At 62.5% G+C, this 57671-nt stretch carries 47 protein-coding genes (2 of these 47 cut by a window edge); 27 read left to right on the forward strand and 20 right to left on the reverse strand.

Annotated elements, in window-relative coordinates; translation table 11 throughout:
- On the reverse strand, positions 1–1121 hold the 5' end (the start) of the coding sequence (locus tag GTP45_RS17950; protein ID WP_229258518.1) for a TonB-dependent receptor. It extends 1603 nt beyond the left edge of the window; 1121 of the gene's 2724 nt are visible here — the first part of the coding sequence; it begins with the start codon at positions 1119–1121; its stop codon lies off the left edge, out of view.
- A 462-nt stretch (positions 1122–1583) separates the two neighbouring features.
- Between GTP45_RS17950 and GTP45_RS17955 the strand changes: the two genes are divergently transcribed.
- Positions 1584–3425 carry a glycoside hydrolase family 13 protein gene (locus GTP45_RS17955; RefSeq protein ID WP_161015244.1) on the forward strand — a complete coding sequence of 614 codons (1842 nt, stop codon included), beginning with the start codon at positions 1584–1586 and terminating at the stop codon, positions 3423–3425.
- A complete protein-coding gene (locus GTP45_RS17960; protein ID WP_161015245.1) occupies positions 3422–6664 on the forward strand; it encodes an alpha/beta hydrolase-fold protein in 3243 nt (1080 codons plus the stop codon). The genes GTP45_RS17955 and GTP45_RS17960 overlap by 4 nt, the downstream gene beginning before the upstream one ends.
- On the opposite strand, the gene GTP45_RS17965 is transcribed toward GTP45_RS17960, so the two are convergent.
- The 5 genes from GTP45_RS17965 to GTP45_RS17985 form a co-directional block, all read right to left on the reverse strand.
- Positions 6654–8105 (reverse strand): putative bifunctional diguanylate cyclase/phosphodiesterase, encoded by a 1452-nt coding sequence (locus GTP45_RS17965; RefSeq protein WP_161015246.1) that lies wholly within the window; start codon positions 8103–8105, stop codon positions 6654–6656. The genes GTP45_RS17960 and GTP45_RS17965 overlap by 11 nt on opposite strands.
- Positions 8106–8220: 115 nt before the next feature.
- Positions 8221–9849 carry a methyl-accepting chemotaxis protein gene (locus GTP45_RS17970; RefSeq protein ID WP_161015247.1) on the reverse strand — a complete coding sequence of 543 codons (1629 nt, stop codon included), beginning with the start codon at positions 9847–9849 and terminating at the stop codon, positions 8221–8223.
- An 89-nt stretch (positions 9850–9938) separates the two neighbouring features.
- Positions 9939–10454, reverse strand: a complete 516-nt coding sequence (locus tag GTP45_RS17975) for a GNAT family N-acetyltransferase (protein WP_161015248.1) — start codon at positions 10452–10454, stop codon at positions 9939–9941.
- Positions 10451–10972 carry a GNAT family N-acetyltransferase gene (locus GTP45_RS17980; RefSeq protein ID WP_161015249.1) on the reverse strand — a complete coding sequence of 174 codons (522 nt, stop codon included), beginning with the start codon at positions 10970–10972 and terminating at the stop codon, positions 10451–10453. The genes GTP45_RS17975 and GTP45_RS17980 overlap by 4 nt, the downstream gene beginning before the upstream one ends.
- Before the next feature lie 60 nt (positions 10973–11032).
- On the reverse strand, positions 11033–12307 hold the full coding sequence (locus GTP45_RS17985; protein ID WP_161015250.1) for an amidohydrolase family protein: 1275 nt from the start codon (positions 12305–12307) through the stop codon (positions 11033–11035).
- Positions 12308–12490: 183 nt separating this feature from the next.
- Here GTP45_RS17985 and GTP45_RS17990 point away from each other — a divergent pair, with 183 nt between their 5' ends.
- The 4 genes from GTP45_RS17990 (at position 12491) to GTP45_RS18005 (ending at position 19029) form a co-directional block, all read left to right on the forward strand.
- Complete coding sequence (locus GTP45_RS17990) at positions 12491–13132, forward strand: phasin family protein (protein WP_161015251.1); 642 nt, start codon at positions 12491–12493, stop codon at positions 13130–13132.
- A 143-nt stretch (positions 13133–13275) separates the two neighbouring features.
- Entirely contained in the window at positions 13276–15030 is a 1755-nt protein-coding gene (locus GTP45_RS17995; RefSeq protein WP_161015252.1) for an ABC transporter transmembrane domain-containing protein, read from the forward strand.
- Complete coding sequence (locus GTP45_RS18000; RefSeq protein WP_161015253.1) at positions 15020–16798, forward strand: ABC transporter ATP-binding protein; 1779 nt, start codon at positions 15020–15022, stop codon at positions 16796–16798. The genes GTP45_RS17995 and GTP45_RS18000 overlap by 11 nt, the downstream gene beginning before the upstream one ends.
- Before the next feature lie 374 nt (positions 16799–17172).
- Positions 17173–19029, forward strand: coding sequence for a tetratricopeptide repeat-containing diguanylate cyclase (locus tag GTP45_RS18005; protein ID WP_229258542.1), 1857 nt, complete (start codon positions 17173–17175; stop codon positions 19027–19029).
- Here the strand turns inward: GTP45_RS18005 and GTP45_RS18010 are convergent, their stop codons facing one another.
- Positions 19030–19359: an apolipophorin gene (locus GTP45_RS18010; protein WP_229258519.1), complete on the reverse strand. Its 330-nt coding sequence runs from the start codon at positions 19357–19359 to the stop codon at positions 19030–19032.
- Positions 19360–19427: 68 nt separating this feature from the next.
- A complete protein-coding gene (locus GTP45_RS18015) occupies positions 19428–19880 on the reverse strand; it encodes a hypothetical protein (RefSeq protein WP_161015256.1) in 453 nt (150 codons plus the stop codon).
- 152 nt (positions 19881–20032) lie between these two features.
- On the opposite strand from GTP45_RS18015, the gene GTP45_RS18020 reads away from it, so the two are divergent.
- On the forward strand, positions 20033–21076 hold the full coding sequence (locus GTP45_RS18020; protein ID WP_161015257.1) for a M29 family metallopeptidase: 1044 nt from the start codon (positions 20033–20035) through the stop codon (positions 21074–21076).
- Between the two features lie 135 nt (positions 21077–21211).
- Here GTP45_RS18020 and GTP45_RS18025 read toward each other — a convergent pair whose 3' ends face one another.
- Positions 21212–22114, reverse strand: coding sequence for a LysR family transcriptional regulator (locus tag GTP45_RS18025; protein ID WP_161015258.1), 903 nt, complete (start codon positions 22112–22114; stop codon positions 21212–21214).
- A 117-nt stretch (positions 22115–22231) separates the two neighbouring features.
- On the opposite strand from GTP45_RS18025, the gene GTP45_RS18030 reads away from it, so the two are divergent.
- Both GTP45_RS18030 and GTP45_RS18035 read left to right on the forward strand, forming a co-directional pair.
- Positions 22232–23071 (forward strand): phytanoyl-CoA dioxygenase family protein, encoded by an 840-nt coding sequence (locus tag GTP45_RS18030; RefSeq protein ID WP_161015259.1) that lies wholly within the window; start codon positions 22232–22234, stop codon positions 23069–23071.
- Complete coding sequence (locus GTP45_RS18035) at positions 23071–23886, forward strand: sugar phosphate isomerase/epimerase family protein (RefSeq protein ID WP_161015260.1); 816 nt, start codon at positions 23071–23073, stop codon at positions 23884–23886. The genes GTP45_RS18030 and GTP45_RS18035 overlap by 1 nt, the downstream gene beginning before the upstream one ends.
- Here the strand turns inward: GTP45_RS18035 and GTP45_RS18040 are convergent.
- Together GTP45_RS18040 and GTP45_RS18045 are read right to left on the reverse strand one after the other, a co-directional pair.
- A complete protein-coding gene (locus GTP45_RS18040; protein WP_166454663.1) occupies positions 23877–25799 on the reverse strand; it encodes a CHASE domain-containing protein in 1923 nt (640 codons plus the stop codon). The two genes, GTP45_RS18035 and GTP45_RS18040, sit on opposite strands and share 10 nt — an antisense overlap.
- 2 nt (positions 25800–25801) lie before the next feature.
- On the reverse strand, positions 25802–26887 hold the full coding sequence (locus GTP45_RS18045; protein ID WP_161015261.1) for an HD-GYP domain-containing protein: 1086 nt from the start codon (positions 26885–26887) through the stop codon (positions 25802–25804).
- Between the two features lie 115 nt (positions 26888–27002).
- Here GTP45_RS18045 and GTP45_RS18050 point away from each other — a divergent pair, with 115 nt between their 5' ends.
- The 9 genes from GTP45_RS18050 (at position 27003) to GTP45_RS18090 (ending at position 38122) form a co-directional block, all read left to right on the forward strand.
- Positions 27003–27461, forward strand: coding sequence for a MarR family winged helix-turn-helix transcriptional regulator (locus GTP45_RS18050; protein ID WP_161015262.1), 459 nt, complete (start codon positions 27003–27005; stop codon positions 27459–27461).
- Positions 27462–27466: 5 nt separating this feature from the next.
- Complete coding sequence (locus GTP45_RS18055; RefSeq protein WP_161015263.1) at positions 27467–28207, forward strand: 2OG-Fe dioxygenase family protein; 741 nt, start codon at positions 27467–27469, stop codon at positions 28205–28207.
- A 53-nt stretch (positions 28208–28260) separates the two neighbouring features.
- Positions 28261–29610: a hybrid sensor histidine kinase/response regulator gene (locus GTP45_RS18060; protein WP_161015264.1), complete on the forward strand. Its 1350-nt coding sequence runs from the start codon at positions 28261–28263 to the stop codon at positions 29608–29610.
- Between the two features lie 299 nt (positions 29611–29909).
- Positions 29910–31100: a GGDEF domain-containing protein gene (locus GTP45_RS18065; protein WP_161015265.1), complete on the forward strand. Its 1191-nt coding sequence runs from the start codon at positions 29910–29912 to the stop codon at positions 31098–31100.
- 155 nt (positions 31101–31255) lie between these two features.
- Positions 31256–31954: a CerR family C-terminal domain-containing protein gene (locus tag GTP45_RS18070; RefSeq protein WP_161015266.1), complete on the forward strand. Its 699-nt coding sequence runs from the start codon at positions 31256–31258 to the stop codon at positions 31952–31954.
- Positions 31951–33408, forward strand: coding sequence for an efflux transporter outer membrane subunit (locus GTP45_RS18075; RefSeq protein WP_161015267.1), 1458 nt, complete (start codon positions 31951–31953; stop codon positions 33406–33408). The genes GTP45_RS18070 and GTP45_RS18075 overlap by 4 nt, the downstream gene beginning before the upstream one ends.
- Before the next feature lie 15 nt (positions 33409–33423).
- Positions 33424–34557, forward strand: a complete 1134-nt coding sequence (locus GTP45_RS18080; protein ID WP_161015268.1) for an efflux RND transporter periplasmic adaptor subunit — start codon at positions 33424–33426, stop codon at positions 34555–34557.
- Positions 34558–34566: 9 nt separating this feature from the next.
- The gene (locus tag GTP45_RS18085) at positions 34567–37692 is read left to right on the forward strand and encodes an efflux RND transporter permease subunit (RefSeq protein ID WP_161015269.1); all 3126 of its coding nucleotides are present in this window, start codon (positions 34567–34569) and stop codon (positions 37690–37692) included.
- Positions 37664–38122 (forward strand): AraC family transcriptional regulator, encoded by a 459-nt coding sequence (locus GTP45_RS18090; RefSeq protein ID WP_161015270.1) that lies wholly within the window; start codon positions 37664–37666, stop codon positions 38120–38122. Before GTP45_RS18085 ends, GTP45_RS18090 begins: the two co-directional genes overlap by 29 nt.
- A gap of 64 nt (positions 38123–38186) precedes the next feature.
- Here the strand turns inward: GTP45_RS18090 and GTP45_RS18095 are convergent, their stop codons facing one another.
- From GTP45_RS18095 to GTP45_RS18115, 5 genes are all read right to left on the reverse strand, one after another.
- Positions 38187–39572, reverse strand: coding sequence for an efflux transporter outer membrane subunit (locus GTP45_RS18095; RefSeq protein WP_161015271.1), 1386 nt, complete (start codon positions 39570–39572; stop codon positions 38187–38189).
- Positions 39569–40759 carry an HlyD family secretion protein gene (locus GTP45_RS18100; protein WP_161015272.1) on the reverse strand — a complete coding sequence of 397 codons (1191 nt, stop codon included), beginning with the start codon at positions 40757–40759 and terminating at the stop codon, positions 39569–39571. The genes GTP45_RS18095 and GTP45_RS18100 overlap by 4 nt, the downstream gene beginning before the upstream one ends.
- A gap of 5 nt (positions 40760–40764) precedes the next feature.
- Positions 40765–42348 carry an MFS transporter gene (locus GTP45_RS18105; protein WP_229258520.1) on the reverse strand — a complete coding sequence of 528 codons (1584 nt, stop codon included), beginning with the start codon at positions 42346–42348 and terminating at the stop codon, positions 40765–40767.
- A 131-nt stretch (positions 42349–42479) separates the two neighbouring features.
- Positions 42480–44900 carry a catalase gene (locus GTP45_RS18110; RefSeq protein WP_161015274.1) on the reverse strand — a complete coding sequence of 807 codons (2421 nt, stop codon included), beginning with the start codon at positions 44898–44900 and terminating at the stop codon, positions 42480–42482.
- A gap of 1 nt (position 44901) precedes the next feature.
- On the reverse strand, positions 44902–45255 hold the full coding sequence (locus tag GTP45_RS18115; RefSeq protein WP_161015275.1) for a hypothetical protein: 354 nt from the start codon (positions 45253–45255) through the stop codon (positions 44902–44904).
- Positions 45256–45430: 175 nt separating this feature from the next.
- Here GTP45_RS18115 and GTP45_RS18120 point away from each other — a divergent pair, with 175 nt between their 5' ends.
- The 3 genes from GTP45_RS18120 (at position 45431) to GTP45_RS18130 (ending at position 49594) form a co-directional block, all read left to right on the forward strand.
- Positions 45431–47437: a hypothetical protein gene (locus GTP45_RS18120; protein WP_161015276.1), complete on the forward strand. Its 2007-nt coding sequence runs from the start codon at positions 45431–45433 to the stop codon at positions 47435–47437.
- Between the two features lie 141 nt (positions 47438–47578).
- A complete protein-coding gene (locus tag GTP45_RS18125) occupies positions 47579–48367 on the forward strand; it encodes a substrate-binding periplasmic protein (protein ID WP_229258521.1) in 789 nt (262 codons plus the stop codon).
- 105 nt (positions 48368–48472) lie between these two features.
- Positions 48473–49594 (forward strand): branched-chain amino acid ABC transporter substrate-binding protein, encoded by a 1122-nt coding sequence (locus GTP45_RS18130; RefSeq protein WP_161015277.1) that lies wholly within the window; start codon positions 48473–48475, stop codon positions 49592–49594.
- Here GTP45_RS18130 and GTP45_RS18135 read toward each other — a convergent pair.
- The gene (locus tag GTP45_RS18135) at positions 49591–50571 is read right to left on the reverse strand and encodes an isopenicillin N synthase family dioxygenase (RefSeq protein WP_161015278.1); all 981 of its coding nucleotides are present in this window, start codon (positions 50569–50571) and stop codon (positions 49591–49593) included. The two genes, GTP45_RS18130 and GTP45_RS18135, sit on opposite strands and share 4 nt — an antisense overlap.
- Before the next feature lie 372 nt (positions 50572–50943).
- Between GTP45_RS18135 and GTP45_RS18140 the strand changes: the two genes are divergently transcribed.
- From GTP45_RS18140 to GTP45_RS18155, 4 genes are read left to right on the forward strand one after another with little or no spacing between them, the layout of a single operon-like run.
- Entirely contained in the window at positions 50944–51903 is a 960-nt protein-coding gene (locus GTP45_RS18140) for an ABC transporter substrate-binding protein (RefSeq protein ID WP_161015279.1), read from the forward strand.
- Positions 51904–51914: 11 nt separating this feature from the next.
- On the forward strand, positions 51915–52682 hold the full coding sequence (locus GTP45_RS18145; protein WP_161015280.1) for an ABC transporter ATP-binding protein: 768 nt from the start codon (positions 51915–51917) through the stop codon (positions 52680–52682).
- Complete coding sequence (locus GTP45_RS18150) at positions 52679–53473, forward strand: ABC transporter permease (protein ID WP_161015281.1); 795 nt, start codon at positions 52679–52681, stop codon at positions 53471–53473. The genes GTP45_RS18145 and GTP45_RS18150 overlap by 4 nt, the downstream gene beginning before the upstream one ends.
- Positions 53470–54879, forward strand: coding sequence for an amidohydrolase family protein (locus GTP45_RS18155; protein ID WP_161015282.1), 1410 nt, complete (start codon positions 53470–53472; stop codon positions 54877–54879). The genes GTP45_RS18150 and GTP45_RS18155 overlap by 4 nt, the downstream gene beginning before the upstream one ends.
- Here the strand turns inward: GTP45_RS18155 and GTP45_RS18160 are convergent.
- The 3 genes from GTP45_RS18160 to msrA all read right to left on the reverse strand — a co-directional run bounded on the left by GTP45_RS18160 (position 54876) and on the right by msrA (position 56966).
- Entirely contained in the window at positions 54876–55892 is a 1017-nt protein-coding gene (locus tag GTP45_RS18160; protein ID WP_161015283.1) for a cupin-like domain-containing protein, read from the reverse strand. The two genes, GTP45_RS18155 and GTP45_RS18160, sit on opposite strands and share 4 nt — an antisense overlap.
- Before the next feature lie 62 nt (positions 55893–55954).
- On the reverse strand, positions 55955–56353 hold the full coding sequence (locus tag GTP45_RS18165) for a DUF1842 domain-containing protein (protein WP_161015284.1): 399 nt from the start codon (positions 56351–56353) through the stop codon (positions 55955–55957).
- A 109-nt stretch (positions 56354–56462) separates the two neighbouring features.
- A complete protein-coding gene (msrA, locus tag GTP45_RS18170) occupies positions 56463–56966 on the reverse strand; it encodes a peptide-methionine (S)-S-oxide reductase MsrA (RefSeq protein ID WP_161015285.1) in 504 nt (167 codons plus the stop codon).
- A gap of 198 nt (positions 56967–57164) precedes the next feature.
- On the opposite strand from msrA, the gene GTP45_RS18175 reads away from it, so the two are divergent.
- Positions 57165–57575 carry a response regulator gene (locus tag GTP45_RS18175; protein ID WP_161015286.1) on the forward strand — a complete coding sequence of 137 codons (411 nt, stop codon included), beginning with the start codon at positions 57165–57167 and terminating at the stop codon, positions 57573–57575.
- Between the two features lie 42 nt (positions 57576–57617).
- On the forward strand, positions 57618–57671 hold the beginning of the coding sequence (locus GTP45_RS18180; RefSeq protein WP_166454664.1) for a hypothetical protein. Its footprint extends 135 nt past the window's final position; the window shows 54 of its 189 coding nt (coding positions 1–54); it begins with the start codon at positions 57618–57620; the stop codon falls past the right edge of the window.

Here is a 57671-nt window from a genome sequence, read left to right on the forward strand (position 1 = left end):
TTCCAGCCGATCGCAAACAGCTTGTCGCGGGTGGTGTTCAAGTCGTTGCGCAGTACTGGCTGGATGCCGCTGACGGTGGCCGATTGCACCACTTGGCTGCCGTTGTTCTCGCCGAGGACCACGTTCTTGTAGCCCAGGCCGCCCATCCAGTTACCGGTGCCGAACTGCATGCCGCGGATGGTGGTGTCGGAGTCGAACTTGGAGTAGTAGGTGTCAACCATCGACTGGAAGTCGCGGTTTGGACGCCACTGCACCACGGCCATCAGGCCGTCACGCACCTGCTTGCTCGATGCGGCGTCGATCTCGTTACCCTGGTTGGCCAGTGCGGTGGCGCTGCCGGTCTTAGGATCGGTGCCGTAGCCCCAGCTGCTCCATTTCTGGTACTGGCCTGGCGAATCCAGGCGGGCATAGCCAACCGCCACACCCAGGGTGCGGTTGTTGAACTGGTCGATGTAGATACCGCTCAGGCGGTAGCCCTTGTCTTTGAAGCCGGCGTTCTGCTTGCCGGTGGTGTTTTTCTCGCCGCGCACGTTGAAGGCCATGGTGCGGCCTGGGAATTCCAGTGGGCGCACGGTTTGCAGGTCAACGGTGCCCGACAGGCCCTGGCCTACCAGCGAGCCGTCCGGGGTCTTGTACACGGTGGCGCCGTTGATCAGTTCCGACGGGTACTGGTCGTATTCAACGCTGCGGTTGTCGCCGGTCGAGGCTTGCTCGCGGCCGTTCAGGGTGGTGGTCGAAAAGTCAGGAGCCAGGCCGCGGATGCTCAGCACCTGCGCGCGGCCGGCCACGCGCTGGGCGGCTACGCCCGGCAGGCGCGACAGCGATTCAGCGATCGACACGTCCGGCAGCTTGCCGATGTCTTCAGCCGAAATTGCTTCAACGATGGATTCGGAATTCTTTTTGACGGAAATCGCGTCTTCGATACCACGACGGATACCGGACACTTTCACCGACTGCACGACGTTGCCGTCGGCCGCCACGCTGCCCGAGGCGTCCTGCGCGAATGCGGTGCCGGACATTGCGGACAGCAGCAATGCGCAACCGGCTGCAACCGGGCTCAATTTAAAAGCAACGCTGCCCGAAGCCGAGCCGGCGCCGCGCTGGTTGACGGATTTCTTCATCAAAGTCCCCTCACTTAACTAAACACATTACCCGTTAGCTAACGGGTTCCAAGGAATACAAACGTTCTAAAAGACGTTCTGAGCGGAATTTTGTACTAAAACTAGATTTGGTGTCAATGAAACTTCAGCCTGCCTACGGAGCCATAGTAGCGCCAGCCCTTGGTTTTAAGGAGAAAACGTCATTCACGTTGTATTTCGGCTACAGGGACGAACGGTCAAATGTGTAGTGGAACTACAGATTTAAACGCAATACCACTACGAAATGTAGCTTTTCCAACGAAAGTCAGCCTGGTTTCATGGAGAAAGCCGGTTGCCCGCACTCGCCGTCGTTTTGCCTTGCTGTAGTTTGTATTAAAACTAGAAATGCACCCTTGAGACGGCGGCGGTTTCATATTATTCTCCGGGCACAAGCCCTAAAAAAGCATCTGTAGTACGACTACTTTTCGCCCCCAAGGAGACCAGATGAACCGCCTTCTCGCCGCAGCACTGCTGTCGGCCCTGCCTTTGCTCGCCCACGCCGACACCTACCGCATCGACCACATGGACCCGCCGTCGTGGTGGGTGGGCATGCAAAACAGCAAACTACAGTTGATGCTGCACGGCTCGCAGATTGCCGATCTGGAACCGGCGCTGAACTATCCGGGCGTGCGCATTGCCGCCGTCTCGCGCGTGGCCAACCGCAACTACCTGTTTATCGATCTGGAGATTGCGCCGCAGGCCGCGCCGGGCGAGCTCGATCTGGTGTTCAAGCGTGGCGCCCAGACCGTCCACTACCGTTATCCTTTGCAAGCGCGCACGCCGGGCTCGGCGCAGCGCGCCGGCTTCAGCAGCAAGGACGCGATTTACCAGGTGATGCCGGATCGCTGGGCCAACGGCAATCCGGGCAATGACAATGCGGCCGGCATGACAGAGAAGGCCAACCGCGCCAACGGCGGCGGCCGCCACGGCGGCGACATTCAGGGCATGGCCGATCATCTCGACTACATCGCCAACATGGGCTTCACCATGCTGTGGCCGACGCCGCTGCTGGAATCGAATATGCCGGCCTACTCCTACCACGGCTACGCCACCACCGACCATTACCGCATCGACCCGCGCTACGGCAGCAACGAGGACTTCCGCAATCTGGTGAGCAAGGCGCGCAGCAAAGGCATCGGCGTGATTCAGGACGTGGTGCTCAATCACATCGGCAGCAAGCACTGGTGGATGCAGGATATGCCGATGCCGGACTGGCTGACCTACCAGGGCAAGTTCGTGCCGACCACGCACCACCGCGTGGCGGTGCAGGATCCGTACGCGTCGCAAGAGGACAAGCGCAACTTCACTGCGGGCTGGTTCACCGAGAGCATGCCGGATTTGAATCAGGCCAATCCTTACGTCTCGACCTATTTGATTCAGAACGATATCTGGTGGATCGAGTACGCCGGCTTGTCCGGCCTGCGCGTCGATACTTACGGCTATTCGGATACAGACTTCCTGACCCGCTGGTCGGGCGCGGTGATGGCGGAGTATCCGAATCTGAACCTGGTGGGCGAGGAATGGAGCACGCTGGCGCCGGTGGTCGCGCACTGGCAGGAGGGCAAGCGCAATTTCAACGGCTACGTTTCGCACATGCCGAGCATGATGGACTTCCCGCTTAACGACGCCCTGCGCCGCTCGCTGGCATCGAATGACGAAAACAGCCTGACCGCGTTGTACGAAGCGCTGTCGCTCGACTACCTGTATCCCGACGCGGGCAAGCTGGTGCTGTTTGAAGGGAATCACGATTTGTCGCGCATCTTCAGCGAGCTGAATGGCGATGAGGACTTGTACCGCATGGCGATGGCCTTCGTTGCCACCGCGCCGCGCATCCCGCAGTTCTACACCGGCACCGAGATTCTGATGACCAGCACGATCAAGGAGCGCGACGATGCTTCGTATCGCGTCGATTTCCCCGGTGGCTGGAGCGGCGACAAGGTCAATGCCTTTACCGGCGTTGGCTTAAGCCCTGCTGCGGCAGCGGCGCAGAACTATGTGCGCAAGCTGTTCAACTGGCGCAAAAATGCTAGCGTGATCCATCATGGTAAGACCATGCACTTCGGGCCGGAGCAAAATACCTACGTCTACTTCCGCTACGACGGCAGCAAGAAGGTGATGGTCGCACTGAACAAAAATAAAACCGAGACCACGCTGCCAACGGCGCGCTTCCAAGAGATACTCGGCAAAGCGCGCGCCGGCGTGGACGTCATCAGCGGCCAGCGCGTGTCGCTGGATGGGCAGGTTAAACTGCCGGCACGTTCGGCACTGATACTGGAGATCGAATGAAGAAGAGACTGACCTCGCTGGCCCTCGCCCTGCCCGCACTTGCAGTAATAGGCGCGCCGCAGGTGCACGCCGGCGCTGGCTCGGCCACGGCCAACTATCCAACCTGGGACGGCAAGCAGGAGACGGTGCGCTACGCCACGCCGGACGCCGGCGCTGCCCTGCGCAGCTACACGCAATCGACCACCATGCGCGTGCGCGAGGGCGGCAAGCAGGAGATCAGCTACACCGAATCCGCCGCCCTGCCGACCGTCCGCAGCGGTAATCTCGCTTTCGATGCGTTGTTCGCCTTGGCCGGCAGCGAGATGAAACTGGACTCGGTCAGCGAAATCCGCGACGGCAGCTACAACGCCGGCAACGCCATCCCTTGCGAGTGCTTTGAAACCGGCGAGTTGTGGCACTACGTCTGGACGCGCGACCTCTCCTACGCCGCCTCGCTGAGCCTCGGCATGCTCGATCCGCAGCGCACGCGCAACTCGTTGGAATTCAAACTGGCCGGCTACCGCGACGGCGTCAACGCCGGCCTGCACGCAGTCGGCGACGGCTACCAAATCGTACAAGACACCGGCAGCGGCGGCAGCTGGCCGGTCAGTACCGACCGCGTAACCTGGGCCTTCGGCGCGGATGAAGCTTTAAAAGCGCTGCCGCCAGATCAACGCGCAGCCTTCGCCGCCAAAGCGCTGCACGCTCTGCGCAACACGCTGGAGAACGACCGCATCGCCATCTGGGACGCCGCCGACGGTTTGTACAACGGCGAAGAATCCTTCCTCGACTGGCGCGACCAAACCTATGCCGCATGGATGCCGAACGAGCTGTCCTACATGGCGACTTCCAAAGCGCTGTCCACCAATGCGGCCCACTACAAGGCGCTGACGCTGGCGGCGCAACTGGCGAAGGAACAAGGCGATGCAGCACTCGCTGCGCGCTACGCCGGCTGGGCTGCTGACTTGAAGATCGCCATCAACAAGCGCTTCTGGCAAGCCGACAGCGGCATGTACAGCAGCGTCACCGCCGGCCACTTTGACGGCGCGGCCATGTACAAATACGACTGGCTCGGACAATCGCTGGCCATCGTCACCGGCATCGCCGATCAGAAGCAGGCGCAAAGCATCCTCGCGCACTATCCGCATGGCCCGTTCGGTGCGCCGGTGATCTGGCCGCAGCAGTCCAATACCGCCGTGTATCACAACCGCGCCATGTGGCCGTTCGTGACGGCTTACGGTTTGAAGGCGGCGGCGATTGGCGGCAGCGTCGCCGTGGCCGATGCGGCTTACGATACGCTGATGCGCGGCGCGGCGACCAATCTCTCCAACATGGAGAATTTGGAATGGCTGTCCGGCCAGCCAACGCTGGACGACGGCGAGCTCAGTGGCCCAGTGGTTAACTCGCGCCGCCAGTTGTGGTCTGTCGGCGGCTATCTCGGCATGGTGGTGGGCAGCGTGTTTGGCGTGCAGACTACCAACGACGGCATTACGCTGAAACCGTTCATCACCGCCAAGCTGCGGCGCGAAGCGTTTGCCGGTAGCGAGGCGATCACCTTGAACAATCTGTCCATACGCGGCAAGCGCATGCAAGTGCGCGTGCTGCTGCCCGCTGTCGCGCAGGGCAACGGCTACTACGCGGTTGACAGCATCACCTTGAACGGCAAGCCGGCGCAAGCCGCGCTGGCGTGGGATGCGCTCGGCGATGACAACGCGATTGAAATCCGCCTCGGCAAACTGCTGCCCGGCCAGCAGGCCAAGCGCAGCGTGAGCGCAAAGCCGCTGGTGCAAGATGCAAGCGTGTACGCACCGGCCGAACCGCGCATCGCAAAACTGGAACGCGGCGCTTACGGCTATCCGACGCTGCGCATTGAAGCTGGCGCCGGCGCGCAGGCGGGCGTGGTGTACAACATTTATCGCAACGGCCAGCTGGTCGGCCCGCGCATCAGCGCCGACAAGTGGGCGGATCGCCGCGCCGACGCATCGGCTAATCTCTGCTACGCAGTGGAAGCGGTGTACGCCAAGTCCGGCAATCGCAGCCACCACAGCATGCCGGTCTGCCTCAACGAAGGCGAAAACATCGCCACCGCCCGCGTTGATTTCGGCGCCTCGCCTTCCGACATCTTCACGCAGCAAATCAAGATTGAACGCGCGGGCAGCTATGCGCTGCAAATCAAATACCGCAACACCGCGCACCAGATCAACCTTGGCGTCAGCGGCGGCGTCAAATGGGCCGCACTGAAAGACAGTACCGGCAATATCGTCGCCAACGGCGTGCTGCAACTGCCGCACTCCCCGGCCGACGAAGGCGCCAAGTACTCGACGCCGCTGCGCGCCAAGCTCACGCCGGGCAGCTACACCTTGCAGCTCTCCGACTTCTACAACATGAGCTACATGAAGAACAACGCCACCTACAGCGATGCAGGCGGCGTGAAAGGCGCATCCAACAAGTTCGACATCCACGGCGTGCGCGTAATGCCAGTGCCGGACAGCGATGCACCAACCAAGGCCGTCGCCACTGGCACGCTGCGCATCGTCGACAACTTCGCCTCGCCGCAGTTGAACAACAGCCGCAAGCTGCGCATCTACCTGCCGCCCGGCTACGACGCCAATCCGCAGCAGCGCTACCCGGTTCTGTACATGCACGACGGCCAAAACCTGTTCGATCCGAAAACCGCAGCCTACGGCGCCGCATGGGAAATCGCCACCGCCATGGACAAGCTGATTGCGAGCGGCGCGATTGAACCGGCCATCGTCGTCGGCATCGACAACACGCCAGACCGCGTCGGCGAATACACGCCGTGCTGCGACAAGCAATACGGCGGCGGTAAACTGGATGCCTACGCGGCCTTCATCGTCGATACCGTCAAGCCGTGGGCCGACGCCAATCTGCGTACGCTGAAAGACCGCGAGAACACAGCCATCATGGGTTCTTCGCTGGGCGGCATCGCCTCGGTCTACATCGGGCAGAAATATCCGCAAGTGTTTTCCAAGGCAGGCGGCGTATCGAGTTCGTTCTGGTGGAATGACCAGTTCTTCATCAAGAACGTGCCGGCGCGCCAGCCGGTGAAATTCTACATCGACGCCGGCACCGAAGGCGACGGCATAGCCGACACGCGCAAGATGCGCGACGCCATGCTGGCGCAAGGCTATCAGCTCAATGAAGACCTGTACTACTACGAGGCCGAAGGCGGCAGCCACAATGAGAAATCGTGGTCGGCGCGGGTCGCTCTGCCGCTGACCTGGTTCTTCAAGAAGTAAGCATCTCCACGCGCTGCTGGCTTCCCGCCAGCAGCGCCTCCACTTCTTCCGGCGGCACCGGGGCGCTGAGGCAAAAGCCGAACGCCTCGTCGCAGCCCATCTCGGACAACTGCGCCAGCTGTTCCTCGCTTTCCACGCCGGCCGCCACCACTTTCATGTTCAGCGTATGCGCCATCTCGATAATGGCCCGCACCATCGCGCCGCCGCGCGACAAATCATCGACAAACGATTTATCGATCTTCACCACATCCACCGAGAAGCGCCGCAGATAATTGAGCGAGGCGTAGCCGGTGCCGAAATCGCTGATCGCAATCCGCACGCCGAGCTGCTTGAACTGCTGCAGAATCTCTTCCGCGTTTTGCGCCTTGTCGATCAACATCGCCTCGGTGATTTCCAGTTCGATGCAGCGGCCCGGCACACCGGCCTTTTCCAGCGCGGCCGCCAGTACCTGCGCAATCTCCTTGTGGAAGAACTGGCGCGGCGATAGATGCACGGCCACTGTCAGCGCATGGCCGCGCTCCATCCAGCGCCGCGCCTGCGCCGCCGCCGTCGTCATCACCCATGCGCCGACCGGCAGGATCAAGGCGCTTTGCTCCAGCACCGGCAGGAAATCCAAGGGCATCACCAGCCCCAGCTCCGGGTGCTTCCAGCGCAGCAGCGCTTTCACGCCGGTGACCTTCTGCTCCTTCAAATCCAGCTTGGGCTGATAGGTGAGGATGAACTCATTGTGCTCCTGCGCGTGGCGCAGCGCCGTCTCCAGTATCAGGCTCGAATAAGCGCGCGCCTGCATGCTGGGCAGGAAACGCAGGCTGGCGCCCTTGCCGCGCTGCTTGGCCGCATACATCGCCAGGTCGGCCTTCTCGATCAGCGTTTCGATATCCTCGTCATCGTCTGGATACACGGCCACGCCGATGCTGGCGGCCACTGGCATCAAGCCGCCGTTGATGGTGAACGGCTCGGCAATCGCCTTCATGATTTTTTCCGCCACCTGCTGGGCGTCGGCGCCGGTGCGCAGCTCCGTCAGCAGCACGATGAATTCGTCGCCGCCCTGCCGCGCCACCGTGTCCACCTCGCGCACGCACTGGCGCAGGCGCTGGCCAAACTGCACCAGCACTTGATCGCCGGCGTCGTGGCCGAGCGTGTCGTTGATGGTCTTGAAGTGATCGATATCGACAAACAGCACCGCCAGCAAGCTGTCGTGCCGGCGCGCGTAGGCCACGCCGTGCTCCAGCTGCATCTGGAACTGCAAGCGGTTGGGCAAGCCGGTCAGGCTGTCGTGATGGGCGATGAAGTCCAGGCGCATCTCGGTATCGCGCTGCGCCGCCAGCGCCGCTTGCAATTGTGCGCAACGCGCGCGCAGGCCGCGCGCCTGCCATTGACCGGCCGCCAGCGCCAGCAAACATGGCGCCATGCCGGCCGCTATCGGCCATAAGCTGTTCATGCTGCCCCTCTTCCTCGGATGGACTGCGGAAGAGGGAATGATATTGGAACTGACAGTAAGAAACAGGCCGTTCATGCGCCCGCTTGAGGCACATCAAACGGCCTGTAGCAAAAGCCTATGCTGTCAGTTGCAAAGCCCGGCTGCGCGACGGCGGCAATGCCGACACGCTAGGCTGTCCTTGCAGCTTGAAGATGCTGACCGCTTCCGACAAGTTGGCAGCCTGCTGCTGCAGCGCATCGGCCGCGGCAGCGGCTTCCTCCACCAGCGCAGCGTTCTGCTGCGTCACGCTATCCATCTGGCTGATGGCAATGCTGATCTGCTCGATGCCGTCGCGCTGCTCGCCGCTGGCCACCGAGATTTCGCCGATGATGGCGGTCACGCGCTGCACGCTGCTGACCACCTCGTTCATGGTCTCGCCCGCCTGCCCGACCAGGCGGCTGCCCTCCTCCACCCGACCGACCGAGGTGCCGATCAGCTCCTTGATCTCGCGCGCGGCGGCGGCCGAGCGCTGGGCAAGGTTGCGCACCTCAGAGGCGACCACAGCAAAACCACGGCCCTGCTCACCGGCGCGCGCCGCTTCCACAGCCGCATTCAGCGCGAGGATGTTGGTTTGGAAAGCGATGCCGTCGATTACGCCGATAATGTCGACGATCTTGCGCGAGCTATCGTTGATCTCGCCCATGGTGCGCACCATCTGCGCCACCGCATCGCCGCCCTTGGCTGCCACGTTACTGGCGCTGTCGGCCAGCCGGCACGCTTCGGCGGCGTTCTCGTTGTTCTGCTTGACGGTAGTGGTCAGCTCCACCATGGCGGCAGCCGTCTGCTCCAGCGAGCTAGCCTGCTCCTCGGTGCGGCCCGACAAATCCAGATTGCCGGCGGCGATTTCCACCGTGGCGCCGTGAATCGTCTCAGTGCCGGTGCGCACCTTGCCGACGATGTTGCTGAGGTTCTGCTGCATCAGCTTGAGCGCGCCCAGCAGTGCGCCGATCTCGTCGCTGCTGTTGACCCGCACCTCGCTGCTGAGATCGCCACCAGCCACGGTCTGCGCCACGCTCACCGCTTCATCCAGCGGCACCGTGATGCTCTTGATCAGCCACAGCACCGTCGCCACGCCAACCACCAGCGTGATCAGCACCGTAATGCCCATCGCCAGCATGGCCGAGCGGTGGGCGGCAGTGTTTTCTGCCGCCATGGTCTCGCTCAGGCGCTTGGCTTCGGCGCCGATAAAGGCGACGATGTCATCGATCTTCTTGGTCGGCTCACGATCCATGCCCTTGACCAGCGCATCGACCACGTGCGCGCTCTCGGCGTTGGCCGAATCGTATTTTTTGAGCGCCTCCATGTAGCGCGTGACCAGCTCGTTCTGGGTCTTGATGGCCTCGTCCACCAGCGGCGTGCTTAGCTTAAGCGTATCGAGCAGCGCATCCAGCTTTTTCAACTCGGCGCGGGTGGTCTCGCCGCCCTTGACGAAGGCCTTGCTGTACTTGTCCAGCTGGGCCGGATCGTTACCGCGGATCAGGATGTTCTTCCACTCCTGCACCTGCGTTTTGAACTCGACCTGCGCGCTGCGCGCCGTGTCGATGGCCTGGCTCATAGCGACCGAGCGCGCCATGGCGTCGGCGCTGCGCTGATTGCTGTTGGCGAGCGCGCGCCAGCCCGAGGTAGCCACCACGGCCAGCGCGACGAAGAAGAATGCCCCGAGCAACCCTAAGCGTACGCCTATCTTGAGATTGGCGAGTTTCATTGTTACCTCCTTAGCAAGGACTGTTACCCATCATGCACGCGTGCCGCGCAAATGCCAATACGGAGGCGTGAAAATCTATCGAATTCTCACTATTGCAACAGCTGGCGCGAGTAAATATTGGTAGGACGACCATCCGGCGGCAGCACCTTGAACTCGACAAAGGTCAAGCCCAGCTTGGCGAGCAGATTGATCGACACCGTATTGGCCGGATTGGTAATGCCCATCAAGCGCTTGATGCCGAGCACGTCGCGCGCGTACGCCACCACGGCAGCGGCCGCTTCGTAGGTGTAGCCCTGGCCGAAGTAGGCGGGACGAATGGCGTAGCCGATATCGACATCGGGGAGGCTGTCGCGCTTGATCAAGCCGCACAGGCCCAGCGGCTGGCCGTCGCTCTTGCGCTCCATCACGTACAACGAATGGCCGAGGCGCTGCTGCATCACGCACGGGCCTTCGAGAATCGCGGTGCGCGCTTCCGCCACCGTGCGGATGCCCTTGTCGCCGATGTGTTCCAGCCACGTCGGGTCATTGACCAGCTCGTAGTAAAACAGATCGTCGTCAGCGTTGATGGTGCGGAGGGTGAGGCGTGCGGTTTCCAGTATCTTCATGCGTCCGGCCAGTGAGTGGGGTCTGCCAGCAATTGGTACATCACGTAGACGTCCACGTAGCCGAGGTATTGATGACGGTAAGCGCGCGGCAAGGTGCCAACGATGGAAAAGCCGAGCTTCTTCCACAGCAGCACGGCCGGCATATTCGAGCTGACCACGTAATTGAACTGCATCGCCAGGTAGCCCTCGGCGCGGGCACGCTCGATGCAATCGGCGCCCAGCAGCTTGCCGACACCGACACCCTGCGCGGCCGGGCTGACCATGAACGAGGCGTTGGCGACGTGCGCGCCGCGGTCGCGCTGGTTAGGCATCAGGCGGTACATGCCGACCAGCCGCTCGCCGTTGAGGATGGCGACGTAGCTGGTCACGCCGGGGCCGAACCAGTAAGCGTGGCAATCTTCGCGCCTGGTATCGGCGGCAAAGTAGTAGGTGTCGCCGCTGGCGATCAGCTCCTGGAAGATTTCCCACATGGGGCCGAAGTCGGCTTCTGTTGCGGGTCGAATGGCGATTTCTTTCAAGATAACTCCACGCGCTTTTAACAGTGTTCAATTGTCATGTATTTTACCGGCCAAGTCCAGCTAGCGGCCCAAGCGGAAATTCACTTGCCCGGGCCGGCCGGGCAGCGCCAGCCGGGCGTGAGCGCACGGCGATTCAGCGATGATCTGGCCTCGGCGCATCACCATGCGGCGCGCGGCGCGCAGGCGGATCGCTTCGACCGGATCGGCCGCGTCCAGCAGCACCAGGTCGGCGTGGCAGCCGGGCGCAACGCCGTAGCCTTGCAAGCCGAGGATGGCGGCCGGCGTGCTGGTCACGGCGCGGAAGCACTCGCGCATGGCGTCCTGCCCCGTCATCTGTGCCACGTGCAAGCCCATGTGCGCGACTTCGAGCATGTCGCCCGAGCCGAGGCTGTACCAAGGATCCATCGCGCAGTCATGGCCGAAGGCGACCGGAATGCCGGCCGCCAGCAGTTCCGGCACGCGCGTCATGCCACGGCGTTTCGGATAGGTGTCGTGGCGGCCTTGCAGGGTGATATTGATGAGCGGATTGGCGACCGCCGCCACGCCGGCTTCGCGCATCAGCGGCAGCAGCTTGCTGACGTAGTAATTGTCCATCGAATGCATCGACGTCAGATGCGAGCCAGTGACGCGGCCGTGCAGGCCGAGACGGTTGCTCTGGTAAGCCAGCGTTTCGATGTGGCGCGACATCGGATCGTCGGATTCATCGCAGTGCATGTCCACCATCAGCCCCTGGTCGGCGGCGTACTCGCACAGGATGCGCACCGACTCGGCGCCCTCGGCCATGGTGCGCTCGAAGTGCGGGATGCCTCCGACCACGTCCACGCCCATGGCAATCGCACGCTTGAGATTGATGAGCGCGTTAGGTGCGCGCAGCACGCCGTCCTGCGGGAAGGCCACCAGCTGCACATCGAGGTAAGGCGCGACCAGGCGCTTAACCTCCAGCAGCGCCTCTACCGCCAGCAAGCGGTCGTCGCAGATATCAACGTGGGAGCGAATCGCCAGCAAGCCGCGCGCTACGGCCCAATCGCAGTACTGAAGCGCACGGTCGATCAAGGCCTGCTGAGTCAGGTGCGGCTTGAGTTCGCCCCATAGCGCAATGCCCTCCAGCAGCGTGCCGGACGCATTCACACGCGGCAGGCCGTAGCTGAGCGTGGCATCCATGTGGAAGTGCGCATCGACGAACGGTGCGGTAAGCAAATCGCCGCCGGCGTCGATCTCCTGCGCCGCTTGCAGCGGCAATTGCGAACCGACTGCCACGATGCGCCCATGCTCGATGGCAACGTCGACGCCGAGCTGGCCGTCGGGCAGGTTGGCGTTGCGGATCACCACGTCCATCGGCACTCCCATTGATTTAAAGTAAAACCATTGTAGGCATTTTCACCAAAATACACCAATTGTTGCGTCGCATTAATTTTGCTGTAGCAATTGCAGAGAGATGGTAGAAAAAATAACTTTCCAAGCCAAATAATCGTCGCTAGAATGGACTTATTGCGTTGCATCATAATTTCAGGAGAAACCATGTCATCGATCACCGAACAGTTTTCCGCAGCCACGAAATCGCAACTCGAAGCGCAGTTCCAAATCCTCAACACCTTGGCCAGCACGGCCGTCGACAGCGCTGAAAAAGTCATTGCCCTGAACATCAATACCACCAAGGCCTCCGTGGAAAAATCCTCGGCTGCCGCTAAAAAGCTGCTGGCGGCCAAAGATCCGAAAGAATTCTTCACCCTGAGCACCTCGGAGCCGGCCAGCTTTGACAGCCTGCTGGCCTACGGCCGCGAGCTGTACAGCATCGCCTCCACCGCCCAGAACGAACTGATCCAGAGCGCCCAGAGCACGCTCAAGCAAGTGACCGAGCTGGTCGCGACCAAAGCCACCGTCGCGCAGAAAACGCCGCCGGCCCTGGCTGCCGCCGTCACTGCCGCTGTGCAAGCCGTGGCTGCCAACGAACCGGTCGCCGCGCCGACGCCGAAAGTGCCGAAAGCACCAAAACCGTTGGCCGCGCCGATTCCTGAAGAAGACACCTTCATCGAAGTCAAGGCCGACCTCAAGCCGTCCTTCCCGGAAGTGCCTCCCAAGCCAATCGCGCTGGCGCCGGAAGACAAGCCCGCCAAGGCCGCCCCAAAAGCCAAGTCCGCCGCCCCAAAAACCTCGAAATAACCTCCGGCCAATCCGGGGTCAGGTCCGCCATTTCTACACGAGCCCAGCCGTAGCAAAAACTACGGCTGGGCTCGTGTAGAAATGGCGGACCTGACCCCGGATTTTTGTGTATCCTAGCGGGCTACACGCTTTCCCGAGGCAACATGTCTAATCTCTCTCGGCTGATCGGCGGCTTTGTACGCCAGCACAGCCGCGCCTATATCCTGTCCGGCGCCATGCTGACCGGCGTGGCTATCCTGACAATCTGGGTGCCGCGCAAGGTCGGCGCCATGATCGACGGTTTGGCCAATCACACCCTTTCCGGCAACGCGCTGCTGATGGAAATCGGCGCCCTGCTGTTGATTGGTGTCGGCATTTACTTTTTACGCGTCGCTTGGCGGCAGATTTTGTACGGCGCCGCTTACAAGCTGGGCGTCTCGCTGCGCACTCGCCTTTACACGCGCATGACGCTGCAAGGCCCGGCTTTCTACCAGCGCCAGCGCACCGGTGATTTGATGGCGCTCGCCACCAACGATATCGACGCCATCGAGATGGCCGCCGGCGAGGCCATGCTGGCCGGCTTCGACGGCGCGCTCACGCTGGTGATGGTGCTGGGCGTAATGCTGCTCGGTGTCGATTGGCGTCTCGCTTGCATCGCGCTGCTGCCGTTCCCGCTGATGGCGTGGGCGTTCTGGTATATCTCGGGACATATCCACACTGCCTCCACCGATTCGCTCAAGCGCTTTAGCGCGCTCAACGATCATGTGCAGGAGACGCTGTCGGGCGTGCGCACCTTGCGCGCGCTCGGTCTCGAGCAGCGCAGCGCCAGGCAGTTTTCCGAGCTGGCGTCGAAAGCCTCCGACGCCAGCCTGCGCGCGCAAGTGTGGGAAGCCGCCTACGAACCTGCCGTCGGCTTGACGCTGACCGCCGCCAGTGGCTTGACGCTGGGCCTGGGCGGCTACTTGGTTTGGCAAAATCAGCTGACCATCGGCGCGCTGACCGCGTTCACCATGTATCTGGGCCAGCTGATTTGGCCGATGTTCGCTGCCGGCTGGGTGCTATCGCTGATTGAACGCGGACGCGCAGCCTGGCAGCGCCTGCAGCCGATGCTCGATGCGCCACTGGCGGTCGACGATCACGGCACGCTGACCACCGTGCCTCCTGGCCCGCTCACGCTGCGCGATATCAGCTATGCCTACGCGGAGCAAACCACACCCGCCATCAGCGATATCACGCTGGAACTCAAGCCCGGCCAGACGCTAGGCTTGGTCGGCCCGACCGGCAGCGGCAAGTCCACGCTGCTGCGCGTGCTGCTGCGTCAACTGACGCCGCAACACGGCAGCGTGCAGTGGAGCGGCCACGCGCTCGAGCTATACAAGCTGCACGCGCTGCGCGCCGCCATCAGCTGGGTGCCGCAAGAGTCCTTCCTGTTCTCGGCGTCGATTGCGGACAACATCGCCCTCGCCCGCCCGGACGCCACCCGCGCGCAGATCGAACACGCGGCCAATCTCGCCGCCATTCACGATGACATCCTGCTGTTCCCGCAAGGGTATGACACGCAAGTCGGCGAGAAAGGCATCACGCTGTCCGGCGGCCAGCGCCAGCGCGTCGCCATCGCCCGCGCGCTGTTGGCCGATAACGATTTGCTGCTGCTCGATGATGCGCTGTCCGCCGTCGATACCGGCACCGAAACGCGCATCCTCCAGCACCTCGAAGAACTGCGTGCAGCACGCAAGGGCCGCAGCGCAGTCATCGCCAGCCATCGCCTCAGCTCCGTGGTCAGCGCCGATCTCATTATCGTGCTGCGCGAAGGCCGTATCACCGAAACCGGCAACCACGAACAACTGCTCGCACTGGACGGCTGGTATGCCAGCCAGTGGCGCTATCAACAATTGGAAGCCAGTCTCGATGAAGCCTGAATATAAATCGACAACAGGCCAGATGCGGCAAGCCGTCTCGCTGCTGCGCCGCGCCGCCAGGCCCGACCAGCATCATCTCGGATGGGCCATCTTGTGGCTGGCCATCGCCGCCCTGCTGGAAGTGCTCGGGCCCATCATGGGCAAGGCGCTGATCGATGAACACCTGCTGCCGCACCATCTCGATTGGCCGCGCATGGCCGGGCTGCTGGCCGGCGTGGTGGTCACCGGCTGGATCGCCAGCGGCTTGCGCTACCTTCAATTGGTGCGCTTGTCCGGCCTCGCCATGCGCTCGGTGATGCGTTTGCGCGAGATGGTCTACACCCACGTGCTTCTGCTGCCGATGTCGTTCTTCGACCGCGCCATCACCGGCCAGCTGGTCTCGCGCGTCACCAACGATACCGAGGCGGTGAAAAGCCTGTACATCCAGGTGCTGTTCGTGATGCTCGATTCGACCATCGTTTTGATCGGCACCATGTGCGCGATGGCGTGGCTGGACTGGCGCCTGATGCTGATTGTGCTGGCGCTGCTGCCTGCCGTGCTGCTGATCGTTTGGCTGTACCAGCGCTGGAGCGCACCGGCCGTCACCCGCGCCCGCGCGCTGCGCAGCGAAATCAACGGCCAGATGGCGGAATCCATCGGCGGCATGAGCGTCCTCCAGGCCAGCAACGCGGAGCAGCGTTTCGGCCAGCGCTTCGCCACCACCAATCAAGACCACTACACGGCGCGCCTGTCCGAGCTGCGCGCCAATGCCTGGCTGCTGCGTCCCGCGCTCGATCTGTTCAACATCATCCTGCTGGCCGCCGTGATTTTCATGTTCGGCCACCGCGAGATGACGGCCACGGAAGTCGGCGTGCTGTATGCGTTCATCAGCTACCTCGCGCGCGTGATCGAGCCGCTGATCCAGATCACCATGCAGTTCAGCCAATTGCAGCAATCGGTTGTCGCAACAGCGCGCGTAGCGACCTTGCTCGATGAAGGCGCGGCCAAGGAGCACACCGGTCACGCCACCCACGCCGACGCAGCCAACGACAGCAACGCGCCCGCCGTCGCCATCCGCCATCTCAACTTCGCTTACAACGAGGGACAGACCGTGCTGCACGATTTGTCGCTCGATATTCCGCAGGGCGATTTCGTCGGCATCGTCGGCCACACCGGCAGCGGCAAGTCCACCTTGCTGTCGCTGCTGCTGCGCTTTTATCCGGCGCAGCATGGCAGCATCATGGTGCACGGCATGCCGCTCGATGCGATCGACAATGAACGTTTCCGCGCCGAAGTGGGCCTGGTGCCGCAAGACCCGTTCCTGCTGGCTGCCTCCGCGCGTGAAAATATCGACATGGGCCGCGGCCTGACGCAAGAGCAAATCGAAACCGCCGCCCGCGCCGCCCACGCCCACGATTTCATCGCGGCGCTGGAGCAAGACTACGACACGCCGCTGGGCGAAGGCGGCTCGCGCCTGTCGGTCGGCCAGAAGCAGCTGATCGCCATCGCCCGCGCGCTGGCCGGCACGCCGCGCATCCTGCTGCTGGACGAAGCCACCTCGCACATCGATTCGCAAACCGAGCAAATCGTCCAGCAGGCGCTCGATGAGTTGCGCGGCAAGGTGACGGTGATCGCCATCGCCCACCGCCTGTCGACCATCCGCGACGCCGACCGCATCATCGTGCTCAATCACGGCCGCATCACCGAGACCGGCGCCCACGAGCAGCTGATGCAAATCGATGGCGGCTTGTATCAACGCCTATATCTTTTGCAACAATTGGCCGCATGAGGGATGGCCGCTGCCTGAAAAATGTGCGATTTTAGAGAATAATTCGCCTATGTTGAGGCTTTCTCGTCTGCAACAAGCATATAATTGTCTAGACATTGCGCGGCAATCCCGGGGGCTTTAAGTTGGCAGGTTTGAGAAACGGCGAGTGGTGGCAAACGAAACGGCGGGCCTTGGTAGCTGCCGTTGCGTTGGCGCTGGCGCCTGCCCTGGCGCTGGCTCAGGCCACGCTCGACGAACGCATTCTCGATGTTCGCGAACAAAGCCGCTTCGTTCCCGATAAGGCGCTGGCGCAGCTGCAAAAACTGCAACCCGAGCTGGCCGCCGCCCCTTCCACCACCCGCGCCGAATTCCTCAGCCAGATGAGCGCCGTGCGCATGCGCCTCGGCCAGAACGACGTGGCGCTGGAAGCGGCAGAACAGATCATCGCCTTCGGCAAATCGCTGCACGATAACGCCATCATCGCCAAGGGCATGCTGGCTAAAACCTACGTGCTGTTTGCGCAGGCTGAAGTCGACGCCGCGCACAATCTCGCTTTCGCTGCCGAGAAGCTGGCGCACACTACCAGCGACAATCAGCTCAAGGTGCAGTCCACCATCACGGCGGGACAGAGCTACGCCGAACAAGGTAACTTCCCCGCTGCGCTGGTCAAGCTGCAGCACGCGGTGGACATTGCGCGGCCGCCGGCCGGTGACGCCATCAGCCTGGTGGCAGCGTTGAACGCGCTGGCCAAGCTGCACGTGCAGATGAAGGAGTACGAGAATGCCTCCGAAACGCTGGATGAACTGCTGGCCGAAACCGAAAAACTCAATTCGCCGGGACGCATGTCGATGGCGAAGAACACTGAGTACGCGCTGGCGATCGATTCCGGCCAGCCGAAGCGCGCCTTGCGCGCGCTGCTGCAAAGTCTTGATATCGAACGCAAGATGGGTGCGGAGCGCATGGTCGGCGTCACACTGGTCAATCTGTCGGACAGCTATCTGAAAGAGCATGACTACGCGCGCGCTGCGCAGTACGCGCAAGAGTCGCTGCGTTCGACCGCAGAGACCAAGGACAAGTCGACCGAAGCGACAGCGCGCGTCAATCTGGGCCAAGCCTACATCGGCATGGGCCGTCTGGCCGAAGGCAAGAAGCAGTACGAAGCCGGCATGGCGCGCTACGAGCAAGAGAACAACAAGCCCGATCTGCAAGCGGCCCTGCGCGAATATGGCGAAGCGCTGGAGCGGGCGGGCGACTTGGCCGGTGCGGTGTCGGCGTATCACCGCGAGCGCGCCATCTCCAATGAGCTGTTTGAAAAGCGCCGCCAGCAAGCCATGCTGGAGCTTCAGGAAAAATACGAGACCGAGAAGAAGCAGCGCCAGATCGAACTGCTAAGCCGCGAGAATCAAGTCAAGGGCGCGGAGATCGATAATCGCCGCCTGCAGCAGCGCGTGTGGTGGCTGCTGGCCCTGGTGTTTGCGCTGGCCGCTGCGGTGGTCGGGCTGCTGTACCGCAAAGTGCGGAACACCAATGCGCAGCTGGAGGTAAAGAACCTGGAGCTGAAAGCGCAATCCACGCTCGATCCATTGACCTCGCTGTACAACCGCCGCCACTTCCAGGAATTCATGCGCGGCTTGAATACGCAGGATAAACGCAGCGATGATGTCGTCGGCGCGCTGTTCCTGCTGGACGTCGATCACTTCAAGAATATCAACGATAACTATGGCCACGCGGCCGGCGATGCGGTGCTGAAGATGATCGCCGAGAATCTGCGCATCGCGCTGCGCGAGACCGACATGATCGTGCGCTGGGGCGGCGAAGAATTCCTCGCCTTCCTGCCGGCGATACCGCGTCACGGCGTCGATGAAATCGCGCGGCGGATTTTGCTGGGCATCTCGTCGCAATCGCTCAAGTACCAAGAGCACGAGATCTCGGTGAATGTGTCGGTGGGCTTCTCGCCGTTCCCGCTGGTGCCGGGCGGCGTGCCGCTGCCGTGGGAGCGCGCGGTCAACCTGGTGGACATGGCGCTGTACCTGGCCAAGGCGCACGGCCGCAACCGCGCTTACGGCGTGCGCGGTTTCGAGAACTTCCACCTCACCTCGATGGAAGCGATCGAACAGGACTTGGAACGCGCGTGGCGCGCCGGCTTCGTCGACCTGAGCGTGGTGCTGGGCGGCGATCCCGGCACCCATCCGACCACGCCGAACGAACACACCAACGTGGTCTCGATCAAGCAGGCCACGCAGAAGCACTGATCACTTTTTCGATTCGCGTTCCTCGGCGGCGGACTGCATCTTCTCGCCGGCCTGCTCCAGTTTGCGGCCGGCTTCCTTGGTCGCTTCATTGAGCTTTTCGCTAGCCTTGTCGCTGGCCTGATCGAGACGCTGGCTGGTTTCCTTGGCCGCATCGTTCAGTTGCTCGCTAGCCTTTTGCACCGAGTTATCGAGCTTTTGGCCAGCCTGCTCGGTGGCCTGGTCGATCTTGCGTCCGGCGCGCTCGGCAGGGCCTGCCTCGCTCGGATCATCCTTCTTCTGGCAACCACCCAGCAGCGCCAGCGCCGCTACCATCATCACAAAATAACGCATGTTCATCTCCTGAAAGAATGACTTCTTTCCAAGAGCATACTTCGCCGCGCGCAAACGCAGCGCACGGCTTATTCAGCGACGATTTTCTTCGGTGGGGGCGGCGGGGCGAAGTCGATGGTTTCGGAGGCGGGGCCGGTGTCGAGCGCATCGGATTTTTCCAGCCAGTTGCGCAGCTTTTCCATGCGGCGGATCAGGATGCCCTTGTTGCTGATGTAGCCGACCTGCTCGAAGTTCTCCGGCTTGCTGATCATCTTGGACACGGTCGGCAGATTTTCCGCCAGCCGCTCAAACGCCTTGCGCGCCTTCTGCTCCCACTTGACCAGGTTGGCTTCGTTGAAACGATTGCTTTCGTAGTAAATCGTTAAGGTTCGGTCATGGTTGCCATAACCAACAATGGCGGCGCCCATGCGCACAGCTTCCAGCACGTCACCCTTGATTGCCGCGGTCGGCACAAACAACGCTGCACGCCCGGTTGCATCCGGTCGCTCCAGCGGCAAATCCTGTCCCATTAATACGGTCATCTTGCTTCCTGTTGTTATTGCCATGAAGTTGCTGGTAGGCTATTTTTTAATTCTATATCGCTCCCCAGTGCATTACAAGGAGAAAGCGCAGCGGCGTGGCGCCCCCGGCAACTACCTTATAATGCGGGCTGATCCCTCTAAACCGCAGCACCATGACGTCTTCCCTGCCCCCATCCGCCACCGATACCGCCGAACGCAATCTGCGCGACACCCTGACCCACGCCATCGAACACCGCGCGCCGCACGCTGCGCTGATCGTCTACGACACCCGCACCGAACTTAATCGTGTGCTGACCGAGGCTTATCGCCGCGTAGTGCCGGAAGCGCAGTTCATCGATTTCGACAGCACCACGCCGGACGTCATTCTCGCGATGTTCGAGCGCATGCAGGCGGGCGACTTGGTGGTGCTGGTGCAGTCCTCCAGCTTCCGCATGGACGCCTACCGCATCCGCATCGAATTGTTCAAGCGCGGGCTGAAGGTGATCGAGCACGTGCACTTGTCGCGCATGCCGGGCGAGCAGGGACTGCACTACATCGATTCGCTGGCTTACGATCCGTCCTACTATCGTGGCGTCGGCCATGCGCTGAAGGCGCGCATCGACAGCGCGCAGCATGGCGTGGTCGATAGCGGCAATGGTGAGCGCCTGGTGTTTGCCTCGCCGTTTGAAGCGGCCAAGCTGAATATCGGCGATTACAGCGGCATGACCAACATCGGCGGGCAGTTCCCGCTGGGCGAAGTCTTTACCGAGGCGCGCGATCTGGAAGCGGTCAGCGGCCGCGTGCGCGTGTTCGTGTTTGGCGACACCAAGTTCCTGGTCAACAAGCCGCAAACACCGATCACCATGATCGTCGAAAAAGGCCGCGTGGTCGGCGTGGAAAACAGCACGCCGGAATTCGACAACATGCTGGCCATCATCCGCGAGCACGAAGGCGAAGTGTGGCTGCGCGAACTAGGCTTCGGCATGAACCGCGCCTTCTCGCGCGACTGCATGGTGGACGACATCGGCACCTATGAACGCATGTGCGGCATTCACCTGTCGCTGGGCGCCAAGCATGGCGTCTATACCAAGCCGCAACTCAAACGCAAAGACGCCCGCTACCATATCGACGTCTTCGCCGTCACCGAAGGCGTCTACCTCGACGACCAGCGCGTCTATCAAGACGGCGGCTGGCAAATAGCGGGGTGCTCAGCATGAGTGCCAAGCTAAAAAGTACCCCTACCGAAAGGGTCTGACCCCATTCGGGGTCAGACCCTGGCCGCAGCGGTGTGCGGGTTGGGTTGGTGCCATCTGCACCAGGACAAGATCAACTGCAACGTCAACCCCATCATTCTAGGCATATTCAAGCTCGCGATCCCAAGGCGGGACGGGGTGGTATTCGGCGACGAGGAAGTCGATCAGGGCGCGAACTTTGGGGGAAGGCTGACGGCTGGCGGGATATAACGCGCTTAGATGATTTAGGGGCAGTTCCCAGTCGCTTAACACAGGTACTAGCGAGCCCTCTTTTAGACTGCGCCATGCAAGGAAGGTGGTGTTGTACACGATGCCTAGGCCGCGCTGCGCGGCTTGCTGAAGGACCAGTCCATTGTTGGCGGTAAAGGCTGCGGGGACGCGCACTGATTGCTGCTCGTCGCCGCGCGTGAAGTGCCACTGGGTGCCGTCGGTGAGATGACTGAAGTGCAGGCAGCGGTGCTGCTGCAAGTCTTGCGGCGTTTGCGGCACGCCGTGCCGTGCCAAATATTCCGGCGATGCGCATAGCACGCCACGGCACGGAGCCAAGGGCCGCATCGCCAGCGCGTGCACGTCCGGTATGCCGCCCACCCGTATCGTCAAATCAAAGCCATGCTCGATCGGATCGAGCAGCGCGTCGTCCACGTACAGCATCGGTTCCAGCAAGGGATGCTGCAACGCGAACTGCGCCAGCGATCCCGCCAGCCACTCGCTGCCGAAACTCGACGGCGCTTGTATCCGCAGCGGCCCAGCCAGATCGTCGCCAGCCTGCGCAACCACCCGCGCCGCTTCCTGGGCTTGCGCCACGGCCGCCGTGCATGGCACGAGATAGGCTTGACCAACATCGGTCAGACTCACCTCACGCGTGGAACGGTGCAACAGCCGCGCACCGAGCTTTTCTTCCAGCTGCAAAATGTGCTTGCTGACCATCGCCCGCGTCAGCCCAAGGCGTCGGCCGGCCTCGCTAAAACTGCGCTGCCTTGCCACCTCGACAAATATTTCCATTGCCCGTAACTGATCCATGTCTTGATTGTCTTCATTCTGGCGACAATGTGTCAACCTTTTTCCGACCCAAGTCCTTGTAAAATGGCAGCCATTGAATATCCACCGATGGAGCCGAAAATGCTGACAGAAGCACAAAAACAACAATATCAACGCGATGGTTTCATCGTTATCCCCGGCTTCAAGAGCCCGGAAGAAATCGCCGCCCTGCGCGCCCGCGCTGCGCAGATTGTCAACGATTTCGACCCGAGCAGCCAATCCGGCATCTTCAGCACCATCGAGCAGGAAAAGACCACCGACGATTACTTCCTCGGCTCCGACAACACCGTGCGCTGCTTCTTTGAAGAAGAAGCCTTCGGCCCGGACGGCCAGCTGAAACAAGCCAAGGAACTGTCGATCAACAAGATCGGCCACGCCATGCACGATCTCGATCCAGCCTTCCGCGCCTTCACCGCCGACGCCCGCCTCGAACAACTGGCGCGCGAAATCGGCCTGTCCGATCCCAAAGTCTGGCAATCGATGTATATCTTCAAGCAGCCCGGCATCGGCGGCGAGGTGCGCTGGCACCAGGACGCCACCTACTTCGACACCGATCCAGTCAGCGTCACCACCTTCTGGTTCGCGCTGGAAGACGCCACGCTGGACAACGGCTGCATGTGGGCCGAACCGGGCGGCCATCGCGGCCCGATGCGCGAGCGCTTCCTGCGCAACGGCGACGACGTGCGCATGGAAAAGCTCAGCGATATGCCTTGGCCCGACAACAGCACCGCCGTGCCGCTCGAATGCAAGGCCGGCAGCCTGGTATGCTTCCACGGCCTGCTGCCGCACTACAGCGCGCCGAATCGCTCGCCAGTCTCGCGCCACGCCTACACCCTGCACGTGACCGACGGCGCCACCAACTACTCGCCGCAAAACTGGATTCAGCGCGACGACAAACTGCCGGCGCGAGGCTTCCTGTAATGCAGCTCCAAATCTTCGCCGCCCACTGGGGCCATCACGAACTGGAACCGCAAGTCTTCATCGACCGCGCCAAGGCTGCCGGCTTTGACGGCATCGAGATGTCGCTGCCGCTGGACGCCGCCGCCCGCGACGACTGGACGCGCCGCATCGCCGACGCCGGCCTCGCGCTGATCGTCGGCCAATGGGAGACCGTGTTCCACAAGGACTTCGAGCCGCACAAGGCCGCGCTGGCCGAACTGCTGCACAACGCCTGCGCCGCCAAGCCGCTGCACATCAATTCCCAAACCGGCAAGGACTTCTTCACGCCGGAACAGAACCGCGAACTGCTGGACCTCGCCGACGATATCTCGCGCCAGCACGGCGTGCCGATTTATCACGAGACGCACCGCAGCCGCTTCAGCGCGCACCCGATGCTGCTGCTGCCGTACTTGCAGCAGATGCCCAACCTGCACCTGACCGCCGACCTGTCGCATTGGTGCTGCGTATGCGAGACGCTGCTGGAAGACCAGCCGGAAACGCTGGCCAAGACCCTGCCGCGCGTACGCCACATCCACGCCCGCGTCGGTCATGCGCAAGGCCCGCAAGTGGCCGACTTCCGCGCGCCGGAATCGCAAGCCGCATTGGAAGCGCATTTGTCGTGGTGGGATGAAGTGATCCGCCTGCGCCGCGAGGCCGGTGCCGAACGCATGACGCTGACGCCGGAATTCGGCCCAGTGCCCTACACGCAAACCCTGCCCTACACGCAGCAGGAAGTGTCGAATGCGTGGGAGTTGAACGTAGCGATGCTCGCCCTGCTGCGCCAGCGCTACGCCTGAAGCACGTCTTCCTTGAGCCAAAGCGGCAGCACCAGCGTCACGCTGGTGCCTTCCGCCGGCACCGACTCCACGCGGATGGTGCCCTTCAAGACGCTGGTGACAATGTTATAAACAATATTCATCCCCAGCCCGGAACCGCCCTGCCCCATCTTGGTGGTGAAGAAGGGATCGAAGATTTTATGCAGCACCACGTCGGTCATGCCAACACCATTGTCGCGTAATTGCAGCACCGCCAAATCCGGCCCTTCGCGCCGGGCGCTAATCCACAGCGTGCCGTCATCGCGGCCGTCAAAGCCGTGCAGCAGCGCGTTGCCGATCAAATTACTGAGCACCTGGCTCAAGCTGCCGGGATAAGAGTCGAACACCAGGTCTGCCGGCACGTCCACCGTGACCGAACAGGAGGCGCGCCGCAGCTGCGCCGCGTACGTCGCCAGCGTATCGTGCAGCACTTCGTCCAAACGGAAGCGGCGCCGCTGGCCGCTGGCTTGATCCACCGCCACCTGCTTGAACGATGTGATCAAATCCGCCGCCCGCGTCAATGAACTGGTCATGATGTCGCAAGCCTTGCGCGCATCGCCTAGGTGCGATTCCAGCGCCGAGCGTTTCAAGCCGCCGTCTTCTTTCAAGCGCCGCTCAAAATCGCGCACCATGTCGCCCAGGGCGCTGGCGGTCAGCAGGCTATTGCCGATCGGCGTATTCAACTCGTGCGCGACGCCGGCCACCAGCGCGCCCAGCGACGCCATCTTCTCCGAGGTTTGCAGATTGGTTTGCGCCTGCTTCAAGGTCGCCACCACGCGCGACAAATCGTTGCGCGCTTCTTCCACGTTATTCTTTTGAAGCTCCAGTTCCTTGAGGCTGAACTCGAGCCCATGGCGCGCATCCGACTCGCGCCGGTTAGCCACCAGCAGCAGCGCGATCAAGCCGCTGATGGTGAAGCCGGCGACTCCGATCAACACCACCGGCAATTGCGAGCGTCCATAACGCGAGCCGGCGCGCCCCTCGAACTTCATGATCCAGTTGCGCTGCCCGACCGGCAGCACGGTCTGCGTCACCAGTCCCGGCACCAGCTCGGCGCGTTCCTGATGCGATTCCACTCGGCCGTCGCTGTCGTACATCAGCGGATCAACGCCGGGATCGAGCGGCTTACCGTTCTGGAAACCGCCATCCTCGATGCGCAAGTGCAGGTGTTCCAGCAGCGCCGGATCGACCACTTCGCGCATCAAGGTATTCATGCGGAACACGATGGCGACGAAGCCCACGATCGCCTCGCGCCGCTGCGCCGTGGTCTCCAGCGGCACATCGTTGCGATACACCGGCGCGCGCGCCACGAAGCCCGGCTCACCGCTGGCGTCCTGCACCAGCGTAATGCGGCCGGTGGCAACGATTTCGCCGCTGTCGCGACCCAGTTCCAGCGCCTTCAAATGCTGCGGCAGCGCGCTCAGATCCAGACCGAAAGCGTTCTCGTTGCCTTTCAGCGGCTCGGTGTACTCGATGATGTAGTGCGGTGAGCGCGCGCTGGCCGGGTGCAGGTAAAAATCAGGATAACCCTTGGGGTCGACGCTGGTGTCGCGCTTGACACGCTCGACGAAGGCCGGCAGCTGCGCCTCCGGCACCACGCGCACAAATTGCAGCGCCTGGAAACCGGGATAGCGCTTGTCGATCTTCAGTTCATTGACGTAGCGGTGAAAATGCAGGCGGTCGATGCGGTCGTTGACCGCGTACACGCCCTTCATGCCGTGCAGGCTATCGAAGTAAATTTGCAGCCGGCTTTGGGTATCGCGCGCCACTTTCTCGGCGTCGCGCTGGAAGCCGGCTTGGACTTGCAGCTTCTGCTGCTCCTCCATCACGAAATAGCAAGTCCAGGCCGTCAGGCTTATCCCGACAAAAAATGCCAGATAGCCGCGCCCGCGCATGATCAGCCGGCTGGGTCGCTGTAACGTTCGGCGATGGCCCTGAACTCCTCCTCCACCGTCAGCATCGCATCGACCACGTCGGGGTCGAAGTGCTCGCCGCTGCCCTGCCGTATCATCTCCATTGCGGTTTCGTGGGTGAAGGCTGGTTTGTACACGCGCTTGGAAATCAGGGCGTCGTACACGTCGGCCACCGCCATCAAGCGCGCCGACATCGGAATCGCGTCGCCGGCCAAGCCTTCCGGGTAGCCGGAACCGTCGTACTTCTCCTGGTGCGAATACGTGATCTCGCGCGCGTAGCGCAGGAAGGTGTTGGTGTAGCCGAGCGCATTCTCGACGTTGACGATGGCGTCGCGGCCATACACCGTGTGCTTTTTCATGACCTCGAATTCTTCGTCGGTCAGGCGCTCCGGCTTGAGCAGGATGGCGTCCGGGATCGACACCTTGCCAATGTCGTGCAGCGGCGCGGCCTTGAACAGCGCCTTGATATTGGCGTCGCTCAGCTCCTCCGAGAAGCGCTTGTGCGATTGCAGCTGGCGCGCCAGCGCGGCGATGTAGTGCTGCACGCGGCGCAGGTGGTTGGCGGTTTCGTACTCGCGCGTTTCGGCCAGCGAGGCCATGGCCCAGATCATCGCATCCAGCATCTGGCTCAATTCCAGCGTGACCTCTTCCACCACGTGTTCCAGCAGATTGCGCTGCTGCTTGAGCAGTTCGCGCGAGTGGCGCAATTGCAGGTGGGTGTCGACGCGCGCGCGCAACACAGCGGCGCTGACCGGCTTGGGCACCACGTCGGCCGCGCACATGTCGAGCGCGCGCTGCTCGTCCACCTCGCGCTGCAGGACGATGACCGGGATATCGGCGGTGTCGGGGCTGGACTTCAGCTGCTGGCAGACGCTGTAGCCATCAATGACGGGCAGCTCGGCATCCACCACCACAATGTGCGGGCGCGGCACGTGCTGCATGATCTCCAGCGCCGCGCGGCCACTATTGGCCAGCCGGACTTCGTACTGATCTTCCAGCATGCCATTCATCTGGATCAGCTTATCCGTGGCCTCATCGACGATCAGTACGATGGCCTTTTTGACATTCATCTGCCGCCACTCCCCCTGTGTTCTTACCATCATCATAACCGAGCAGAATTGTCTGCCAAAACTATTTTTCCCCGCCTAGCTTGCAATTATATAGCACACTACCTATACTAAGGACATGGAAACGCCTACTCAAACTCACTCCGCCGTCCCGCAACTGGACGCCCAGCTCTGCTTCGCCCTGTATTCGACCTCGCTGGCGATGAGCAAGCTCTACCGCAAACTGTTGCGCGGCCTCGGCCTCACCTACTCCCAGTACCTCGTCATGATGGTGCTGTGGGAGAAAAATGAACTGACCGTGTCGGAGGTGGGCGAACGCCTATTCCTCGACTCGGCCACGCTGACGCCGCTGCTCAAGCGCATGGAGGCGGCCGAGCTGCTGACCCGCACCCGCGCCGCCAGCGACGAGCGCCAGGTGATCATCAAGCTGACGCCGCACGGCGACGCCCTGCGCCACGAAGCCGCCAAGCTGCCGCCATCGATCCTGCAAGCGACCCAGTGCACGCTTGACCAGGTGGTCGGCATGAAGCACCAGCTGGACGACTTGCGCGCCAGCCTGATGAACGCCTCCGCTTAAGCCTTATGACGACACCTATCTACACGCCGCTGTCCGATGCGGCTGCCGCCTTGCGCAACGACGGCTACGCGCTGCTGCAACCGCAGGATGTGGCGGCACTGGCCGGCGTGCCGCTGGCCGCGCTCAACGACCTCGTGCCGAGCTGGGACACGCTGGAGCTGGACAACTACCTGAAAGACGGCGGCCGCTATCGCCGCCGCCGACACTCCTGCTTCGTGCAGGACGGCCGCCACTTGACGCAGACCGCGCACCGCGCCCACTGGCAGCCGCTGGAATACAACGCCCTGCACGGCGGCATGCATCGCCTGTTCGAGCCGGTGCTGCCAGCTACCGTCACGCAAGCGGCATGGCCGGCGCTGATCACCGCCATCGGCCAGGTGTGCAGCCAGGCGCGCAACAGCAACGAGCCATGGTATGTTGAAGCGCACCAGTTCCGCATCGACACCACCGACGGCATCGGCCGCCCGACGCCGGAGGGCGCGCATCGCGACGGCGTCGATTTCGTCGCCGTGCTGCTGATCGCGCGCGAAGGCATCAAGGGCGGGGAAACGCGCGTGTTTGAAGCCGACGGCCCCAATGGCAAGCGCTTCACCATGACCGCGCCATGGACGTTGTTGTTATTGGACGATGCGACTGTCATCCACGAATCCACTCCAATCCAGCCGCTGGCCGTGCATGGACACCGCGACACGCTGGTTTTGACCTGGCGCGCCGGTGCATTCCAGGGGGAGGGAACTTCCCCTTGAGGGGGTAATCCGATATAGTCTGTCAAGCTAACTATGTACCAGGAGGGTGGTCTGTGGACACCAGCTACGAAATTCAGCCCGATGAAATCGAAATACTGATCGTCGAAGACAGCCCCACCCAGGCAGAACGACTGCGCCGGCTTATCCAGTCGATGCGCTACGGCGCGCGCGTGGCGCCGAACGGCCGCCTGGCGCTGGAAGCTATCCGCGAACGCAAGCCGCACCTGGTCCTGTCCGACATCGTCATGCCGGAGATGGACGGCTACACGCTATGCCGCGCCATCAAGGCCGATGACGAGCTGCGCGACATTCCGGTGATCCTGGTAACCTCGCTGATGGATCCGAAGGACATCATCCGCGGCATCGAGTGCGGCGCCGATAACTTCATCCGCAAGCCGTACGCGGAAGACTATCTGCTCAACCGCATCGGCCACATGCTGATGAATCAGAAGCTGCGCAAGAACCAGAACATGGAGATCGGCATCGCCCTGTACCTGGGCGAGCAAAAGCACTTCATCAACGCCGACCGCCAGCAAATTCTCGACCTGCTGATCTCCACCTACGAACAGGCGGTGCAGGTCAACAGCGAACTGCAGGCGCGCGAACGCCAAGTGATCGAGCTGAACATGCGCCTGGCGCACCACGCCGGCGAACTGGAAACCATCAACCGCGAAATCGCGCTGAAGAATCTGGAACTGGCGGAAGCAAGCCGCATGAAGTCGGCCTTCATCGCCAATATGTCGCACGAGCTGCGCACGCCGCTCAACGCCATCATCGGCTTCACCGGCGCGCTGCTGATGAAGCTGCCGGGCCCGCTGACGCCGGAACAGGACAAGCAGCTCAACACCATCCGCACCAGCGCGCGCCACCTGCTCTCGCTGATTAACGACATTCTGGACGTCGCCAAGATCGAAGCCGGCAAGGTCACGCTGGAACTGGAAACCGTGCAGTGCCAGGACGTGGTCAGGGACGTGGTGGATACGCTACGCCCGCTGGCCCTGCAAAAAAACCTGGCGCTGGAAATGGAACTGGCCGATACGGCCATCGTGCTGGAAACCGACCGCCGCGCGCTGACGCAAATCCTGCTCAACCTCGGCAACAACGCCATCAAGTTCACCGAGACCGGCACCGTGCGCGTGACGCTGGCCGAACGCCCCGTCGACAGCGGCAAGAACCTGATCGAATTTTCGGTGGCCGACAGCGGCGCCGGCATCCGCGAGGAAGACCAGGCCAAGCTGTTCCAGGCCTTCTCGCAGCTCGATTCGACCTCGACTCGCCACGCCGAAGGCGCCGGCCTGGGCCTGTACCTGTGCCAGAACCTGGCCAACCTGATCGGCGGCTCGCTGTTCTTCAAGAGCGATTTTGGCCACGGCAGCACCTTTACTTTGGCCCTGCCACGTTAATCGTTTGACTAAAATCTGTGCATTGCAGCAGAAGTTGCTTAATTTTCTATCACCATAGAGGGATAAACAACGTAGTTCTACGGTATTGCGGCGCAACATAAAGGGGAGTATATTAGGAACTGTCTCCTCCAACCGTTCGCTGAACATTGGAATTCAACCCGCACCGTGTGCGGGTTTTTTTTTGCCCGCGCAAACGTGTACCCGTGATAATTGGTGAGCCTTTCCGTTACGCAAGCAATTATACTATCAGGCTACATTCACCATGCCGCGCCCCAACCTCGCGCGGACGAGAGAACGCAATGGATTCCTTCACACTGGTCATCGTGTCGGCGCTGGTCAGCACCATCATGGCGGCCACGATGTACCTGCTGCACCGCGCCAGCCGCCGCACGCCCTGCCTGCTGGATTGGTCGGCGGCCGGCCTGTGCTTCCTTGCGTCCAATGTCATCGCCCTGCTGGCCATGAATACCAAGCTGCCGTTCGTGGTGGCGCCTGGCATCGCCAACGTCTTCTACATCTCCGGCCATTACCTGATACTGGCTGGCGTACGCCGCCACCTCGGCCTGCGCCCGCGCTACGACTGGCTGGCCGCGCTGGCCGTGACCATCCTGCTGCTGCACGCCACCGGCTTTGCCCATGGCGCCGTCAGCCGCCGCTTGCTGATGCTGACGCCCTTCGTGGTCGGCATCAACGCCAGCGTGGTATGGCTGCTGGCGCGCCAGACGGATAAGGCCGCACGCGGCTCCTACTTGCCGCTGCTGGTGGTGGAAGCGGCCTTCATGACGCAACTGTTGCTGCGCGCCCTGTTCATCTCCGCCGGCCAGCCGATACAACTGACCTTCCTCGGCAACCAGCTGTGGCAAACCGCCGGTTCGCTGGCGGTGCTGGCCTTCCTGTCGCTGGCCACCATGTGCTGCGCGCTGATCGTCATCCGTCACCAGGAACTGGCGCTGCGCAGCGCCTCGCTGACCGACAGCCTGACCGGATGGCTGAACCGGCGCGCCTTGCTGGACATGGCGGAGCGCGAATTTCAGCGCCATCGCCGCAGCGGCGACGTGCTGCACTTCCTCACCTTCGACATCGACCACTTCAAATCCATCAACGACCAGCACGGCCACGCCGTGGGCGACGCCGCCATTCGCCACGTCACCAACGTGGCGGCGCAGGCGCTGCGCGGGTACGACGCGCGCTTCCGCATCGGCGGCGAAGAATTCGCGGCGCTGATTACCGGCGACGACAAGCTGCAAGCACACCAAGTGGGTGAACGCCTGCGCACGCTGATCGAGAATAGCCCGCTGCTGATCGACGGCCAGCGCCTGACGCTGACCGTCAGCCTCGGCGTGGCCGCCTGCGAGCACGACGACCTGCAATGGGACGACGCCCTACGCCGCGCCGACCAAGCGCTGTACCACGCCAAGCGCCACGGCCGTAATCGCCTCAGCGTGTATGGCGTCGATTTGCTGCCCCTAGCCACCGCCCGCCTCGCCTGAATCCCCGTTGCGCCCTCCCGGCGCTAGAAATTTTTCAAATGCTGCAATATTTGCGGCAGGCACACGTCTATCCCTAGGTCCGACCTTTCCAGCAATAAATTAAACAATCGATTTAGTTATATCAATTGTTTGAATTATGTGATGTAATGCCGACCATGAACGCTAAACCACTCCAACACGATTCCAGCCAGCCAGCCGACGACGCGCGCAAGCCACGTTCGGACGGGGAGCAGTCGCGCGAGCGCCTACTGCAAGCGGCCATGCGCCTGTTCGGTGAACAGGGCTTCTCGAAAACCTCCACGCGCGAAATTGCGCAGGCAGCCAACGCCAATGTCGCGGCGATCAGCTACTACTTCGGCGACAAGGCCGGTTTGTACCAGGCCTGTTTTACCGCCATCTGCACGCCGGCGGAAAACAACATCGCCATGTTCGACCAGCCGCACTTCACGCTGCGCGAATCGCTGCACGGCTACTACCAGCAGATGATCGCGCCGCTGATGGCGGGCGGCGACGCGGAAGTGATCCTGCGCCTGTTCTACCGCGAGATGCTGGAGCCGACCGGCATCTGGCAGCAAGAGATTGAGAACAACATCCGGCCGGAGCACCTGGCGCTGGTGGGTGTGCTGTGCCGTCACCTCGGCTTGAAAAAGCCCGACGACCGCGTGCACCGCCTCGGTTATGCGATTGCGGCCATGTGCCTGCAAATGCTGATCGGCCGCGACGTGGTGGCGGTGATCACGCCGCACATGATGTCGTCGCCGCAGGCGATTGCCGATTGGGCGCAGCATCTGGTCGGTTTTGCTGAAGCGCTGGTGCACGCCGAAAAAACCAAACTACAACAAGGGAAAGCATGAGTATCTTTTTACGCGCGACGGGATTGGCCGTCGTTGCGGCGCTGAGCGGCTGCGCCGTGCAGGGGCCGGCGAAGCAGGTCGATTCGCTGGCGCCCCAGCAGTGGCAGGCGCCCTTGCCGCACAACGGCAGCCAGGCCGATCTCGCCACGTGGTGGCGCGGTCAGGCCGACGGCTTGCTGGTGGAGTTGATTGAATCGGCGCAGGCGGTCAGTCCGACCGTGGCGTCGGCGGCGTCGCGCATTGTGCAGTCGCGTTCCGAGCGCGTGGCGGCGGGTGCCGCCCTGGCGCCGAACGTGGATGCCGCAGCCAGCGTGAATCGCTCGAATCAGCAATCGGCGCTGCCGATGGGGACGACTTCGCAGGCTGCCTTGAATGCGTCGTGGGAGATTGATTTGTTCGGCGCGAACCGCGCGGCGCGTGATGCGGCGCAGGCGCGTTTGGAAAGTGCGCATGCAGGATGGCATGATGCACGCGTGTCGGTGGCGGCGGAAGTGGCGAACCAGTACTACGGATTGCGCGCTTGCGAGCAGTTGCTGGCGGTAGCGCAGCAGGATGCTCTGTCCCGCGCGGACACCGCAAAGCTGACGGAGTTGAGCGCCAAGGCAGGCTTCCAGTCACCAGCAAGTCTGGCTCTGGCCCGCGCCAGCGCCGCCGACGGCAACAGCCGCTACATCGCCCAACGCGCCGCCTGCGACGTCGACGTGAAAGTCCTCTCCGCGCTGACCGCGATCAGCGAGCCAGCGCTGCGCCAGAAACTCGCCGTCGCCCCAGCCGCCGCGCCGAGCGCGGGCACCGCCGCTGCGGGCGGGATCACGGCAGGCTACGCCACGTATGCCGCGCCGTCGATTGCTATCGCGGAGCTGCCGGCTCGCACCTTGAGCCAGCGGCCCGACGTGTTCACTGCAGAACGCGAAGTGGCGGCAGCAAGTGCCGATGTCGGCAACGCGCAGGCGCAGCGTTATCCGCGCTTGACGCTGTCCGGCTCCGTCGGCGTCGCCAACTTCCGCGCTGGCGGCGACAACACCAAAACGGACACCTGGACGATCGGCCCACTCGCCATCTCCGTGCCGGTATTCGACGCTGGCCGCCGTGCCGCCAACGTCGAAGCAGCCGGCGCGCGCTACGACGCCGCCGTGAGCAGCTACCGCGCCACCGTGCGCACCGCCGTCAGCGAAGTTGAACAGGCGCTAGTCAACCTGGACAGCACCGCAGCCCGCGCCGGCGATGCGCAAACATCGCTGGAAGGCTACCGCGCCAACTACACCGCCGTCGAAGACCGCTACAAGAACGGCATGGCCAGCCTGTTCGAACTGGAAGACGCGCGCCGCACGCGCCTCGCCGCCGAACAAACCGTCATCAACCTGCAACGCGAACGCAGCGCCGCCTGGGTAGCCCTCTACCGCGCCGCCGGCGGCGGATGGAATCCGTCCGCACCAGCCATCGCTGCAAACTAACCATCACTGCCAAACATGAAAACCAAACTCAAACCAGTCGCCTACATCCTGGCAGCCGCTTTTGCAGTAGCAGCCGCCGGCATCGCCGCCTACGCCCCGGCCACGCAAGCGGCCGACGAGAAAAAAGCGGAAGCGCCAAAAGCTGCCCTCACCGTCACCACCACCAAGCCATCCAACGCCAGCCTGCCGATCAAGCTGGCCGCCAACGGCAACGTGGCAGCATGGCAGGAAGCCAGCGTGAGTAGCGAATCGAACGGCCTGCGCCTGACCGAAGTGCGCGTCAACGTCGGCGACGTCGTCAAAGCCGGCGACGTGCTGGCCGTGTTCTCCGCCGAAACCGTCAACGCCGACTTGGCCCAGGCCCAAGCCGCCCTCCACGAAGCCGAAGCCAACGCCGCCGACGCAGCCGCCAACGCCGCCCGCGCCCGCACGCTGCAAAACTCCGGCGCCCTGAGCGCGCAGCAGATCAGCCAATACAACACCGCCGAACAAACTGCCAACGCGCGCATCGCCTCCGCCAAGGCTGCGCTGGCGAGCCAGCAACTGCGTCTGAAATACACCAAGGTGGTGGCGCCGGACAGCGGCGTCATCTCCGCCCGCAGCGCCACCGTGGGCGCGGTCTCCAATCCCGGCACGGAACTGTTCCGCATGATTCGCCAGGGCCGCCTTGAATGGCGCGCCGAAGTCGTCGCCGCCGACCTGCGCAACTTGAAACCTGGCGTTACTGCTGTGGTCAAAGCCGCCAACGGCAGCGAAGTCACCGGCAAGGTGCGCATGATCGCGCCAACCGTCGATCCGCAAACCCGCTCCGCGCTGGTCTACGTCGATCTGCCGCAAAACGCCGGCAGCAAGGACGCGCCATTCAAGGCAGGCATGTTCGCCAGCGGCCAATTTGAACTGGGCGCCTCGTCCGCCATGACCGTGCCGCAGCAAGCCATCGTGGTGCGCGACGGCTTCAGCTTCGTATTCCGCCTCAACGCCGATAAACACGTGAGCCAGATCAAAGTCCAACCGGGCCGCCGCCTGGGCGACCGCATCGAAGTGCTGGGCGGCCTGAACGCAGACACCCAGATCGTGGTGCGCGGCGCCGGCTTCCTCAACGACGGCGATTTGGTCAGCGTGGTCGCCGACACGCTGGCCGCGAAATAAGGAAGCACCATGAACTTCTCCGCGCTATCCATTAAAAATCCCATACCGGCGATCATGCTGTTCGTGCTGCTGTCGCTGGCGGGCTTCATGGCCTACAAAGCCAATCCGGTGCAGGACTTCCCTGACATCGAACTGCCCATCGTGACCGTCACCGCCACGCTGGACGGCAGCGCGCCTGCGCAGCTGGAAACCGAAGTCTCGCGCAAAATCGAAGACTCGGTCGCCACCCTGCAAGGCGTGAAAAACATCTACACCACCGTACTCGATGGCGTCTCCACCACCACCGTTGAATTCATCCTTGAGAAGAATATCTCCGATGCGGTGAACGACGTGCGCGACGCCGTGGCCCGCGTTAAAGCCGACATGCCGGCCGAACTGCGCGACCCTAGCGTCACCAAGGCGTCCACCGCCGGCCGCGTGGTACTGACCTTCACCGCCGCCGCAGCAGAAGGCCACGGCGAAAAACTCGACAACCAGGAAGTCAGCTGGTTCGTCGACAACACCGTCGCCAAGCGCCTGCTGGCCGTGCACGGCGTCGGCGCGGTGAAACGCGTCGGCGGCGTGTACCGCGAAATCCGCGTAGAACTCGACGACGCCCGCATGGCCGCACTGCGCGTGTCCGCGCTGGACGTGTCGCGTCAACTGCGCCAGGTGCAGAAAGAAGCACCGGGCGGACGCGGTGACGTCAGCGGCGCCGAACAATCGGTACGCACCATCGCCACCGTAAAGACCGCAGCCGAACTGGCCGCCATCGACCTGCCGCTGCCGGACGGGCGCCGCGTGCGGCTCGACCAGGTGGCCAAGGTTACCGACACCGTCTCCGAGCCACGCGCAGTGGCACTGCAAGACGGCAAACCGGTAATCGGCTTTGAAATCTTCCGCACCAAGGGCGCCAGCGAAACCGACGTCGCCAAGGGTGCGCGCGACGCCATCGCCGAACTGCAAAAGAACAATCCCAAAGTCGTGCTGAAACAAGTTATCGACAACGCCCATCCGGTTGAAGAAAACTTCGAGGGCTCGATGGAGCTGCTGTACGAAGGCGCTATCCTCGCTGTGCTGGTGGTGTGGTGGTTCCTGCGCGACTGGCGCGCCACGCTGGTTGCTGCCGCCGCGCTGCCGCTGTCGGTGTTGCCGGCCTTCCTTGGCATCTACCTGTTCGGCTACACGCTCAACACTGTGACCTTGCTGTCGCTGGCCCTCGTGGTCGGCGTGCTGGTGGACGACGCCATCGTTGAAATCGAAAACATCGAGCGCCACCTGCGCATGGGTAAAACGCCGATGGAAGCGGCGATGGAAGCGGCCGACGAAATCGGCATGGCGGTCATCGCCACCACCTTCGCGCTGGTCGCCGTGTTCCTGCCGACCGCCTTCATGAGCGGCGTGGCTGGCCTGTTCTTCAAACAGTTCGGCTGGACTGCCGTAATCGCGGTGCTGGCGTCGCTGGTAGTTGCGCGCCTGCTGACACCGATGATGGCGGCCTACCTGCTGAAACCTGCCATCCACAAGGAAGAACAAGACGGCTGGCTGATGTCGCGCTACATGCGCGTGATGAAATGGTGCTTGAGCCACCGCCTCGTGACCGCATGCGCAGCGGGCGCTTTCTTCGTCTGCTCAATCATGCTCACCGGCCTGCTGCCGACCGGCTTCGTACCTGCCGCCGACCGCGCGCAAACGCAGATCAACCTCGAACTGCCGCCCGGTTCCACGCTGGCCGAAACCAGCATCGTGGCTGAACGTGCGCGCCAGGCAGCGATGGAAGTCAAACAAGTGAAGTCGGTATTCAGCTCCATCGGCGGCGGCTCCAGCGGTGACGCTTTCGCACCGGGCGCCGCAGCCGAAGCACGCAGCGCCGTGCTGACGCTGACCACCGTGCACCGCACCGAGCGCAAAGAATCGATGGCCGACATTGAAGCCGAAATTCGCCACAAGCTGGATGCCATTCCCGGCGCCCGCTTCAAAGTCGGCCCGCCGGACAACGGCGTCAAGATGCAGCTGGTGCTGCGTTCCGAAGATCCTGAAGCGTTGAAAGAAGCGGCGCAAAAAGCCGAACGCGAACTGCGCACGCTGAAAGGCGTAGGCAACGTGCGCTCGACTGCATCGCTGGTGCGTCCAGAGATCATCGTCAAGCCGGACTTCGCCAAAGCGGCGGATCTCGGTGTAACGGCGGCCTCCATTGGCCAGACCGTACGCGTCGCCACCGCCGGCGACTACGACACCGACCTGACCAAAATGAATCTGCCGGAACGCCAGGTACCGATCCGCGTCAAACTGCCGGACGCCGTGCGCGCCGACCTGGACGCCATCGGCCGCCTGACCGTGCCGGGCAAAAACGGCCCGGTACTGCTGGCCACTGTGGCCGACATCACGATGGAAAGCGGCCCGGCGCAGATCAACCGCTTGAACCGCAGCCGCAACGTCACGCTGGAAGTAGAACTGGGCAAGCGCGCGCTGGGTGAAGTCAACGATGAAGCGCGCGCACTGCCGTCGCTAAAAAATCTGCCACCGTCGGTGAAGATCGCAGAACTGGGCGACACGCAGGAAATGGCCGCGCTGTTTGCCAGCTTCGGTATCGCCATGCTGATCGGCGTGTTGTGCATCTACTGCGTGCTGGTCTTGCTGTTCAAAGACTTCATGCAGCCGGCGACGATTTTGGCGGCGCTGCCGCTGTCGATAGGCGGTGCGTTCGTGGCGCTGCTGATCACGCATAGCGCGCTGTCGATGCCATCCATGATCGGCCTGATTATGCTGATGGGGATCGTAACCAAGAACTCCATCCTGCTGGTCGACTATGCTATTCTGGCGCGCCAGGCGGGCATGGGGCGTTTCGAAGCGCTGGTCGATGCCTGCCACAAACGTAGCCGTCCGATCTTGATGACCACTATCGCGATGGGCGCGGGCATGATGCCGCTGGCCTTGGGCTGGGGCGCCGACCCGAGCTTCCGTTCACCGATGGCGATCACCGTGATCGGCGGTCTGATTACCTCGACGCTTTTGAGTTTGCTGGTCGTACCTGCGGTGTTCACCTATGTCGACGATCTCGAACACTGGATGAAGCGCATGCTGCGCAAGCTGCGCCGCGAACCGGCAGCCAAACAAGGAGACCTGCATGAAGTACGAAATAAAAGAACTGCCTGAAGTACGCGTAGCCTACCTGCGCTACAAGGGCCCGTTCGGCGCCGCCATCGGCGAATTCTGGAAAGAGGTGTTCACGCCGTGGCAAAAGGCTTACGGCTTGGTGGGCAAGGTGACTTACGGCGTGGCGCAGGATGATCCAAGCACCACGCCAGCCAGCGAGTGCCGCTACGACGCTTGCGTGGAAGTGTCGGCCGAATATCCAATCAAGCCGCCGGCGCAGGAAGGCCGCATTCCAGCCGGCCGCTACGCCGTCTACCAGTTCAAAGGCACGGGCGCGGAAGTGCCGGCGGCGTGGGGCGAATTCTTCGGCCAGCTGCACGCCGAAGGCAAAGCCGATGCGGGCGTGTGCTACGAACGCTATCCGGCCGACTACGCGATGGATCCGGCCACCGGCATCTTCGAATCGGAACTCTGCATTCCGGTCAAATAAAATCCGGGGTCAGTTCTGCCAATCGCACACGAGCTCATGTACCAATGGCAGAACTGACCCCGGTTTAGGGTTTCGTCCAGCCGCCACCCATGACGCGGTACAGGTCGACTGAAGCGACCAGTATCCGCGTTTTCAATTGCAAGCGCCCGACGTCGGCTGTGAACAGCGTGCGTTGGGCGTCCAGTTCTTCCAGATACGAAGCGTAGCCGTTGCTGTAGCGGTTGTGCGCAATGCGCAGGGTTTCGGCTGCGGTGGCGCGGCGCGCGTCGTTCTGGATGGCTTGTTCTCTCAATCGCACGATGGCGCCCAGGCTGTTGTCGGTTTCCGCAAACGCGGTGCGCACTGCGTTCTCATACGCATAGATGGTTTGGTCGCGCTGCGCAGCGACGGCGTCGGTTTGATGCTGTACGCGGTCGCCTTCAAACACCGGGGCGGCTACTGCGCCGGTCAAGCGCCACAAGGCGGTTGGCGCATTCACGAAATCATGCCACTTCAAATTTTGTATGCCGCCTACTGCTGTCAGTTTGAAGGACGGCAGTAGCTGGTCGCGCGTCGCTTGCAGGTTGGCGTTGATGGCGATGAGGTTGTATTCGGCGCGCGCGATGTCGGGTCGGCGGCGCAGTAGTTCGGACGGCAGGCCTGCGGGTACTGCCGGCGCTTCCAGTTGCGCCAGTTCGACGCCGCGCGCGATCGGGCCAGGATTGCCGCCGGTGAGGATAGACAGCGCGTTTTCCTGTTCAAAGATGGCACGCTTCAGCTGCGGTATTTGTTCGGCGGTAGTTTGGTATTCGGCTTGCGCTTGCAGCCATTCCAGCCGCGAGCTATAGCCGACATCGAACTGCTTCTTCGCCAGGTCGCGCGAGTCTTCGCGCAGTTTGAGCGTGGCTTCGGTCAGTGCCAGTTGCGCATCGAGTCCGCGCAGATTGAGGTAGCCGGAGGCCACGGTGGCGGCAATCGACAATGCGGCGGCATCGGCGTTGGCTTGCTCCGCCTGATAGGTGGCGGTGGCGGCGTCGGTCAGCGCGGCGAGGCGGCCCCACACGTCGACTTCATAACTGGCCTGGAATTCGGCCTGGTAGACATTGGTCACATAAGGTACACCGTTGTAGGCCAACTGGCGCGTGCGGGTTGGCGCGCTGTCGACGATGACGTTGGCTTTCTGGCCGGCCGCCGTCACACCGACCAAGGCGCGATACTGGGCCACGCGCGCGCGGGCGATGCGCAGGTCGCCGTTGTTTTCCAGCGCTTTGTTCACCAGCGCGGTGAGCGCGGGATCGCCGAAGCTTTGCCACCACTCGCGCGCCACCGGCCCGCTGCCCTGCCCTTCCACCGCGCTGCGCCATGCTGCCGGCGTTTGCAGCGTGGAGGCGGGCGGCGGCGTCACCGTCGCCGCGCAGCCGGCCAGCATCAGCGCGGCTGGCACGCCGCTCAACGCCGTGCGCCACTTCATGACTTGGCTCCGCCGGCCTGCACGGTCGGCTCGCGCACCTGCACCGAGGTGTCGATGCTGACGATGACCGACATGCCCGGCGCAAGGCGGCGCGCCTTGGCCTGCCCCTGGTCGATACGAATCCGCACCGGTATGCGCTGCGCGATCTTGACGTAGTTGCCGGTCGCATTATCCGCCGGCAGCACGCTGAATTCCGAGCCGGTGGCCGGTGAAATCCGCTCCACCACGCCGGTCAGTTGCGCGCCGTCCAGCGCATCGACCTTGAACGTAGCCGGCTGCCCAACCTGCACATTATTCATCTGCGTCTCTTTCAGATTGGCGATCACCCACAACTGCTTCGGCACCAATCCCATAAGCTGCGCGCCGGTGTTCACATACGCGCCCTTGCGCACGGTGACCTGACCGAGCTGGCCGTCTTCCGGCGCCGTGATGCGCGTGTTATCCAAGTCCACCTTGGCCGCCTTCAAAGCAGCATCCGCAGCCGCCACCGCCGCTTCCAGCGATTGCTTGTTGACCGCCACCGAGCGCACCTGCTGCTTGGCGATATCCAGACTGGCGCGCGCCTGCGCCACTGCGGCCGCAGTCTGCGCCCGCGCCGCCTTGGACGAATCCTGCTCGCGCAAGGACAAGGAACCATCAGCCGCCAGCGCATCCACGCGCCTCAAGTCCGCCACCGAGCGCGCTGCCTGCGCTTCCGCATTCGCCAGCGTGGCTTGATTCAGCACCACGCCCGCTTCCGCCGTGCGATGCGCTTGCGCCCAATTGTCCAGCGCCGCCTTCTGCGCCGCCAGCTGCGCCACCGCCTGCTCGTAGCGCTGGCGATAAGTGCGGTCATCAATCTGCGCCAGCAAATCGCCCTGCTTCACGTATTGGAAATCCTGCACCTTTACTTCCACCACATAGCCCGGCAACTGCGTGCCGATCAACGTCACCTGTCCGCGCACCAGCGCATTTTCGGTGGAGACCACGGCGCTGCTAAACGGCGGCAGGCGCCACGCATACAGCACAATCAACACCCCTACCAGCGCCACCAGCGAGAACAGAAGCGCCGAGATAATCTGCGCTCGCCGATCCGGCGCCGGCGCAGTAGGCGCTGCTGCCGCTACCGCAGCTGCCGCCGCTGCCGCAGCCACCGCCGCGACGCGGCTCTCGGAAGTTGATGCATTGTCTGGCGTATTTTTATCCATATGATTCAGCGGGATCCAGAATTGTTAAGGGAGACATTGGCCATGCCGGTTTGCGCATTGTGCGCAGCCTTGGGCTGGCAGACCACGCACACAGTCCACAGATAGCGGCCCAGCAGCCACGCCATGGTCAGCAGCGCCAGCACGGTAATGGCGAGGAATACGTCGTTGTAGGCGAGGATGTTGGCCTCGCGCGTAGCGACCGCGCCGAGCGACGCCAGGCCTTGCGATCCGCCCGATTGGATGCGCGCAGCCACTTGCGGATCGAGCAGCGTCAAATGCTCGACCAGGATGCTGGAATGGTACTTCTCGCGCCACACCTGGAAGGTACCCGTCAAGGCGGTGCCGAGCAAGCTGCCCAGCGTTTGCGTGATGCTGAACATGACCGAGAAGCTCACCAGATTATTCGGCGCCGCAATCACCGCGCCAAAGCCGGAGACAAAGGTCGGCCCAACGAACATGGCGCCGCCAAAGCCGAGCAGGAACTGCGAGATATACAAGTCGGAAGGACGCGTTAAGTTAGTGGCGTCGGAATCCAGGTACGCGCCTAGCGCCATCACCGCCAGCGAAAAAATCAGCTGCCCAGGAATTCGCGCCGGCGTGATGTACAAGGCGCTGATCACCATGCCAGCCACCGCGCCAAACATCACGATCCACCACAGCTCCAGCATCTGGTCATTGTTTAGACCGAGCGCCTGCAAGAAGCCCACCGTGCCGCTGGCCTCCGACTGCACCACGCGGATCAGCAGCACCGACAAGGCCAAACGCGCAATATTGGCGTTGGTGAGCCAGCGCGTATTCAGCAGCGGCCGTGCGCGATTGTGCTCAACCGCCAGCGCCGCCGTAATCAGCACAATGGCGCCGGCCAGCGAGTAGCCGAGCCAGCGCGATTCCAGCCACCATACCGTGCGCCCCAGCGCCAGCACCGCCGACAGCAGCGCCACGCCGGGCGCAAACAGGCCGAAGGTGACGAAGTCCATTTTCTCGAACGCCTTGATGCGGTCTCCCGGCGGCAGCTTCAGGAACAGCACGCAGGCCAGCGACAGCAAGGCCAAACCCAACTCAAAGAAGTACAGGCCGCGCCACTCGCCATACTCCATCAGCTCCGACGAGAACAGGCGCGCCATCGGGATCGCCAATTGCGAGAAGCCGATCCCCAGCACTACGCCCTTGAGGCGATGCTGAGCCGGGAAGGCTTGCGAGGTGTAATACAGTCCGAGCGTAGTCAGGGCCGCGCCGCTCATGCCGTGCGCCACGCGCACCGCGATGGCCGACCCCAGTCCGTGCACGAACAAGTGGGCCACCGTGGCCACCACGTACAGCACGAGGAACAATTCTGTGAACAAGCGCAAGCCGTACTGCTGGCGGAATTTAACCAGCAGGAGGTTCATGGAGACGTTGGCCATCACGTAGGCGGCCGGCAGCCACTGGATCTCGGCCGAGTACACGCCCAGCGAGCCTTGCAAGTACGGCAGATTGACCGAAACCAGCGCGTTCCCCAAGCCGCCGGTAATGGCGACGATGAAGCCAACCACCAGGAAGGCGACGCGCTTTTCAAACGTGTGCAGTGGAGTGGACGGCGATCCCGGCAAAAGCGGGCGCTCGTGGGGCTGCCATGTTTGAGGGGCGTAAACGTCCATGCGTGAGGGAAGAGACGAAAAGCGGTATGGCGAGCATATCACTATGCTCGCCATAGTTGAACACTTCTATTGCATAGGCGTTTTTACAACGGTACGGCGTCGTTTTCGCGCTGGAAGTGGCGATGGCCACCCAACGCTGCGCGGAATGCTGCCATCCCGCCGTCCAGCCCATCGACAGAAACGCACCACAGCGCTGGATCAGGCGATCCATCGAGTAGCACCGGCGGCACACCCGCCGCCTCCAGCAACTGCTTGCCGGCGCCTATCGCCAGCATTGGCTTGCTATGGCGGTATTGCAGGCGCACGAAATCACGCGCGTCGGAGTCACCGGCCAGCATCGCCGCACTGGCCGCGCCATCAGCCACGATCACGGCGTCGTACAGCACCGCCGGCCCGGCCTCCATCGAAATTTCGACATCGAGCCGGCTGCCGTCTGCTGCGACCAGTTGCCCCAGTTGCGACGCCACCACGCGCGGCACCGCGCCAGCAGCCAGCAAATCGGCGTAGACGGCTTTGAGACTGGCCGCATCTACGCCATGCCCGGCCAGGATCGCTACCTTGCGCCCCTTGGCGCCGGTCGCACCGGGACGCGACAGCAGCGACAAGGCAGGCGACGGTTCATAATGCGGCGAGGGCGCGTCGGTGGCCAAAGGCATCGGCGGCGGCACTTCCAGTCCCAGTCCTTGCGCCACGCCCTCCGCCAGTATCGGATCGACGTTGGCCAACATCGACAGCAGCCGCAGGCGGATGGCTGGTGTCTGCACCTTGGTCAATTCAAAGCGGTAGGCGTTGACGATGTGGGCCTGTTCGGCAGGACTTTGGCTAATCCAGAACAAGCGCGCTTGCGAATAATGATCCGCAAACAGTTCCGGCTTGCCGCGCACCTTGTCTTCCGGCGGCTGCGGCATCTGGCTGCGCGCCGTGGTGAAGCCCGCCATGCCGGCCTGGAAGGGACAACCTCCGCCCAGCGAATTCGGCTCGTACGACACGCGGCCGCGATGAACGGCCTGGCGATGCATGCCGTCGCGCTGGTTGTTGTGCACCGGCGCTAAAGGTGCATTGATCGGAATCTCGTGAAAATTCACGCCACCGAGGCGGCTGATCTGCGTATCCAGATACGAATGGATGCGCCCTTGCAGCAGCGGATCATTGGTGAAGTCGATCCCCGGCACAATGTGCGCGGTGCAGAAGGCTACCTGCTCGGTCTCGGCGAAGAAGTTGTCGGGATTGCGGTTCAAGATCAATTTGCCCACCGGCTGCACCGGCACCAATTCTTCCGGCACGATTTTGGTGGCATCCAGCACATCGAACGGGAAGCCTGCCGCTTGTTCCTCGGTGAAGATTTGCAAACCGAGTTCCCACTCGGGATAGGCGCCAGCCTCAATCGCTTCCCACAAATCACGGCGGTGGAAGTCAGGGTCGGCGCCGATGATCTTGGCCGCTTCGTCCCACACCAGCGAGTGCGTGCCGCCTACCGGATTCCAATGGAATTTGCAGAACACGGATGCGCCCTCCGCATTCACCAAGCGGAAGGTATGCACGCCGAAGCCCTGCATGGTGCGGTAGCTGCGCGGAATGGCGCGGTCGGACATATGCCACATCAGCATGTGCGTCGATTCAGGCATCAGCGTGACGAAGTCCCAGAAGGTATCGTGGGCGCTGGCCGCCTGCGGCATGGCGTGATGCGGTTCCGGCTTGACGGAGTGGATCAAGTCCGGGAACTTCATCGCATCCTGAATGAAGAACACAGGCATGTTATTGCCGACCAAATCCCAGTTGCCTTCGTCGGTGTAAAACTTGACGGCGAAGCCGCGTACATCGCGCACCGTGTCGGCCGAGCCGCGTTCCCCTGCTACGGTCGAAAAGCGCACAAACACCGGCGTACGTTTACCAGCGGCGGCAAACGGCGCTGCGCGGGTAATCGGGCTGAGATCCTGATAGCTTTCGAAGTAGCCGTGTGCGGCCGAGCCGCGCGCATGCACCACGCGTTCCGGTATGCGTTCGTGATCGAAGTGGGTAATTTTTTCACGCAGGATGAAGTCTTCCAGCGCAGTCGGGCCACGCAGGCCGACTTTAAGCGAGTTCTGGTTGTCCGCAATCGGCACGCCCTGATTGGTGGTCAGGCGCTGTTCGCCGCCGTCGGCGCGCACGCGATCCAGATCACCGGCGGGGCATACGCCGACCGGCGGTACGCCATCACCCGTTTTCGGCGAAGCGAAAGTTTCGCCCGCCGTGCTGGCGGCGGCAACGACATGCGGCACCGGGCAGGTCTTGCCCGGCATCGGCGCTCGCGCAGCGTCACCGTGTTCGCCTTCTTTGTTGGGATTGAATGTGACCTCGGCCGCCATTTTCTGACCGCCGTCGACTTTATCCAGCAAGGTCTGTTCGCGGGTGCTGGCGCCGCCCAAATGATCGGGTGGCGGAGCCGACGAGGGCCCCGACACCGTGCTCAATATTGAACCAGCCCCCATCACGGAGGCTGGTGATTTTTTATTGGCCGTCATATCATTTGCTGCTGCGCGAACCGAGCAGCTTGGACAAGCCATAACCAGCGGCGGCAGCCACCAGTACCGAGATCACAGGGCTGGCGCGCACGTGGTTGCGGCTCGATTCGGTGAATACCTTGGCGCTGGCAGCCAGTTGCTTGCCGCGCGCAGCCAGACGCTCCGAGGTGCTTTCGGTCGTATCGGCAACTTTGTCGACACCGTTGTGCGCCTTGGCGGCCAGGCGATCCGTTACCGCCGGCACCTGCTCAGCCACTTTGTCGATGGTGGCATGAGCGTCGGCACGCAGGTCTTTGCCGATTTGGGTAACGCCGTCGCGGGCTTGATTGATTTTGCTGTCAGTGCTGTTTTCCATGATGAGATCCTCTCGTTGTATGTCAGGTTGGAAGATCCACAATAAGCCCATCGCACCGGCCTAACCGTGCGGAAGCTAACAATAGGCAAAATGCCCTGCTATGTGAACTGGCACACGGACTGGACGTGCGGGCGGGCGCATGCTCGGAGCATGCTTGGTTTACCGGGAGTGCAGCATGTTTCCTATCTCATCCTTAACACCGTCCGCGACTACGGAATTGCAGCCGGTCAACGCGACCACTGCGGCGACGGCCGTTTCGAATGGCGGCGTTGGCACCGTGGGTTCGGCCACCGATGCGCCGCCCGCAAGCTCGGTGCAGGTGGATTTGTCGCCGGTGGCGAGTTTCCTGCTGACAGTGAGCAGTGCACAGGAGCAGTTGTCGGGGGTGCAGGCGAACCTCGCGCAGCGGGCGGATACGGTGAATGCGGCGGTGCAGGATGTGGTCGATGCGTTCAACTTGCTGCCATCGGTGGATTTTGACCAAGGGGCAGTGCAGCAAGCGTCCTTGCTCAACAACCTGGTCAGCAGTTTGAACCAATCCAACAATGACGGGGCCAATTCGCAGGCACAGAACCTGGCGCAGGTGGGCGTGACCTTGCAGCCGCCGCTGCTGTCGGACTTGGCGGGCGGCTTGTCGCTGGAGCCGGAGGTGCTGCGGGCCGCCGTCAATACCAACAACCAGCAGACCACCTCGACGCTGCAAAATACCCTGAATACATTCCGCCAGATTGCCACGGACTTCGCAGAGCAGCTCAGTGCTGCGGGCAGTTCGCAGATTGCGGGACTGAACCCTGAGAGGCCACAGCCGTTAACGCCCGAAGATGCGGCCGCCAACGCGCGGCTGGATCTGGCACGGGCGGCACTGGATAACTTCGGGCAGAATCCCCTGCCGGCGACGGCAGCGGATCTGCTGGCGGCGCAGCGGGCGCGTCTGGAGCAGGCGGTCAATGGCCAGCAACAGCAGGTGCCGTCGCCGATCGTGGCGGCGCAGAATACATACCAGCAGCAGTTGCAAGGCGCGCAGCAGGGCAATCTCCAGCAATCGCAGCAGCCACAGCAGACACAGGCCGCGTTGAACCGGCAGTCGCAGCTGGAGCAAGCGCAAGTAGCGCAGCAGGCGCGGGTGCAGTCGGCCGCAGGCCAGTTGCTCAACGCTCAGCAGGCGCAGGCGGCACAGGTGGCGGGCTTGCAGCAGACGCTGACCGCCAACCGCGCCGCCGCCGCGCTCGCGCAACAAACTGCGGCGGCGCAGGCCGAAGCACAGCAAGCAAGCGCCACGCAGTCGGCGGCGCAGCAGCAGAACATCGCGCTGTCGGCCACCCAACAAGCGGCCGCCGCGCAATCGGCGCAGCAAACCGACGCTGCACAACCAGCGCAGCAGGCTACTGAGGCGCAATCGCAAGCCGGTCAAGCGGAGGAAGCGGACGGAGCGCCATCCGCCGCGCAGCAGGCACAGTCCACCGCCCAGGCGCAGACGGCGCGGCAGCAGGCCACCGCCACCGTCAATAATGCTACCGTAGCGGCGCAGGTAGCGCAGCAGCAGGCCATCGCAGCGCAGAATGCTGCGCAGAGCGTGCTCAATCTGTCTGCCAACGCCACGCCGGCGCAGCAAGCAGCCGTTGCCCAAAACGCGGCGGTGCAGGTGGCGATCGCCAACTCGGCGGCGCAAGCGGCGGCATTGCAAGCGCAGGCGGCACAGAACGCGGCCGACATCATGGCCGCGCAAAACGCCGCAGCCAATGCTGCCGTAGCGCAAGCGCGCGCCGCGCAGAACAACGCCACTACCGCCGATGCCGCCACCACGGCGGCGAGCGTCGCGGCACAGCAAGTGGCCGCCGCGCAGGAAACCGCCGCCAGCCTCAGCGCGGCGAACGCCGCAGCAGCGCAAGCCGCGCAACAAGCGGCAGCCGCCGCCAGCGCTGCCCAGCAAGCCGCAGCCGCCCAGGCGGCGACGGCAGAACAAAACGCTGCTGCCCAGGCAGCGGCGGCACGGAATGCCGCCAATGCGCCGACTGATCCACTACGCGCCAACCCTGCGCTGGCCGCCGCCATCGCCGCGTACAACATCAGCGAGCTAGCGGGCCCGAATGCCCGCGCCGCGCAAACTGCCAACGCTGTTATTCCACCAGTGACGGCAGTAGACGCCGCAGCGCCGGCACGAAGCATCGGCAGCACGCCGTAAGCCTAAGCCACGCTGGCAGCCGCACCGCCTTCCGCAGACCGCGATTCCTCGTCGCGTTACCAACCGGTCGCGCTGCCGCTGGCCACGCGCCAGATGGCCGGTTTTTCAGTGGCGCCCGATTTTTCTGCAATAATCTGGCGCATGCCGACTTTTATGCCGCCACCGCGCTTCCGCTACACGGGCTTCCTGCTCGCCGCCCTGCTGTGCTGCGTCCCGGCCCCGCGCGCCATGGCCGGCCCGCAAACCGTGCCGCTGCTGATCGGCGACACGCTCGACGAACAAGGCAAGCCGAAACCTCTCAGCCCGATCAAGCGCCAGCTGCTGGATGCGATCGAGCGGGAACTAGGCATTGTCTTCGAACTGCGCATGTACCCATGGGCGCGCGCCGAGCGCTATGCCCTCGACGGCGTGGCACTGATCTTTGGCCTGCCCAAAAACGCCGACCGCCTGCACGCCCTGCGCTACTCCGACGTCGCCGCCTACAACAAGCTGTGGATCGTCACCCGCAGCGACGCCACCTTCCGCTTCAATACCATCGAAGACCTGCGCGGAAAATCCATTGGCGTAGTGCGCGGCTATAACTACGGCGAAGAAGTGGAGCGCGCACGCGGCACCGTCTTTCGCACCGATGAAAACATCGCCTCGCGCAGCACCCGCCTGACGCGGCTCATGCTCAAGCGCGTGGACGCGGTGCTGCTTTACCACCCAAGCCAGCAAACCGCGCGCGAAGTCGAAGCCGAAATCAACGCCTACATGGCGCCGCGCCTGCAAAGCATCGGCGCCGCCGCCAACGCCGGCTACAGCGTGCTGCCCAAGCCGCTGGCCACCGACGCCGGTGTCTTTTTCGCCATCGCCAGCAATAAGGATGACGGCATCATCGGCCGCATCAACGCAGCACTGGCCCGTATCCACCAGCGCGCACCGAATTAAATTCAGAACGAGCACCATTTGAAGCCCCAACTCGCACGATAATATTTTGCGTTTTTGGCGATAATCACCGGATCATCAAAACCGCAGTTCGAATCAGGAGATCGCATGAAATTGAAGCATACCGCCGCCGCACTGGCCTTGTTGACCGCTTTCGGCGTCCAGGCGCAAGACACCGTTGTCAAAATCGGCCATAGCGGCCCGTTGTCCGGCTCCCAATCCTTCTCCGGCAAGGACAACGAAAGCGGCGCGCGCCTCGCGGTGGAAGAACTCAACGCCAAGCCGCTCACCGTCGGCGGCAAAAAACTCAAATTCGAACTGCTGTCGGAAGACGACCAAGGCGACCCGAAAGCCGGCGTGGCCGCAGCACAGAAACTGATCGATAGCGGCGTGCGCTACGTGGTCGGCCCATACAACTCGGGCGTGGCGATTCCTGCCTCGCGCGCCTACAACGACGCCGGCGCATTGATCGCCACCGTCGCCACCAATCCAAAGCTGACGCAGCAAGGCTACAAGGGCCTGTTCCGCGTGAACGCCAGCGACACCCAGCTCGGCTCCAAGATGGCGCTGTACGCCGCCAATGAACTGAAGCTGAAGAACGTGGCCGTCATCGACGACCGCACCGCTTTCGGCCAAGGCGTGGCGGAAGAGTTCAAGAAGCAGGCCAAGGCCGCCGGCATGACCGTGGCCGGCCACGAGTTCACCAACGACAAAGCCTTCGACTTCACCGCCATCCTGACCAAACTGAAAACCAAGAAGGTGGAAGCGATCTTCTTCGGCGGCTATGCACCGCAAGCGGCGCCGATGGCGCGCCAGATGAAACAGCTGGGCATCAACGCCAAGCTGCTGGGCGGCGATACCATCTGCACCGCAGAAATGGGTAAGCTGGGCGGCGACGCTGTCGGCGATAACGTCCTGTGCTCGCAAGGCGGCGCGATTCTGGAAAAAGCCTCTTCCGGCCCAGCCTTCAAAGCCAAGTTCAAAGCACGCTTCAAGCAGGAAGCCGACGTCTACGCCGCCGCTTACTACGACGCCGTGATGATGTACGCGCAAGCGATGCAGAAGGCCAACACCATCGATGCGCAGAAAGTGCAAGCCATCATTAGCGCCGGCTCCTACCAAGGCGTCGCCGGTACTTACGCCTTTGACGCCAAGGGCGATATGAAGCAATCGCCGGTGACCATCTTCACCTTCAAGGCCGGCCAGCCTTCGCCGCTGACCAGCTATTAATAGGCTTTGAAGTTAGCGTTCACGCGCTGCTTCAAATAGTCGTCCGCACTGATGGCCGGGTATTTTTTACCCGGCCCTTCTATCATCACATCCCGATTCGCCTGGCAGAAGAAGGCAAGGCTGTAGCGCGGCCCCTGATATTCGTGCGGCAGCGGATTTTTCACGCGGTGGAAGTTGGACGGCAGTTGATCGTCGCTCCAGCGCATCAGCATATCGCCGATATTGCAAGTGATGACATCGTCGGCCGGCTCGATGCTCGTCCATTCCTGTTCATCCATCTCCTTGCCGGGACACACCTGCAAGCCGCGCTGGTTCTTTTGCTGGAACAGCAGCGTAAGACAATCGAAGTCGGTATGCGCGCCGGCGCGCCATAAATCCAGTTTGTCCTTCATGGCCGGATCAATCGCAAAGTAATGCAGCAGCCGCAAGGTACTTTGGTAACTGGCCTGCTGCGGATCGTGCGCGCGCGTGAAGAAGTCGCTGTCGAATCCCAGCTTGTCGGCAAAGCAGGACAGCAAACGCATGCCGACTTGCCAGCACTGCGCTTCGAATTCCAGCATGGTTTGTTTGAAGCCCGGCAGTTCTTCCTCGCTCGGCCACAGCACCTCCATGTGCGGACGCGTGATTTGATACGACTCTTTTTGATCGGCAGTGCCGGTCGATGGACGCACTTGCGCCTTGCTCTCCCAGCCCGCGTTGTCGGCTTTGCGCAGCGGGTACTGCGCCTTTACTGCATCCGGCAGCGCGAAGAAAGCTTCGGCAGCGGCAAAGGCCCCGCGCACTTTTTCTAAATCGATACCGTGATTGCGGACTTGGAAAAAGCCCACGTCCACCGCTGCATCCCACAGTTCATCTGCAATCTGCGCCTTGCGCTTGTTGAAGTCCGAGAGATCGATGCGGCGGATTTCGCGCTTGCCGGTCTCGGTGCCGAGTGTGCCCATGCGGGCTTCTTTGTTCAACTCATTGAGTGCGTACATATGCGTTCCTCTTGAATGGATGTTGGATTCAAGAGCAATTCCCTACCGGCGGGCGCCGGCTGAACGCTTATACTCTTGCGGCTTGAAGATGCAAATAACAGGCCAGCGAAAAAGCGCACATTGAAAGCGCATACGCACCAATTTCGCCGCAACGCGCATCACGGCGGTGCATGCGGCGTACCACATGCGGGCAAAAACCGTGGCACAGGATTTGCATCACAAGAGGCCAAGAGTATAAGCGTTCACCTGCGGTCTGCCGCAGCCGGGAAATTGCTCTTGAAGCTGCGCCAGTGCGCATCTTCAGGAGACGCTATGTTCTTCATGAAGGTGTGATTGCGGGCGCGTTATCAACGCTCTCTAAAGAAGACCATCATGCGACTGCTCACTCTCTGCCTCAGCCTGTGCCTCAGCGTTCCCGCGCTGGCCGCCGACAAAGTCACCTTCCTCACCTCGTGGTACGCGCAAGCCGAACATGGCGGCTTTTATCAGGCCGTCGCCACCGGCATCTACAAGAAGCATGGGCTCGATGTGACCATCCGCATGGGCGGCCCGCAGGTCAACGGCGTGCAAATCCTCAGCAGCGGTCAGGCCGATTTCTTGATGGGCTACGACCTGCAAGTGCTGAAAAGCGTGGAGACCGGCGTGCCGATTACCACCGTCGCCGCCAGCTTCCAGAGCGAACTACAAGGCATGATGACGCACGATGACGTCAAGAGCCTGGCCGATTTGAAATCTCGTACCGTGCTGGTCTCCACCTCGGGCCGCACCACGTGGTGGCCGTGGCTGAAGAATAAATACCAGCTTGACGATGCGCAGTCGCGCGTCTACACCTTTAACTTGCAGCCCTTCTTCGCCGATCCACGCTCGGCGCAGCAAGCCTACGCGTCGTCGGAAGTTTTCGCTGCCAACAAGGGCGGCGTGAAAACGCGCTTCTTCCTGTTTGCCGACGATGGCTATCCGCCATACGGCACCACCGTGGTCACCATGCAGAAGACCGTGAAAGAAAAGCCGGACTTGGTGGCGCGTTTCGTCAAAGCCTCGATGGAAGGTTGGAAAAGCTATCTCCAAAATCCGGCACCGGGCAATGCACTGATCAAAAAAGACAATCCCAACATGCAGGACGACCAGCTGGCATGGGGCGTGGAGAAGCTGAAGGAATACCGCATGATCAGCAGCGGCGACGCCGCAACGCTAGGCATCGGCACCATGAGCGACGCCCGCTGGCAAAAGACGCGCGACTTCATGGTCAGCACCGGCCTGCTGAAAGCGGACGTCGATTGGAAAAAGGCTTACACCACGCAGTTCGTCAAAGACCTGCGCGTGCTGCCGTAAAGGAGATCACTATGGCCACCACATTGCCGGTGCTGTACGCCAACCAGGTCGAGAAGACCTACCCTAACGGCACCCTCGCGCTGGAGAGCGTGAAGCTGGGCATACAACCCGGCGAATTCGTATCGCTGCTCGGCCCCTCCGGCTGCGGCAAGAGCACCTTGCTCAAACTGTTCGCGGGACTGGAGCAGCCCTCGGCCGGCCATATCCGCCGCGCCGAAGGCCGCAAGCTGGCCATGGTGTTTCAGGAAGCGACCTTGATGCCGTGGGCGCGCGTGGCCGACAACGTGCGCCTGCCGCTGGATCTCGCCAAGCTGGATCGGGCCGAAGCCAATGAGCGCGTAGCGCGCGCACTTGCGCTGGTGGGGCTGGACAAATTCGGCGCATCGTATCCGCGCGAACTGTCGGGCGGTATGCAGATGCGCGTCTCCATTGCGCGCGCACTGGCAACCAATGCCGACCTGCTGCTAATGGACGAACCATTCGGCGCGCTGGATGAATTCACCCGCAACAAACTCGATGCCGATCTGCGCGCCCTGTGGGCCGAGCGAGGACTGACTGTGGTCTTCGTCACCCACAGCATTTACGAAGCGGTGTACTTATCGAGCCGCGTGATCGTAATGGCGGCGCGTCCGGGACGCGTTATCGCGGACGTTGCCATCGAAGGGCCGGTAGTGCGCGACGACGCCTTCCGCGTATCGCCGGCCTTCATGCGCCATTGCGCAGAACTCTCGTCACTGCTAACGCAAGCGAACATCAACCCGGAAAGGAACGCAGCATGAAATCGCCCCTGCTCTCCAACCCTGCCGTCCAGCGCGTGGCTGCGCCGCTGGCGGTGGGCGTGATCCTGCTCGGTATCTGGCAAGCGGTGTGCATGCTGCTGGCAGTGCCAGACTACCTGGTGCCCGCACCCAGCGCCATCGCGCGCGCGCTGGTCGAAGACTGGCCGCTGCTGGCTGGCGCGCTGTGGGTAACGTTGCGCATCACCTTCATGGCCTTCGCATTGGCGATCGTGGTCGGCTGCGCCACTGCCTTCCTGTTCGTGCAAAGCCGCGTGATTGAAGCGAGCCTGCTGCCCTATGCCATTCTGCTGCAAGTAACGCCGGTGGTGGCGATTGCGCCGCTGATTATCATCTGGGTCAAAGACCCGACCATGGCGCTGGTGATTTGCGCGACCATGGTGGCGGTGTTCCCCATCATTTCCAACACTGTACTGGGCCTGCGCAGCGTGAATCCCGGCTTGCTGAATCTGTTCCGCATCAACCACGCCAGCAAATGGGACACGCTGCGCCGCCTGCGCATCCCGAGCGCGCTGCCTTACTTCTTCGGCGGCTTGCGCATCTCGTGCGGACTGGCGCTGATCGGCGCCGTGGTCGCAGAATTCGTGGCCGGCACCGGCGGCACCGGCGCGGGACTGGCTTACCAAATCCTGCAAGCCGGTTTTGCACTGAATATTCCCCGGCTGTTTGCGGCCCTGTTTTTGATTACGTTCAGCGGTGTGGTGCTGTTCGGCGTCATGGCGATGGTGACACGCCTGTCTTTGTCACACTGGCACGAAAGTGAATTGGCATGACCCAGGCATCCCTGTTAATCCGTAACGCCAGCGCCATCCTGACCGGCTTGCGCGGCGAAGGCGAACGCCATGCGGGCCCGGACATCCGCATCGTCGATGGCGTCATCACCGCCATGGGCGCGCTGCCGCCGCAAGCTGGCGAACGCGTGATCGATGCGCGCGACTGCGTGGTCTATCCGGCGTGGGTCAACACCCATCACCACTTATTTCAGTCGCTGCTGAAGGGCGAGCCGCAAGGCCTGAATCTCACGCTGACGCCATGGCTGGCCGCCACGCCCTATCGCTTCCGCGCCAGCTTCGATGAGCACAGCTTCCGGCTGGCCGCGCGCATCGGTTTAGTGGAGCTGCTGCGCAGCGGCAGCGGCACCGTGGCCGATCACAATTATCTGTACTACCCTGGCATGCCGTACGACGGCTCTGCCATCCTGTTTGAAGAAGCGGAAAAACTGGGCCTGCGTTTTGTGCTGTGCCGGGGCGGCGCCACGCAAACGCGCCAACTGGAAAGCGAACTACCGCAAGCACTGCGTCCAGAATCGCTCGACCAATTCCTTAGCGATTGCGAACGGCTGACCAAGCGCTATCACCAAGCCGCACCGGACGCCATGCGCCGCGTGGTGATGGCGCCGACTACGCCGCTGTATTCCATGTCGCCGGAAGAACTGCGCACTTGCGCGCGCGAGGCGCGCCGTCTCGGCATCCGCCTGCACAGCCACTTGTCGGAAACGGTGGAATACCAAAACGCCGCGCGCGTCAAATACGACCGCTCGCCCGTAGCCTTCTGCGGCGAGTACGAGTGGCTGGGCCCTGACGTGTGGTTCGCACATTTGGTCAAACTGAATCGCGATGAAATCGGCCAGCTAGGCGCCACCGGCACCGGCATCGCACACTGCCCGCAAAGTAACGGACGTCTTGGCAGCGGCATCGCCGACATTCCGGCTTTGGAAGCGGCCGGCGTGCCGGTCTCCATCGGCGTAGACGGCGCAGCCTCCAACGAAGCCGCCGACATGATCTCCGAAACGCACGCCGCATGGCTGATGCAGCGCGCACGGCGCGGTGAGTTGGCGCGCAGCCGTGCCGAGGGCGGTGTCCGGGAAGGTGGAGCCGATGCAGCCAGCATCGAAGACGTAGTCCGTTGGGGCACAGCAGGCGGCGCAGCGGTGCTGGGCATGAACGCCATCGGCACGCTGGAAGTGGGCAAGGCCGCCGACATTGCCATCTACAAGCTGGACGACCCGCGCTACTTCGGCCTGCACGATATCGCTATCGCCCCCGTGGCCAGCGGCGGCCGGCCGTCGCTGCGCGCTTTGCTGGTGGCAGGCCGCGTAGTGGCCGAGCATGACGCCATTCCCGACCTCGATCTGGCGGAGCTTGGAGCAGCGGCACGCGCCGCCGTCAAGGCGCTTTAGAAATCGCGATTGGCTGGATACCAGCTGTAGAAGTCGTTGTCCCACTTGAAGTGGGTGGTGGAGATGGTGATGGTCACGTCCAGCGCCTCAACGAAGTGCCACCACCCGACCGGCAGGAACAGGATCTCGCCCGGCTCCAGCACGCATTCCAGCACCGGCACATCGGCCATCATCGGGAAGCGCTGGGTGTCGATATTGCGCGCATCGATCAGCGAGAAGCAATGGCGCTGGTTGTAGACCTTGGGTGTATCGCAGGGCGCAATCAGGCGCACGCGCTTGCGGCCCGTCACCTGGATCATGAAGTTGTTGGTCAAGTCGTGATGCAGCGGCGTGACCGTGCCGGCCGGGCCAAACCAGAAGAAGCCGGGACTATCGGGTTTCAGATACTCGGTCAGCTGCGGCAGATCGCTCATCAACTCGCGCAGCGCCTCGCGATTCTGGCCGTCGTTATTGGCGGTCATGTAGAAATCGTTGGTGACGCCGGCGTCGCGCACCATCGCCACGTATTCGCCAAACGGCATGCGGCGCTTGTGCGACAGGCTATTCATTTCATAATCGGGATCGGCGTTACGGCCGAACTGCACTTCCACCTCGCGTTCGCCCAGTTGTTCGGCGAGATAGTCGAACGTCCATTTGCTGCGGGCGGCGCAATCATCGAGCATGCCGGTGATGATGACCGGCTGATTGCGGCTGTAATATTGGCTGAGGAATTCCGCTTCAGACAAGCGCTCGCGGCGCGGCACAGTGAGTTCCACCAGCTTGTTGAGGCGCGACTGGATGCCCAGCACCCAATCGCGCTTGGCCAGCCGGCTGTGCAGGCGCGAAACGCCGCGCAGGTAGGGACTGCGCACGGCCGCTTCCAGCTCCACGCGCGCCGCCTGCTCGGCGATGCCTGATTGAATCATAACGCCGAGCAGCACTTGCGGGTTGCCGCCGAGTATCAAATTCTCGGCGATCCATCCCCGCCATGCATCATTGATTTCCACTGGCGGCGCTGCGTTTGCTTGACTCATTGTCGCGTTATCCTTTTTGCACTAGTGACCTTGCGCTAGTGTACAGGAGAACCACGGGAGAACTAATAGACCGCCTCCGGCAACACCGCCCGGGCGACGCCGTCGCGGATATCGATCACGCGCGGGTGGCGCTTGCCCAAGCTCATCTTGTAGCAAGCCTGGCCATCTTTCCACGCCGACGGCAATACCATCAGCAGCTGGAAAGAAGTTGGGTCATCGTCTTGGGCGGCAAACACCGGCGGCGTGCCGGCCAGCACGATGGCCTCCAGCGGCTGGTCGCCGTCGATCTCGTGGTGGTGGCCGCGCACCGGGATTTCGTGCAACTCGCCGGTGACGGTTTCCAGCATGGCGGCGCCAACCACGCTGGCCTTGGCGCGGTCGACCACGAGGTGCAAGCGCAGGGAAGGACGGCCGATGGTGGCACTGGCAATTTCATATACGGCGGCAAATAACTGACTCATGGCAATTCCAAACGTGAAGAGGTGAAACAAGGTCTTCACTGTAGGTTTGCCGCGCCGAATTTGCCTTCCGAATACCTTCCGCTTGCTAAGTCACTGATTTACCATGCTTTTAACGCTTGGGCAGCACCCAGTCCGGGCGTACATAATGGCAGGTGTAGCCGTTAGGAATGCGCTCCAGATAGTCCTGGTGCTCCGGCTCCGCCTCCCAGAACGGGCCAGCCGGCGCCAGTTCCGTCACCACTTTACCGGGCCACAGGCCGGACGCGTTGACGTCGGCGATGGTGTCTTCGGCCGTCGCTTTTTGTTGCTCGTCGGCATAAAAAATCGCCGAGCGGTAGCTGGTGCCGATGTCGTTGCCCTGGCGGTTGCGGGTGCTCGGGTCGTGAATCTGGAAGAAGAATTCAAGGATCTTGCGATAGCTGAGCACGGCCGGATCGTAGACGATTTCAATCGCCTCGGCATGGGTGCCGTGGTTGCGGTAAGTTGCATTTGGCACATCGCCGCCGCTGTAGCCGACGCGCGTCGATTGCACGCCCGGCATCTTGCGGATCAAATCCTGCATGCCCCAAAAACAGCCGCCGGCCAGAATGGCCTTTTCAGTCGTGGTGCTCATCGTCAATTCCTTTCGATTGTTAATGTCTGTAGGCAATTTGGAGACAGCAGCACATTTCTTCAAGCAAGCGTCCAAAATCCAACTATAATTGACAGTAGGAAAACTCATCACTCCTACTGCGCGTGCCCCTTCCCCGCCGCGTCTCTCTTCTCCGGCCTGGCCCCTGCCGAACGTAACGTTACTCATTCGTTCACTATTATGGACCAGACCACCAACCAGCGTATTCTCGTTGTCGACGACAACACCGAAGCGGCGGACATCTCAGCCGAACTACTGGAGCTGCACGGCTATAACACTGCCGTCGCCTACGCCGGCATGGCCGGCCTGGAAGCGGCGCGCACCTTCCAGCCCGATGCCATCTTACTCGACCTCGGCATGCCGGGCATGGACGGCTACCAGGTCGCGGCCGCCCTGCGCGCCGTGCCCGACTTCGACCAAGTGGCCTTGATCGCCTTCACCGCGTGGGGCGACATCGTCACCCGGCAGCGGGTGATTTCTACCGGCTTCGACGAGCATGTGGTCAAGCCGGCCAATCTCGACCGCATACTGGCGGCCGTGCGCATTGCGCTGGAAAAGCGCGCACAACTCGTCACTGCCAGCGCTTCCTGATGTTTTTATGATACTGTCCCAGGCTAGACAGGAGGTGTCATCATGATGGAACGACGCACACGCCCCGATCGCGCCAAGGCGGTCGCAGTCAATGCC

Origin of the sequence: Duganella rivi (assembly GCF_009857435.1) — a bacterium.
Classification (GTDB): Bacteria; Pseudomonadota; Gammaproteobacteria; order Burkholderiales; family Burkholderiaceae_D; genus Rugamonas; species Rugamonas rivi.

Coding starts and splice junctions, on each gene's coding strand:
- GTP45_RS18000 (WP_161015253.1), top strand. CDS start 15,020: ATGAAGCCTGAATATAAATCGACAACAGGCCAGATGCGGCAAGCCGTC.
- GTP45_RS18075 (WP_161015267.1), top strand. CDS start 31,951: ATGAGTATCTTTTTACGCGCGACGGGATTGGCCGTCGTTGCGGCGCTG.
- GTP45_RS18045 (WP_161015261.1), bottom strand. CDS start 26,887: ATGAATGTCAAAAAGGCCATCGTACTGATCGTCGATGAGGCCACGGAT.
- GTP45_RS17990 (WP_161015251.1), top strand. CDS start 12,491: ATGTCATCGATCACCGAACAGTTTTCCGCAGCCACGAAATCGCAACTC.
- GTP45_RS17985 (WP_161015250.1), bottom strand. CDS start 12,307: ATGGACGTGGTGATCCGCAACGCCAACCTGCCCGACGGCCAGCTCGGC.
- GTP45_RS17965 (WP_161015246.1), bottom strand. CDS start 8,105: ATGAACAGCTTATGGCCGATAGCGGCCGGCATGGCGCCATGTTTGCTG.
- GTP45_RS18100 (WP_161015272.1), bottom strand. CDS start 40,759: ATGGATAAAAATACGCCAGACAATGCATCAACTTCCGAGAGCCGCGTC.
- GTP45_RS18150 (WP_161015281.1), top strand. CDS start 52,679: ATGAAATCGCCCCTGCTCTCCAACCCTGCCGTCCAGCGCGTGGCTGCG.
- GTP45_RS18085 (WP_161015269.1), top strand. CDS start 34,567: ATGAACTTCTCCGCGCTATCCATTAAAAATCCCATACCGGCGATCATG.
- GTP45_RS18120 (WP_161015276.1), top strand. CDS start 45,431: ATGTTTCCTATCTCATCCTTAACACCGTCCGCGACTACGGAATTGCAG.
- GTP45_RS18065 (WP_161015265.1), top strand. CDS start 29,910: ATGGATTCCTTCACACTGGTCATCGTGTCGGCGCTGGTCAGCACCATC.
- GTP45_RS18175 (WP_161015286.1), top strand. CDS start 57,165: ATGGACCAGACCACCAACCAGCGTATTCTCGTTGTCGACGACAACACC.
- GTP45_RS18070 (WP_161015266.1), top strand. CDS start 31,256: ATGAACGCTAAACCACTCCAACACGATTCCAGCCAGCCAGCCGACGAC.
- GTP45_RS18095 (WP_161015271.1), bottom strand. CDS start 39,572: ATGAAGTGGCGCACGGCGTTGAGCGGCGTGCCAGCCGCGCTGATGCTG.
- GTP45_RS17975 (WP_161015248.1), bottom strand. CDS start 10,454: ATGAAGATACTGGAAACCGCACGCCTCACCCTCCGCACCATCAACGCT.
- GTP45_RS18115 (WP_161015275.1), bottom strand. CDS start 45,255: ATGGAAAACAGCACTGACAGCAAAATCAATCAAGCCCGCGACGGCGTT.
- GTP45_RS18135 (WP_161015278.1), bottom strand. CDS start 50,571: ATGTACGCACTCAATGAGTTGAACAAAGAAGCCCGCATGGGCACACTC.
- msrA (WP_161015285.1), bottom strand. CDS start 56,966: ATGAGCACCACGACTGAAAAGGCCATTCTGGCCGGCGGCTGTTTTTGG.
- GTP45_RS18040 (WP_166454663.1), bottom strand. CDS start 25,799: ATGCGCGGGCGCGGCTATCTGGCATTTTTTGTCGGGATAAGCCTGACG.
- GTP45_RS18110 (WP_161015274.1), bottom strand. CDS start 44,900: ATGACGGCCAATAAAAAATCACCAGCCTCCGTGATGGGGGCTGGTTCA.
- GTP45_RS17995 (WP_161015252.1), top strand. CDS start 13,276: ATGTCTAATCTCTCTCGGCTGATCGGCGGCTTTGTACGCCAGCACAGC.
- GTP45_RS18160 (WP_161015283.1), bottom strand. CDS start 55,892: ATGAGTCAAGCAAACGCAGCGCCGCCAGTGGAAATCAATGATGCATGG.
- GTP45_RS18035 (WP_161015260.1), top strand. CDS start 23,071: ATGCAGCTCCAAATCTTCGCCGCCCACTGGGGCCATCACGAACTGGAA.
- GTP45_RS18050 (WP_161015262.1), top strand. CDS start 27,003: ATGGAAACGCCTACTCAAACTCACTCCGCCGTCCCGCAACTGGACGCC.
- GTP45_RS18090 (WP_161015270.1), top strand. CDS start 37,664: ATGAAGTACGAAATAAAAGAACTGCCTGAAGTACGCGTAGCCTACCTG.
- GTP45_RS17955 (WP_161015244.1), top strand. CDS start 1,584: ATGAACCGCCTTCTCGCCGCAGCACTGCTGTCGGCCCTGCCTTTGCTC.
- GTP45_RS18140 (WP_161015279.1), top strand. CDS start 50,944: ATGCGACTGCTCACTCTCTGCCTCAGCCTGTGCCTCAGCGTTCCCGCG.
- GTP45_RS17960 (WP_161015245.1), top strand. CDS start 3,422: ATGAAGAAGAGACTGACCTCGCTGGCCCTCGCCCTGCCCGCACTTGCA.
- GTP45_RS18055 (WP_161015263.1), top strand. CDS start 27,467: ATGACGACACCTATCTACACGCCGCTGTCCGATGCGGCTGCCGCCTTG.
- GTP45_RS18165 (WP_161015284.1), bottom strand. CDS start 56,353: ATGAGTCAGTTATTTGCCGCCGTATATGAAATTGCCAGTGCCACCATC.
- GTP45_RS18015 (WP_161015256.1), bottom strand. CDS start 19,880: ATGACCGTATTAATGGGACAGGATTTGCCGCTGGAGCGACCGGATGCA.
- GTP45_RS18125 (WP_229258521.1), top strand. CDS start 47,579: ATGCCGACTTTTATGCCGCCACCGCGCTTCCGCTACACGGGCTTCCTG.
- GTP45_RS17970 (WP_161015247.1), bottom strand. CDS start 9,849: ATGAAACTCGCCAATCTCAAGATAGGCGTACGCTTAGGGTTGCTCGGG.
- GTP45_RS18130 (WP_161015277.1), top strand. CDS start 48,473: ATGAAATTGAAGCATACCGCCGCCGCACTGGCCTTGTTGACCGCTTTC.
- GTP45_RS18155 (WP_161015282.1), top strand. CDS start 53,470: ATGACCCAGGCATCCCTGTTAATCCGTAACGCCAGCGCCATCCTGACC.
- GTP45_RS18025 (WP_161015258.1), bottom strand. CDS start 22,114: ATGGAAATATTTGTCGAGGTGGCAAGGCAGCGCAGTTTTAGCGAGGCC.
- GTP45_RS18020 (WP_161015257.1), top strand. CDS start 20,033: ATGACGTCTTCCCTGCCCCCATCCGCCACCGATACCGCCGAACGCAAT.
- GTP45_RS18010 (WP_229258519.1), bottom strand. CDS start 19,359: ATGCGTTATTTTGTGATGATGGTAGCGGCGCTGGCGCTGCTGGGTGGT.
- GTP45_RS18080 (WP_161015268.1), top strand. CDS start 33,424: ATGAAAACCAAACTCAAACCAGTCGCCTACATCCTGGCAGCCGCTTTT.
- GTP45_RS18005 (WP_229258542.1), top strand. CDS start 17,173: ATGCGCCTCGGCCAGAACGACGTGGCGCTGGAAGCGGCAGAACAGATC.
- GTP45_RS18145 (WP_161015280.1), top strand. CDS start 51,915: ATGGCCACCACATTGCCGGTGCTGTACGCCAACCAGGTCGAGAAGACC.
- GTP45_RS18030 (WP_161015259.1), top strand. CDS start 22,232: ATGCTGACAGAAGCACAAAAACAACAATATCAACGCGATGGTTTCATC.